Annotated in this window: 56 protein-coding genes (2 of these 56 only partly in view); 33 read left to right on the top strand and 23 right to left on the bottom strand. The window is 54.5% G+C overall.

Annotation, left to right across the window (positions count from 1 at the left end; all coding sequences use genetic code 11):
- Both PSR63_RS11215 and PSR63_RS11210 read left to right on the top strand, forming a co-directional pair.
- On the top strand, positions 1-174 hold the end of the coding sequence (locus PSR63_RS11215) for a carboxypeptidase regulatory-like domain-containing protein (RefSeq protein WP_274333323.1). The gene continues 261 nt to the left of window position 1, outside the view; the window shows 174 of its 435 coding nt (coding positions 262-435); the start codon falls outside the window, past its left edge; it ends in the stop codon at positions 172-174.
- Between the two features lie 130 nt (positions 175-304).
- Positions 305-1,639 (top strand): hemolysin family protein, encoded by a 1,335-nt coding sequence (locus tag PSR63_RS11210; protein WP_274333322.1) that lies wholly within the window; start codon positions 305-307, stop codon positions 1,637-1,639.
- Between the two features lie 75 nt (positions 1,640-1,714).
- On the opposite strand, the gene PSR63_RS11205 is transcribed toward PSR63_RS11210, so the two are convergent.
- The 3 genes from PSR63_RS11205 to PSR63_RS11195 all read right to left on the bottom strand — a co-directional run bounded on the left by PSR63_RS11205 (position 1,715) and on the right by PSR63_RS11195 (position 4,294).
- Entirely contained in the window at positions 1,715-2,350 is a 636-nt protein-coding gene (locus PSR63_RS11205) for a hypothetical protein (protein WP_274333321.1), read from the bottom strand.
- Between the two features lie 102 nt (positions 2,351-2,452).
- Positions 2,453-3,322 (bottom strand): hypothetical protein, encoded by an 870-nt coding sequence (locus PSR63_RS11200; protein ID WP_274333319.1) that lies wholly within the window; start codon positions 3,320-3,322, stop codon positions 2,453-2,455.
- A gap of 3 nt (positions 3,323-3,325) precedes the next feature.
- The gene (locus PSR63_RS11195) at positions 3,326-4,294 is read right to left on the bottom strand and encodes a PAAR domain-containing protein (protein WP_274333317.1); all 969 of its coding nucleotides are present in this window, start codon (positions 4,292-4,294) and stop codon (positions 3,326-3,328) included.
- Positions 4,295-4,416: 122 nt separating this feature from the next.
- Between PSR63_RS11195 and PSR63_RS11190 the strand changes: the two genes are divergently transcribed.
- From PSR63_RS11190 to PSR63_RS11135, 12 genes are all read left to right on the top strand, one after another.
- Positions 4,417-5,646: a leucine-rich repeat domain-containing protein gene (locus PSR63_RS11190; protein WP_274333315.1), complete on the top strand. Its 1,230-nt coding sequence runs from the start codon at positions 4,417-4,419 to the stop codon at positions 5,644-5,646.
- A gap of 17 nt (positions 5,647-5,663) precedes the next feature.
- Positions 5,664-6,686 (top strand): hypothetical protein, encoded by a 1,023-nt coding sequence (locus tag PSR63_RS11185; protein WP_274333313.1) that lies wholly within the window; start codon positions 5,664-5,666, stop codon positions 6,684-6,686.
- A 228-nt stretch (positions 6,687-6,914) separates the two neighbouring features.
- Positions 6,915-7,922: an SPFH domain-containing protein gene (locus tag PSR63_RS11180; RefSeq protein ID WP_274333311.1), complete on the top strand. Its 1,008-nt coding sequence runs from the start codon at positions 6,915-6,917 to the stop codon at positions 7,920-7,922.
- A 67-nt stretch (positions 7,923-7,989) separates the two neighbouring features.
- Positions 7,990-8,898: an SPFH domain-containing protein gene (locus PSR63_RS11175; RefSeq protein ID WP_274333309.1), complete on the top strand. Its 909-nt coding sequence runs from the start codon at positions 7,990-7,992 to the stop codon at positions 8,896-8,898.
- A 16-nt stretch (positions 8,899-8,914) separates the two neighbouring features.
- Positions 8,915-9,334 carry a hypothetical protein gene (locus tag PSR63_RS11170; RefSeq protein WP_274333307.1) on the top strand — a complete coding sequence of 140 codons (420 nt, stop codon included), beginning with the start codon at positions 8,915-8,917 and terminating at the stop codon, positions 9,332-9,334.
- Positions 9,335-9,441: 107 nt separating this feature from the next.
- Complete coding sequence (locus PSR63_RS11165; RefSeq protein WP_274333305.1) at positions 9,442-11,004, top strand: glycosyltransferase family 39 protein; 1,563 nt, start codon at positions 9,442-9,444, stop codon at positions 11,002-11,004.
- A 281-nt stretch (positions 11,005-11,285) separates the two neighbouring features.
- Positions 11,286-12,302, top strand: a complete 1,017-nt coding sequence (locus PSR63_RS11160; RefSeq protein WP_274333303.1) for a DUF1559 domain-containing protein — start codon at positions 11,286-11,288, stop codon at positions 12,300-12,302.
- Entirely contained in the window at positions 12,299-12,745 is a 447-nt protein-coding gene (locus PSR63_RS11155; protein WP_274333301.1) for a hypothetical protein, read from the top strand. Before PSR63_RS11160 ends, PSR63_RS11155 begins: the two co-directional genes overlap by 4 nt.
- A 433-nt stretch (positions 12,746-13,178) precedes the next feature.
- Entirely contained in the window at positions 13,179-14,195 is a 1,017-nt protein-coding gene (locus PSR63_RS11150; RefSeq protein ID WP_274333299.1) for a DUF1559 domain-containing protein, read from the top strand.
- A gap of 96 nt (positions 14,196-14,291) precedes the next feature.
- Entirely contained in the window at positions 14,292-14,723 is a 432-nt protein-coding gene (locus PSR63_RS11145) for a hypothetical protein (protein ID WP_274333297.1), read from the top strand.
- Positions 14,724-15,468: 745 nt separating this feature from the next.
- Positions 15,469-16,437 (top strand): DUF1559 family PulG-like putative transporter, encoded by a 969-nt coding sequence (locus PSR63_RS11140; protein ID WP_274333295.1) that lies wholly within the window; start codon positions 15,469-15,471, stop codon positions 16,435-16,437.
- Between the two features lie 88 nt (positions 16,438-16,525).
- Positions 16,526-16,918 (top strand): hypothetical protein, encoded by a 393-nt coding sequence (locus PSR63_RS11135; RefSeq protein ID WP_274333293.1) that lies wholly within the window; start codon positions 16,526-16,528, stop codon positions 16,916-16,918.
- 21 nt (positions 16,919-16,939) lie between these two features.
- Here the strand turns inward: PSR63_RS11135 and PSR63_RS11130 are convergent, their stop codons facing one another.
- The 6 genes from PSR63_RS11130 to PSR63_RS11105 form a co-directional block, all read right to left on the bottom strand.
- Positions 16,940-17,656: a hypothetical protein gene (locus tag PSR63_RS11130; protein ID WP_274333291.1), complete on the bottom strand. Its 717-nt coding sequence runs from the start codon at positions 17,654-17,656 to the stop codon at positions 16,940-16,942.
- Between the two features lie 211 nt (positions 17,657-17,867).
- Positions 17,868-18,806 (bottom strand): EF-hand domain-containing protein, encoded by a 939-nt coding sequence (locus PSR63_RS11125; RefSeq protein WP_274333289.1) that lies wholly within the window; start codon positions 18,804-18,806, stop codon positions 17,868-17,870.
- Between the two features lie 77 nt (positions 18,807-18,883).
- Positions 18,884-19,648, bottom strand: coding sequence for a protocatechuate 3,4-dioxygenase (locus PSR63_RS11120; protein WP_274333287.1), 765 nt, complete (start codon positions 19,646-19,648; stop codon positions 18,884-18,886).
- A gap of 147 nt (positions 19,649-19,795) precedes the next feature.
- Positions 19,796-21,295 carry a sulfatase-like hydrolase/transferase gene (locus tag PSR63_RS11115; RefSeq protein ID WP_274333285.1) on the bottom strand — a complete coding sequence of 500 codons (1,500 nt, stop codon included), beginning with the start codon at positions 21,293-21,295 and terminating at the stop codon, positions 19,796-19,798.
- Positions 21,296-21,377: 82 nt separating this feature from the next.
- Positions 21,378-21,809 (bottom strand): MauE/DoxX family redox-associated membrane protein, encoded by a 432-nt coding sequence (locus tag PSR63_RS11110; protein ID WP_274333284.1) that lies wholly within the window; start codon positions 21,807-21,809, stop codon positions 21,378-21,380.
- Positions 21,810-21,857: 48 nt separating this feature from the next.
- Positions 21,858-22,286, bottom strand: a complete 429-nt coding sequence (locus tag PSR63_RS11105; RefSeq protein ID WP_274333282.1) for a cupin domain-containing protein — start codon at positions 22,284-22,286, stop codon at positions 21,858-21,860.
- A 201-nt stretch (positions 22,287-22,487) separates the two neighbouring features.
- Between PSR63_RS11105 and PSR63_RS11100 the strand changes: the two genes are divergently transcribed.
- Both PSR63_RS11100 and PSR63_RS11095 read left to right on the top strand, forming a co-directional pair.
- Positions 22,488-23,564 carry a Gfo/Idh/MocA family protein gene (locus PSR63_RS11100; RefSeq protein ID WP_274333280.1) on the top strand — a complete coding sequence of 359 codons (1,077 nt, stop codon included), beginning with the start codon at positions 22,488-22,490 and terminating at the stop codon, positions 23,562-23,564.
- Between the two features lie 78 nt (positions 23,565-23,642).
- Complete coding sequence (locus PSR63_RS11095; RefSeq protein ID WP_274333278.1) at positions 23,643-24,482, top strand: hypothetical protein; 840 nt, start codon at positions 23,643-23,645, stop codon at positions 24,480-24,482.
- Positions 24,483-24,509: 27 nt separating this feature from the next.
- Here PSR63_RS11095 and PSR63_RS11090 read toward each other — a convergent pair whose 3' ends face one another.
- From PSR63_RS11090 to PSR63_RS11080, 3 genes are all read right to left on the bottom strand, one after another.
- The gene (locus tag PSR63_RS11090; RefSeq protein ID WP_274333276.1) at positions 24,510-26,039 is read right to left on the bottom strand and encodes a TolC family protein; all 1,530 of its coding nucleotides are present in this window, start codon (positions 26,037-26,039) and stop codon (positions 24,510-24,512) included.
- Between the two features lie 173 nt (positions 26,040-26,212).
- A complete protein-coding gene (locus PSR63_RS11085; RefSeq protein ID WP_274333274.1) occupies positions 26,213-26,731 on the bottom strand; it encodes a dihydrofolate reductase family protein in 519 nt (172 codons plus the stop codon).
- 117 nt (positions 26,732-26,848) lie between these two features.
- Entirely contained in the window at positions 26,849-28,627 is a 1,779-nt protein-coding gene (locus PSR63_RS11080) for a hypothetical protein (protein ID WP_274333272.1), read from the bottom strand.
- A 951-nt stretch (positions 28,628-29,578) separates the two neighbouring features.
- Here PSR63_RS11080 and PSR63_RS11075 point away from each other — a divergent pair.
- From PSR63_RS11075 to PSR63_RS11030, 10 genes are all read left to right on the top strand, one after another.
- On the top strand, positions 29,579-30,103 hold the full coding sequence (locus PSR63_RS11075; RefSeq protein ID WP_274333270.1) for a DUF3592 domain-containing protein: 525 nt from the start codon (positions 29,579-29,581) through the stop codon (positions 30,101-30,103).
- 10 nt (positions 30,104-30,113) lie between these two features.
- The gene (locus PSR63_RS11070; RefSeq protein WP_274333268.1) at positions 30,114-30,629 is read left to right on the top strand and encodes a DUF3592 domain-containing protein; all 516 of its coding nucleotides are present in this window, start codon (positions 30,114-30,116) and stop codon (positions 30,627-30,629) included.
- A gap of 181 nt (positions 30,630-30,810) precedes the next feature.
- Positions 30,811-31,674 carry a universal stress protein gene (locus tag PSR63_RS11065; protein WP_274333266.1) on the top strand — a complete coding sequence of 288 codons (864 nt, stop codon included), beginning with the start codon at positions 30,811-30,813 and terminating at the stop codon, positions 31,672-31,674.
- Positions 31,675-31,713: 39 nt separating this feature from the next.
- Positions 31,714-31,923 (top strand): hypothetical protein, encoded by a 210-nt coding sequence (locus PSR63_RS11060; RefSeq protein ID WP_274333264.1) that lies wholly within the window; start codon positions 31,714-31,716, stop codon positions 31,921-31,923.
- A gap of 177 nt (positions 31,924-32,100) precedes the next feature.
- On the top strand, positions 32,101-32,946 hold the full coding sequence (locus tag PSR63_RS11055) for a hypothetical protein (RefSeq protein WP_274333262.1): 846 nt from the start codon (positions 32,101-32,103) through the stop codon (positions 32,944-32,946).
- Complete coding sequence (locus PSR63_RS11050; RefSeq protein WP_274333261.1) at positions 32,943-34,091, top strand: cysteine desulfurase family protein; 1,149 nt, start codon at positions 32,943-32,945, stop codon at positions 34,089-34,091. Before PSR63_RS11055 ends, PSR63_RS11050 begins: the two co-directional genes overlap by 4 nt.
- Before the next feature lie 194 nt (positions 34,092-34,285).
- A complete protein-coding gene (locus tag PSR63_RS11045; protein WP_338000670.1) occupies positions 34,286-35,368 on the top strand; it encodes a DnaA/Hda family protein in 1,083 nt (360 codons plus the stop codon).
- A 427-nt stretch (positions 35,369-35,795) separates the two neighbouring features.
- The gene (gene dnaN, locus PSR63_RS11040) at positions 35,796-36,911 is read left to right on the top strand and encodes a DNA polymerase III subunit beta (protein WP_274333260.1); all 1,116 of its coding nucleotides are present in this window, start codon (positions 35,796-35,798) and stop codon (positions 36,909-36,911) included.
- Between the two features lie 78 nt (positions 36,912-36,989).
- On the top strand, positions 36,990-37,304 hold the full coding sequence (locus tag PSR63_RS11035) for a DUF721 domain-containing protein (protein ID WP_274333259.1): 315 nt from the start codon (positions 36,990-36,992) through the stop codon (positions 37,302-37,304).
- A gap of 89 nt (positions 37,305-37,393) precedes the next feature.
- Entirely contained in the window at positions 37,394-39,964 is a 2,571-nt protein-coding gene (locus tag PSR63_RS11030; protein ID WP_274333257.1) for a DNA gyrase subunit B, read from the top strand.
- A 76-nt stretch (positions 39,965-40,040) separates the two neighbouring features.
- On the opposite strand, the gene PSR63_RS11025 is transcribed toward PSR63_RS11030, so the two are convergent.
- Positions 40,041-40,355 carry a hypothetical protein gene (locus PSR63_RS11025; RefSeq protein ID WP_274333255.1) on the bottom strand — a complete coding sequence of 105 codons (315 nt, stop codon included), beginning with the start codon at positions 40,353-40,355 and terminating at the stop codon, positions 40,041-40,043.
- 370 nt (positions 40,356-40,725) lie between these two features.
- Between PSR63_RS11025 and PSR63_RS11020 the strand changes: the two genes are divergently transcribed.
- On the top strand, positions 40,726-41,676 hold the full coding sequence (locus tag PSR63_RS11020) for a nucleoside hydrolase (RefSeq protein WP_274333253.1): 951 nt from the start codon (positions 40,726-40,728) through the stop codon (positions 41,674-41,676).
- A 13-nt stretch (positions 41,677-41,689) separates the two neighbouring features.
- Here PSR63_RS11020 and PSR63_RS11015 read toward each other — a convergent pair whose 3' ends face one another.
- From PSR63_RS11015 to PSR63_RS11005, 3 genes are all read right to left on the bottom strand, one after another.
- Positions 41,690-44,068: a hybrid sensor histidine kinase/response regulator gene (locus tag PSR63_RS11015; protein WP_274333251.1), complete on the bottom strand. Its 2,379-nt coding sequence runs from the start codon at positions 44,066-44,068 to the stop codon at positions 41,690-41,692.
- A gap of 249 nt (positions 44,069-44,317) precedes the next feature.
- Positions 44,318-45,739, bottom strand: coding sequence for a hypothetical protein (locus tag PSR63_RS11010; RefSeq protein ID WP_274333249.1), 1,422 nt, complete (start codon positions 45,737-45,739; stop codon positions 44,318-44,320).
- Positions 45,740-46,254: 515 nt separating this feature from the next.
- Positions 46,255-47,184: an NAD(P)H-binding protein gene (locus tag PSR63_RS11005; protein WP_274333247.1), complete on the bottom strand. Its 930-nt coding sequence runs from the start codon at positions 47,182-47,184 to the stop codon at positions 46,255-46,257.
- A 106-nt stretch (positions 47,185-47,290) separates the two neighbouring features.
- Here PSR63_RS11005 and PSR63_RS11000 point away from each other — a divergent pair, with 106 nt between their 5' ends.
- Together PSR63_RS11000 and PSR63_RS10995 are read left to right on the top strand one after the other, a co-directional pair.
- Positions 47,291-47,881 carry a DUF1990 family protein gene (locus PSR63_RS11000; protein ID WP_274333245.1) on the top strand — a complete coding sequence of 197 codons (591 nt, stop codon included), beginning with the start codon at positions 47,291-47,293 and terminating at the stop codon, positions 47,879-47,881.
- A 199-nt stretch (positions 47,882-48,080) separates the two neighbouring features.
- Positions 48,081-48,662, top strand: coding sequence for a superoxide dismutase family protein (locus PSR63_RS10995; RefSeq protein WP_274333243.1), 582 nt, complete (start codon positions 48,081-48,083; stop codon positions 48,660-48,662).
- 93 nt (positions 48,663-48,755) lie between these two features.
- Here the strand turns inward: PSR63_RS10995 and aroE are convergent, their stop codons facing one another.
- A complete protein-coding gene (aroE, locus tag PSR63_RS10990) occupies positions 48,756-49,604 on the bottom strand; it encodes a shikimate dehydrogenase (RefSeq protein WP_274333241.1) in 849 nt (282 codons plus the stop codon).
- Between the two features lie 130 nt (positions 49,605-49,734).
- On the opposite strand from aroE, the gene PSR63_RS10985 reads away from it, so the two are divergent.
- The 4 genes from PSR63_RS10985 to PSR63_RS10970 all read left to right on the top strand — a co-directional run bounded on the left by PSR63_RS10985 (position 49,735) and on the right by PSR63_RS10970 (position 52,918).
- The gene (locus PSR63_RS10985; RefSeq protein WP_274333239.1) at positions 49,735-50,508 is read left to right on the top strand and encodes a hypothetical protein; all 774 of its coding nucleotides are present in this window, start codon (positions 49,735-49,737) and stop codon (positions 50,506-50,508) included.
- Positions 50,509-50,608: 100 nt separating this feature from the next.
- A complete protein-coding gene (locus tag PSR63_RS10980; protein ID WP_274333237.1) occupies positions 50,609-51,352 on the top strand; it encodes a hypothetical protein in 744 nt (247 codons plus the stop codon).
- 26 nt (positions 51,353-51,378) lie between these two features.
- Entirely contained in the window at positions 51,379-52,146 is a 768-nt protein-coding gene (locus PSR63_RS10975; protein WP_274333235.1) for a hypothetical protein, read from the top strand.
- A gap of 91 nt (positions 52,147-52,237) precedes the next feature.
- A complete protein-coding gene (locus PSR63_RS10970) occupies positions 52,238-52,918 on the top strand; it encodes a hypothetical protein (RefSeq protein WP_274333233.1) in 681 nt (226 codons plus the stop codon).
- Here the strand turns inward: PSR63_RS10970 and PSR63_RS10965 are convergent.
- From PSR63_RS10965 to PSR63_RS10940, 6 genes are all read right to left on the bottom strand, one after another.
- Complete coding sequence (locus PSR63_RS10965; RefSeq protein WP_338000669.1) at positions 52,851-53,672, bottom strand: class I SAM-dependent methyltransferase; 822 nt, start codon at positions 53,670-53,672, stop codon at positions 52,851-52,853. The genes PSR63_RS10970 and PSR63_RS10965 overlap by 68 nt on opposite strands.
- A gap of 500 nt (positions 53,673-54,172) precedes the next feature.
- Positions 54,173-54,604, bottom strand: a complete 432-nt coding sequence (locus tag PSR63_RS10960; RefSeq protein WP_274333231.1) for a hypothetical protein — start codon at positions 54,602-54,604, stop codon at positions 54,173-54,175.
- The gene (locus PSR63_RS10955) at positions 54,597-55,022 is read right to left on the bottom strand and encodes a hypothetical protein (protein ID WP_274333229.1); all 426 of its coding nucleotides are present in this window, start codon (positions 55,020-55,022) and stop codon (positions 54,597-54,599) included. Before PSR63_RS10955 ends, PSR63_RS10960 begins: the two co-directional genes overlap by 8 nt.
- Complete coding sequence (locus PSR63_RS10950) at positions 55,019-55,441, bottom strand: hypothetical protein (protein WP_274333227.1); 423 nt, start codon at positions 55,439-55,441, stop codon at positions 55,019-55,021. The genes PSR63_RS10955 and PSR63_RS10950 overlap by 4 nt, the downstream gene beginning before the upstream one ends.
- Before the next feature lie 5 nt (positions 55,442-55,446).
- Positions 55,447-55,968, bottom strand: a complete 522-nt coding sequence (locus PSR63_RS10945; RefSeq protein ID WP_274333226.1) for a hypothetical protein — start codon at positions 55,966-55,968, stop codon at positions 55,447-55,449.
- 177 nt (positions 55,969-56,145) lie between these two features.
- Positions 56,146-57,081: the 3' portion of a sigma-70 family RNA polymerase sigma factor gene (locus PSR63_RS10940; RefSeq protein WP_443111117.1), read on the bottom strand. Its footprint extends 615 nt past the window's final position; 936 of the gene's 1,551 nt are visible here — the last part of the coding sequence; its start codon lies beyond the right edge, outside the window — the gene reads right to left on this strand; its stop codon occupies positions 56,146-56,148.

The following is a 57,081-nucleotide window of genomic DNA, read 5'->3' as shown; positions in this document are numbered from 1 at the left end:
GCCGTGGTCGGAGCCAACAAGGTCCTTATCACCACGGCTCAACCCGGCGACGATGCGGTTCCTGGCAGCGCCAAACCAGAAACGTTGCCCAAGAAGTACAACGACAAGTCAGAGCTAACCGCGGACGTCAAAGAAGGCTCGAACGAGTTCAACTTTGATTTGCAGTCTAAATAGCTTGGCCAGCTGGTTTCTTTTTCGGTCTCTGCGGTTTTATCTTCTCAGGAAGAATGCGAAAGTGTGGTAGTAGAGTTCGTAGCAAACGCTTCGATGAAACGACCGGTACCTCACATCAAGACGCAGACCAATGGGAACGTTCGAACTACTCGTCATCGCGTTGATGATCGCTTTCAACAGTGTTTTCGCCGCCTATGAGATTGCCCTGGCATCGATTGGACTAGGTCGACTACATGCGTTAATCGACGAAAAGCGGGGCGGAGCCGCTTCCGCTTTGCGGATGAAAGACAACATGGAAGCCAGTCTGGCGGTGGTGCAGTTGGGTATCACGTTGGTGGCCGCCGTTGCCGCGGCCACCGGTGGGGCAGGGGCCGCCGAGAAGGTTGAGCCGATGCTGATCGAGTCAGGCTTCTCGGAAACAGCTGCCGCCTTGTTGGCGATTACCTTGGTCGTGGCACCGCTAACGATGATTACCATCCTGTTCGGCGAACTGGTTCCCAAGGTATTCGCGCTGAAGAACAAGGAATGGATCTGTCTGAAACTCTCGCCACCGATGGAGTGGTTTTCTTACGCCGTCTGGCCGGCCGTCTGGTTCTTTGAAAAGTCCGTTACGGGAATCGTCTCGCTGTTTGGCAGTCCTCAGGGGGAAGACGGAGAAATCTCGGAAGCGGCCATTCAAGAACTGCGTGGGGCGGCATCGCTGGCACGTATCAGTAATCTGATCGGGCGTCGCGAGGAAGGAATTATCGTAAGTGCATCCAGGCTCTCGGCTACGCCGGTGTCCGATATCATGCTGCCGGCCCAGTACATGGGCATGTTGTCAGCGGAAGAAACCATGGAGAACGCGTTGCAATTGGCCTATCAAACGATGCACACTCGGTATCCGGTTACGCAGCAAGCCGGCAGCCCACAGCGAATCACCGGATACGTCAACCTTAAGGATATCGTGGCTGAAGAAACGCACGGAGGCGAGAATCGGAAGGTAAGCACGTTGACCAGGCCAATCATTTCGTTCGCGGCGAAAGCTTCGGTTTCCGAATGTCTCGAACGGTTGATGCGTGAACGTCAGCACATCGCCTTGGTACGTGAGAACGATCGCGTCATCGGGATGGTGACTCTGGAAGATATCGTCGAAGAGATCATCGGCGAAATCCACGACGAGTTCGATCGGCTGCCGACCTACGTTCGTCGCTCCGGCGAAGGCTGGATCGCCGGAGGTTTCGCCTCGCTACATCATCTGCAACATGTGACTGGTCTGACGCTTGAGCCTGCCAGCGAAAAACCGGTTTTGAATGTCAACGACTGGATTCTGGAACGTCTCACCGATCCGCCCACCAGCGGTACGACCATCGAAGACGAAAACCGTCGCATTATTGTTCGCAAGACCAAAGGAGCATTGGTTCGCGAAGCCTATATCTACTGTGTGGCTGAGAAAGACTCGGAAACGGAAGCTGCTTCCGAGTAGGACGTCAAGAGAAGCCATTCAGCATCCTGACCGAGACGCACGCGACGTGTCGGTCAGGTTTTTCATTCGCTCAGGCTACTCGATCAAACTCTCGATCACTTCGATGAGTTCTTCCCGCTCAAGTCCTTCCGCTGGAAGCTCGAGGAGTTTCATTCGGATCAATCGCTTGATGGCAGGGTTCTGAGATGCATCCAAGAAGTCCTCGAGAACTTCTCGCCGCTCTCGCTCATTGGGAACCAGTTCTGGCAGGCGTTCCAGTGCGAACGCAGCACTGAGCACGGGATCGCCGGCAATCCTGGCTTGGGTTGCGACCCGTTCCATGTGCAGCTTGTGCATTTCAAAGTCGAGACGGTGTCCTTCCAACATCATCCGGTGATGCTCGCGTTCCATCTGTTCGCGTCGCTGCTGCTCGAACGCCTCCGCCATTTCGCCGCCACGTGGTCGAGGCCGGTCAAATTCTTCGGCACGTCGTTCTGCCTCGCGACGCATCTCATCACGTTCGCGTTCCGCGTTGCGGCGAATCTCATCTCGCTCGCGTTCTACGTCGCGACGAAACTCTTCTCGTTCGCGCTCAGCTCGTTCACGCTGCTCCAATTCTCGTGCTTCCAGTCGTGGAATCTCTTGAGCATCTGCCGTAGATGGCATGACTGCTGGGATCAAAAGCCCTGTCAACGACAACAAACCGACAGACATACGTATTGAAACCATCATGATCAGGCCCCTTGGTTGCAAAATGGAGGTGGTACTTTCCGTTTGTTCTACCAGTGCCGGAAGTGATTTGGCAATCTTAATAGAAGTTGTTGATTGTAAATCCTAGGCAAACTCCGGCTGCCAGAACCGCATCATCCGTTGGACGGTATTCACATCGCAGCCGAAATGATAAAGCGTTTGATGTTTCTTATCGATGATGACAATCTGCGATAGTGGGGGCATCAGTTCGGTGAAGACATCCTCTGGCAGGTCGGTGCAATAAGTAAGCACCGCTTCTTTCAAGCTCAGACTTCTTCGCTGGGAGTTCGCCTCGATCCAGGTCGTCAGCATGAACTGAAAGTGAATTAAGAAGTCGGTCGCCGGGTGATTGGGATGAAGCGCTAGGAAAACACTTTCCGAGAGCCCCATTTCCTGGTTGTAGTCGGGAATCGTATCGGCCAGGTTCCAGCGTGAATAAAGCTTGTATTGCAGCGACGACGTGTCTTGTTCGTAACACGGTTCCATCCGCTGACAGAAGACTCGCTCGGTGACCGAAACGTTCGCCAGGTCGGCGTTGATCAGCATATTGGTCCAGGTCAGAAAACGACCGGTAGCGCTCGCTTCGTAGGTGAATTTGTCCCAATCGATGTTACGAACCCGGGTAAGTGGCAAGTCCGACTCCGTGGGAATCGTATCCACGATCGGTCGGGCATGCGCCGGCAAAGGAGCCTTTTCGTAAAGCTCCAAGTACCGCTCGGCTGCAATCGCGATCGGCAAAGGAAAGGCTTCACGATCGAGCACATGCCGAATGACCAGATCGTCCCGCAGTGCCGGGTCAGGCATGATCATATGCTGATACGTGCGCTGTCCCAGGTCATCGACCTCTTTGAGGCAGATCGAACGAACTTCCTCTTCAAGCCCTTCGACGGGTTCTTCCAAGCAATCGTAGAGGATATCCAAGGCGTCCAGCATTTGGCTTTCAATATCGAGCATCGCTTAAATTCCCAAGATGCCTGAGTGGTGTTCGTCTGCGTTATCTTGTGCTTGACCGGCAGCAGCACTTGCTCGGTCGATCTTGTCGCCCGCCTTGGCGACTTTGCTGGCAGCATGTGTGACCTTGGCTGCCTTGCCTGCTTTTCCGGCCTTCGAAGCGTCGTCCAACGCATCGTCAACTTTGGAAATCGCATTGGCGTTGCGTGCCCCGGTCAGGGCCGCATCGTCGACGGCATCGTTGGCCTTGCCCATCACGGCAATCGATGCCAGGCTGCCAGCCAAGTGGGCGTAGTCGTTCGCATTGCCACTGGCCAAAGCAGAGCCCAGCTTGGCCAGGCCGGCTGCCGGATTACCGTCCCCCATCTGGTCGCACGTCTTGTACAAGCTGTACGCGCCGTAAAGGGCCATCGCGGCACCGACCAGTTCTGGATTCGCCCCCAGGGCGACCAGCGCCGTGCGTGCGGCGAACATCTCTAGGTTCTGCTTGTTCGCAAGGCCTTCGAACAAGCCTTTGCTAAACGCGCCGACCAGTGACGGCAGGTGCAGTTTCTTCAGCTTGGGAACGGTCAAATGCGGCAGTTCCAGCGAGATGCTTGGTACCGGGATATGAATCTCGGGCAAGCTGATAGAAAGGCCCGGCATCGATGGCAAGCTGGGTATCGACGGGATCGTCGGCGCCCCGCCCATCTCGCCGATCATCACTTGAGGAAAGCCCATCGTGATGGTGCCACCATGGGCACACATGTCTCCCATCCGAGCCGCCGGCATCCCTCCGATGAAGACAGTCGGCGAACCCATCGCGATCGTGTCAGGCGGGCCAACACACGTGACCATGTCTCCCACGCGCGCGGCTGGCATGCCACCGATCAGCACCGTTGGACAGCCCAGCATCACCGGTCCACCCACATGCGGAACCGGCCCGGTACTCATCGGGCAGGTATGCATATCAGCGATCCGAGCAGCAGGCGGCATGACATTCCCAGCAAAGCGTGAAGAAAAACGACTGAGAAAGGTTAGGTCACCCGAAAAGAGCAGGGGGTGGGCAAACCACAAAATCTTCGCAGACGATCGTTACATTCGGTACGATCAGATGTATGAGCCCCACAACTGACAAGCCGAAAAGCCCCAAACGCCGCTGGCTAAGCGTCAGCTTGCGTAGGATGGCGGTTTTGTTGACGGTCGTCTGTCTCTTCCTCGGGTGGATCGGGCCGAAGTGGGTCGAGGCAGAGCGGGAAAAGGTAGCCGTTGAGAAGATCGCGACCGCTGGGGCGATGATTCAATACGACTATCAAGAGGACTGGGAGAATGGCGACCCAGATCCCGTACCGCGTGGGGCGTTCGTCTTGCGTTATTTGTTGGGCGAGCATATTCTCTCCCGAGCTACCACGGTCTACTTTTATCCCGGAAGTAAACCGAACGAAGCGGCGGATCTCCTGCCCGAACTGACGCAGCTTCGCACTGTAACGTTCGGTACCGATGTCGAGCTAACCGATGCAAGCGTTGAAGCGATGGTGGGATGCGAGAATCTGACGAAGATCTGGATGGCCAGCGGCGTGTTCTCGGCAAATCAGCTGGCAAAGTTGTCGAGCGTGAAGTCCATTCAACACTTGAGTCTCTGCGATCGATCGGCCTCAGATGCTTGTCTGCAACAGTTACACCAGTTCCCGAATCTAAAGTCCTTGTCGATCGACAGTAGGCTGACGACCGATATTGGTATTCAAGCGATTGCCGAAGTCTCGTCCTTGGAATCCTTGGTTGCCAGATCGATACCCAACGTCACCAACGAAGGGATCTCGCCACTGCATCGGCTCAAAAAGCTAAAGAAGTTTCATATCCCCTACAGTGCTGGAACGAATCAACTAACCGAAGCTTGTCTTCCCGATATCTTGCAGATACGTTCTCTCGAGGATCTCGATTTAAGCTTTTACAAGACACGCGTCGAATTCGAGCCGGCCCAATATTCTGAGTTCGAGTCGCTGAGCCATCTCAAGAAGTTATCCCTGCGCCACTCGAATATCCAAGACGAAGCGTTACTACGCATCGGAACACTCGCGCAACTGGAAGAGTTAAACGTCGGCTGGACTGACATCACCGATGAAGGACTTGCTCATCTGAAGAATCTGGGTGAACTTCGCGTCCTGAATACGTTTGGGACGCGTATCACTCACGAAGGCGTGCGAAAGCTTGAGGCCTTACCATCGCTGGAAAACATTAGCTTCGATGCCCGCGAAGAACTCGAGATCGATACGCTTCAGTCAATCGGATTCAGCCCGGCAGATCCGATCAAAGACCGATGGACCTTCGTTCGACAGCTTAAGCCCTAGGTTTTGCAAAACGTGTCATGACAGAAGACAACCATCCAAGCCCGAAACCCAAACGCCGCTGGCTACGCTTCGGCTTGCGTGGGCTGATGGTGCTAGTGCTGCTGCTTTCACTGCCGATGGGCTGGATTGCTCGGGATGTCTATCGATCCCAGCGTGAAGATGAAGTCGTGGCGGCTGTCGAGAAAGCAGGAGGCTTCGCATCGTACGATTATCAACAGCTCAACCTATGGAATGAAGTTCCCCATCCGCCTGGTCCTTGGATTCTGCGGAAACTGTTTGGCGATCATATCCATGCATACGTTGACTACGTCACCCTCATGGAGCCGGACGAGGTCAACACGCTGATTCCCATGCTGGCCAATTGTCATCGGTTGGAGTACTTGGAACTTCACGAGGCCGTGCTGAGCGATCAATCGGTCGAAACCATTGCCCAGATGCCCAAACTAAGAGAGCTCGCGCTGATCGGCACTTCCATCACCGTCGATCAGATGCGGCAGCTGTCGCAGGCACCGGCAATGAAGTCGATCACCCTGGAAGGACCGACGGCCTCGGACGATTACGTGGAACTGCTACCGCTGTTTTCTTCGCTAGAAGACGTTGCACTGAGCCAAACGACCGTCACCGACCGAGGCATGCAGTCGCTCGGACAACTTTCTGATCTGAAGTCTGTAAGTATCGAACAAGCACCAGCGGTGACGAACGATGGCTTTGCGGCCCTGGCCAATTGTCCGCAGCTTTCTGACATCTGGGCAGATGGAACGAAGGTCGACGAGGGGTGCATTGATACCCTGAAGAAACTGCCGGAGTTAGATGACGTCTACATCAGTCCCGGTGATCTAGAGGTCGAATTCTACGCTTGGGGAACGATGCGGCTCGATACACTCAAACCTGTGAAGGTCACAGCGGTATTCACGCCCATTTGTGGAACGTGTGCCGTTTTTCAGTCAGAGAAAACCGGACCGCGTATCGTCGACGTCGATACGTATAGTATTTCGGTAAATCGCTACGACGAGGACGAAGTCGAGGACCTGCCACAGTAGCACCGCAAGCTTCTTCTCCCAATATTCTCCATCTACCAGCGAATAACTGGCCGCGCACACGTTAACGTTTCGCGCCATTAAGCTTTCGCGCCGCTTCAACAGGCCCTACAGAGGGGACAACCGTTGCAACCTGCACGCGGCGCGATACGATTCAAAGCGCACGGCTTTTGCGCAGTGCTACAGTTGAACACAACAGCATCTGGCCGCAGACATCTCGGGGGAAACATCATGACATCGTTTTTGGTAGGGCTCGTACTCGGGCTCTCAGCCTACGTCTTTTTTCGCGTCATTTTGACGGCGTTCTACATCATTCCGCCTGACCAGCGGGCCGTGATCACCACGTTTGGCCGGGCCGATCGCTTGAGCGAAGACTTTGTCGAGCCGCTGGACGATCCGAATCTGACTGAAGACGAGAAAAAACGGTACACCTACCCCAAGGTCCGCGTCGTCGGCCCTGGCGGTCCTTACTTCAAGATGCCGTGGCAGAAGGTGCACAAGGTGAGCGTCGCCACCCGTAGCGTCGACCTGGTATGGGACCCCACGAAGAAACAGGAAACGATTGAAGCGGTGACCAAGGATAACCTGACGACCGGCGTCAACGGGCAGATCCGCTACCGCGTGAGCGAGAACAACCTGTACGCGTACCTGTTTGGTGTGGCCAGTCCGCTGGAACACATCATGGGTTACTTCGTGAGTGTGCTTCGCGAACGCATTGCTACGTTCAGCGATCCTAAGGGAGCCAGCTTGCTCGCCAAGCCAACCGATGATGAAGATGACGATGAGGCGCAAACCAGCGTCTACCTTACGGAAGGGGTCTCAATCAACGACCTGCGTAAGAATCTTCCGCTGTTGAACTCGTACATGGAAGAACAATGCCGCTGCACGCCAGGTCGTTATGGTGTCGAGCTCGATGCGGCGTTGATCACCAGCATCGATCCGCCACCGGAAGTCGACCGCGCTTTGTCGGCCATTAACAGTACCCGCAACCAAGTTGCCGCCGACCTGAGTACTGCCCAAGCCGACGCCGAACAACAGATCACGATGAGCAAGCGAGCCGTTGACATCGCCTCGAATAACGCTCAGGCCGAAGTGGCCCCGCTGCGAGAATTGGGCCGAACGCTTACGCAAATCAAACAGGAAGGTGGCTCGACCGCCTTGCATGCCTACATCCGCGACTTGAAAGTACCGCTGCTATCCCGCGCGGTCAGTGTCGTTCAAACCCGAGAAGAAAAGTGATGTCGCTCTCTTCGCTGAGGTGACAAAAGACTGAACACAACACAAATCAAATACGCGAGATTCAATCATGTTTTTCTTTGGCTTATTCGTCGGTCTGGTAACCATTCCGATTCTTTTGAAACTGGCCACCAGCTTCGGCTTGTACGTTATCGTTCACGAGTGCGAGGCCCAGGTCTACACACTCTTTGGTAAAGTCCTCGGTACGATCGACGAACCAGGCTTGCACCTGCCGATCTCGAAGTTCGGCCTGGGTGCGTTGCTTGTCCCGTTTTTTGGTAAACGCCATGTCGTCAGCACGGCGCTGCGTCAGCATTACCTCCGTGGTCAGATGGTCAACTCGGAAGAAGGCACACCGATGGGTGTCGGTCTGTGGTACGAGATGGAAGTCAACGACCCGGTCGCTTACCTGTTTATCAACACGAACCCCGAAGGCTCGCTTCAAGCCAACGTCGCTTCCAGTGCGATCAGCACGCTGAGTAACCTGGAAATGGACAAGATGCTGGAAGACCGTCACAGTCTGAGCCGTACGGTTCGCGCTACCGTGTCCCCTCTATCCGAAAAATGGGGCTATCGACTCGGTTCGGTCTACATTCGGAAGGTCTTCTTCACTGACCTGCAGATGGTGCACAACATTACCGACAAGGTGGTCAAACGTCTGATTCAGGTCACCAGCGCCATGAAGCAGGACGGTGAAAACCGCGTCGGTTTGATCAAGAGTGAAACGGCCAAGGAAGTCTCGCAAAAGATGGCCGAAGCCGGTGCGATGCGTCCAGATATCGTTGGTAAGATGTTGAATGAAATCGGCAAGACCGATCCCGAGATTCTGGAGTCGGTGCTCGAGGTGATGGAAGTTGAGAAACTGCTCAACTCGAAGGCCGAGGTCAGCATCATCCCACGCGGCGCCAATGTGATGTTTAACCTGAACAGCGGCAACGGGAAGTCAAGTGGTACCCAATACGTTCAGGCCGAGAACTAAGTAGGCGTGCAGAACCATGCGAGACGATGAATTCCGGCATGATGCCCTGAAAAGTTCCGACGGCTTGAACGCTGTTACGATCTACAAGCTGCTGGCCGGGACGATCCTGATTGTGATGGCCGTTGGTTTGGGCATTTACGTGGCCAACGCAACGCTCGAAGTGATCTACGGAGAGGTGCCTCCACCGCTGATCGCTCGCATCCAGGACATCGCAGCGGAAAGAGCTGCCGCTGAGGCTGCCAATCAAAACGTCCCGGAGATCAAACTGGCTCCGGACCTGGTGCAGGCGCTGCTCTACGCATTGACTTTCTTCCTGCTGACTATCCCCATCATGGTCGCTTCGATGCTGATGGGAGCTGGCGTCAAACTGATGCAGGGAGAAGCCAACGAAGCGATCGCAATGCTAGCAGAGCGATTGAAGAAGTCGGAATCGTAACGCCGCACGTAGGCCACAATCCGATCGATCTTTCCCTGCCAGCATCCACTTGGTACCCTTCCTGCGAAACTGGATAGCACGCCACTCGCAAGGATGGGGAATTACGGATGGATTTGGAAGCTTCGTCGTCGGTTTGGACGCGTTGGTTCTGGCTCTTTGCGCTGACGCATGTCATCGTCTGGTCGCTGATGCCCATTCTGACCGCAGCGAATGCCCCGTTGGATACGATCGAAATGATCTATTGGGGCAACCAATGGCAGTGGGGCTATTACAAGCATCCTCCTCTACCGGCCTGGTTAGCAGCTGGAACGAGTGGCTGGTTCAGCGACCCTGCCTGGGCTTCGTACATTGTCGCTCAGGCCTGCATCTTGGCTTGCATTTGGGCGGTATGGGAAGTCGTTCGCGATCGGAATAAGCCCTGGATCGCACTTGCTGCGGCCGCACTGTTGGAAGCTTGTGCGTTCTACAACTACACCACGATCGAACTGAATAACAACATGGTCCGCCGGGCCATGACCGCGCTGACCGTGGTGTTTCTGTATTGGGCCATCACCAAGGGACGCTTGGCCTACTGGACTGCCGCTGGCGTGTTTGTTGCGCTGGGACTGCTTTCGAAGTACGATCACGGCATGCTCGTCTTGAGCCTGGTCGCGTTCGCCGCAATCCATCCTCAAGTTCGCGGTCTGTGGAAAACGCCGGGGCCGTACGTGCTAATCGGCGTTTCGCTTCTACTGTTTGCCCCGCATGCATGGTGGATGATCGAGAACGACTTCATCACGCTCAAGTACATCCAAGATCGCACCCAAACTGAACCGAATGCCTGGAATCATCTGATCATGCCGGCCAAGTTCCTCGGAGAACAACTTGGCGCGATTGCCGGGATGTTGATCGGATCGATGGCCCTACTCGGGTTCATCTGGAAGTGGCGAACTAACCTCAGTGATGAAGACCGCCTGGCACGCGACTACCTATTGGCGGTTGTGGTCGGACCGCTATCGATCGCTGTGTTCGCTTCTTTGGCAACCGGCGGTCTGATTCGCAGCATGCTCGGAGCACCAATCTGGATCTTCTTGCCGGCACTGTTGGTCATGTGTTTCGAGCGTCGTCGCCAAGACCCGCTTACCTGTGGCCGCGTTGCCGTAGGTTGCGCATGTCTAAGCATTGTGTTTGCCATTGTGGTCGGTACACGTAATACCTACGGAACCGCGATGCGCGAGAAGTACCTGCGCGTCGACTACCCCGGTGATCGACTGGCGGACGAGGTCCAACTGCGCTGGCAATCGGTCGCCGATGCGGGGCAGCCTCCCACGATCGCGGGATCGTGGTGGCCAGCCGGGAATGCCTCGGTGTATGCCGATCGGCCGATCGACGTCTATCCCGAATGCGATCCCCACTTCGCACCATGGATCGACGAATCCAAAATCCAAGATCAAGGTGGTGTCATCGTGTGGGAGGATCCGGACGACCAACCTGCTCATATTGCACAGTGGCTGTCTCGCTTCCCGACGGCAATCGTCCAGAAACCGATTGAAATCCAGCATGTGAAAGCTCCTGAGATGACCCCTCTTAAGATTGGTATCGCGGTCATTCCACCGAGCCATATCGGGACGGATAAGATTCCACCTGAAATCGCTACTTCGGCAACTTCAGTGGTGTCAGAAACGAAATAGCTCCCCAATCTGCCAAGCAGGAGTGATACCGCGTGATCGGATCGTTACTCCGTCTTATCAGGCGATAAAGGTTTGCAGTTTATCGCAACGAACAGAATTTCCATGACAAATGCCCTCGTTCTGGCGAATTCTGTTGACCCGATATGCGGAAACGCCGAAACTGCTAGAAGAACTTTTTCATCTTCCTAATCTTTTTATCTGTCAGTACGCGGCAGCCTTTCATCCCCTTTTCGGCATTCCTGCCTGGTTGACCGTACCACGCTGATAGGGAGTCCATGATCATGCACTTATCGATGCGCATAAAAATGATCCCGGATAGGCTACGGAAGCAATCGCGAGGCTTCACGCTCGTCGAACTACTCGTAGTAATTGCCATCATCGGGGTTCTCATTGCCTTGCTCTTGCCGGCAGTTCAACAAGCGCGCGAGGCTGCTCGCCGTATGAGTTGCTCAAACCAGATGAAGCAAATCGGTCTCGCCTTGCACAACTATCACGATACCCATCTTGCATTCCCGCCTGGTGCGGTGAGTGGCCATGTGACTTGTGTGAATGGAACGACTCCGCTGGGTGGCAACAGCAACGAATGCACTCAGACATTCGCCCCGTGGACCGTGCTCATTCTTCCCTTTGTGGAACAGAATAGCCTGCACGACAAATTCGACTTCACGCGAATCTTCTCGCCCTTTAGCTCCAGCTGCTCATCCCCGAACAAGCAGTACCAATTCGAACCGCTCGAAATGTACAAGTGCCCGTCCGATCCCAACTCAGGCGGCGATGCCCCAACACTCAACTACCTGGCATGCCAGGGTGGTGGGGACCCAGGCACGGTGAACGCCGACCTTCACGTCGCATGTGCCGGCACCAGCAGCCCAACGCGTTACTTCTTCACCAACGGCATGTTCTACAACAACTCGCCTACTCGGTTCAGCGATGTGACTGACGGTACGACCAACACGTTCATGGTTGGCGAATCGATGTATCACTTCCTGTTAGGTTCGCACCCTGGCATCAAAACTCGCGAAACCAGCTGGGCTTCCGGCCAACTGGTTAACTCAGTATTCGCTACGCCGATCACGCTCTGTGCCGCGGCGAATCCCATTAACAGTGCGGTACCGATCTCGACATCTCATCAATTGGCGGAAATGACGTCGACCTTCGGTAGCCGTCACCCAGGCGGATGCATGTTCACGTTAGGAGACGCTTCGGTACGTTTCTTCAGTGAAAACATGGACCTCGCTGTTTATCGCTCGTTAGGTCGACGCGGAGACGGCGGACCGGTTGGAGGCTACTCCCCGTGAGCTTCCACCTTTATCAATTCATTGCTAGGCAGGGGCAGCTGTGGCCAATCGTGGCGACATTCATGGCGTTGTTCGCCACGGTTGGCTGCAGTTCAGGGGATGACGGTCCGAAGCGCTATCGCGTTTCCGGCGACGTCCTCTACGATGGCGAGCCCTTGCCGGCCGGTAAGATTTTCTTTACGCCGGACACCGAAGCCGGCAACAGCGGGCCTGGCGGTTACACCGACATTGTGGATGGTCGATACGATACCGACTGGGACAATGCCAAAGGTGTCGTACCAGGTCCCCACACGATACGCGTGGAAGGATTCGACGGGCAGTCCTCCGCCAAGAATGACTTTCATCCCAAGGGCAACATGCTGTTTCCCGTCTACCGGGATGAAATCGACGTGCCAGAGGAATCTTCCGAACACGACTTTGATATTCCGCTGAATCCCAGGTAAGCGGGTCATGCAACCTAATCGGGGCGGCTGGCATGTTAGCACGCCCTGATTAGTATCTTGATACCAACGTCTCTATAACGTTGAAGCGATGTCTTTAAGCGGCTCTCTCTCGCATCGTGTCCCTATCCGCTGCTCGCAACAAATCTCACCGATATTGCGAATCGGGCACAGCCCAGATTGCTTTCTGCTAGATTCTGGCGTAAATCGACCATTTGGCCGATATTTTTGGCTATTTTTGTGTCCCAAAGTGTGATATCCAATTCATTCACATTTTGGTTTACCCGATTCGCAAATTTCGTATTATTGGGCACTTCCTTAATTAGGCGGGGGACTGATCCCCTCTCCAACAATCATTTCCGTGGAAGCATCTCTTAGTAGATATCCACAACCACTTGAGTCTCTTCCTATATCTATCTATTCCTGGAGATCTTTCATGTCTGTGTCATTTCGTTCGCGTGTATCTGGCCGTTCTGGATTCACGTTGGTCGAACTCCTTGTGGTGATTGCGATCATTGGGGTTCTGATTGCCCTCTTACTTCCCGCTGTCCAACAGGCCCGCGAAGCGGCTCGGCGGATGACGTGTTCCAACAATTTGAAGCAGCTTGCACTCGCTTGCCACAACTACCACGATACGTTCGGCAAGTTCCCGCTGAGCTACAGCAACGGCGGCTACGACCAAAATAACAAGGGCACCAGTTGGCTACGCGAGACGCTCCCATTCATTGAGCAGTCCAACTTATACGACGCGATCGATTTCAATTACGGTATCGGCAATGATCCCGAAAACACGGCAACCACCTGGTACAGCAATCCAACCCAAGGCTCAAACGCCTGGGTCGCTCAGCAAAGCATCGACGCCTTTCTTTGCCCGAGCGATGGTTTGCACGACGACGGCAAAAGAAACAACCGTGCCAACATCGACGGTAACGCCCTGATGGGTGTGAACAACTACAAAGGCGTCTGTGGTGCGAACTGGGAATGGGGTACCTGGATTGTTAATTCGGGAACGCATGCTACTACCCCTTGGGGAACCACCGGCAACGGATTGGACTCGGGCAATGGCATCTTCTTTCGCGGGGGATCGAGGCCCTGCAAGACCGACATGGCCGACATCAAGGACGGTACGTCGAATACTTACATGATTGGTGAAGCGATCCCCGCTTACTGCAATCACTCCTGGTGGTGGTGGTTCAATGGAACTACCGGCACATGTGCGGTTCCTCCTAACCCTCGTGCCCAGAGCGGCTCCTGCCAGACCGGCAATCGTCATGCGGATCTACTCTGTGCGCATACCGACTGGCCGAACAACTACTCCTTCATGAGCTCACACCCAGGCGGCTTGCAGTTTGCCTATGCGGATGGAAGTGTTGCCTTCGTGTCCGAGACGATCGACATCACTGTCTACCGTAACAATGCCACGATGGCGGGCGGCGAAGTGAGTTCCAATTAGTCGCTCACTTGCCTGGATGTGTTTGTTTTCTTTTCCTCGATCACGGCAGCCTGCTATCGATGGCAGGCTGTCATCAACACTTGCCTAGAGATTCCCATGATCACCAATCGTTTCTTAGCTGGTCTACTGGCAATTGGAATCAGCGTTACGACGTCGCTTGGATGTAGCTCGGATGGACCGAGTCCCGTAACGGTCTTGGTCACTTATAAAGGCGAACCTGTCCAAGACGTTCGCGTGAATCTGCTTAATAGCAACGGGAAGTCGGCGTTTGCTTTCACCGATGAATCCGGCAAAGCGGACAGTTTCACGAGCACCACGCCAGGCGGAGGTGTCTTGCCAGGCGACTACACCGTAACGCTGGCCCCCAAACAAGAAACTCCTCCGTCCGACGCGGGAGCAGCCGCGTATGCGGCGCCCAAGACCAAGCTTTCTTTCCCTCGGAAGTATGTTTCCGACAGTTCATCCGACGCGAAAGTAAGCGTCACTTCCGATGGAACCAACGATTTCCAAGTGGAATTGACCGACTGAAGCTTGGCTTCGTGAATGACCCGGCCGGTGTCGTTGTGGTATCGTCCCTTAGAAAACCAAAACCATTGCCCTGGTTGTGCGGGGCAATGTGGCCTCCACGGCCTGCTTCGATGGATATGTTTGACTGTAAGCGATTGCCATCGAACTGAAATGTATGCTTGCTTGTCCGTTTGCGAGAATCTTGGCGCCGCCTGGAATCTTCTCTGCGAACCAATTCCGGAACTGCTCAATTCGCTTGAGATGGGTTACTGGCAATTCCCGATCTGTGCAGGCGAAGCGGCGCGGTCGGATCCTCCCTAATGAAAGCCCTCACCTGGCCTGACATCAGCGTGATTAACTCGTAACATACTTATATTTCCGTTACATAGGACTATATTAATACGTCCTTCTGGGGCAATCGAGTTCACCGGCAGTATTGGCTGTGGAAAAGAGCTCGATTTTGAGATTTATCGCTTCCCTGCTCGTTGCGAATCGGGCATATCCCATTTTGCACTTTCTGTTTTGCGGGGATCTTTCCCTGTTGTTACGGCCAGATATCTTCCGATATCACCTATGTTAGCCAGTGCCAACATTTTTCTTGTATTTTTATTGACCCGATTCGCAAATAAGCGCACACTAAGTTTCACTCAACTCGTCTGAGACAACTCATCCCGAAAATTCCTTTTCCAAATCAGCTTTCGTGCGGCAGTCACTTGCCGTATATGTCTCCTGTATTCTTTTGCCATTATCTCTATAGGTACATGCTATGATTACGCTTCGATCTAGCTCAAATTGGATTTCTCTTTCGCGCCGGCGCGGGTTTACGTTGGTCGAATTATTGGTGGTCATTGCGATCATCGGTGTTTTGATCGCCCTCTTACTGCCAGCAGTCCAGCAGGCACGGGAAGCAGCTCGCCGAATGTCGTGCACCAATAACATGAAACAGCTTGCTCTGGCGTTTCATAACTATCACGACACGTTCCAGAGATTTCCGATGGCGACCAACTGCAACATCAATGGTGCAGACCCTGGGCACTCCAGCAATCGACGGGTTTCGTTCTTTCACCTGATCATGCCGTTCATCGAGCAGACAGCCTACTACGACCAGATCATGCCTCGCGTCGAAAACAACGAGTTTCCCGGCGGTTGGCCGACCAACTTGCGTAATGTTGTGTTCGACGCATTTGTCTGCCCCTCGGAACCCCTTGGCGACAAGGTCGATCAACAAGGGTTTCATGGTACGTATCTCGTTTGCAATGGTTCGAGCCATACCGGAAGCGGTGCAAATCAGAGCAACGGTATCTTCTATCCTCGCAACAATACCGGCTTTGAAGACATCACCGATGGAACGTCCAATACGGCGATGCTGGGTGAGATCCGTCTTCAAGCCGATCACCTGGCTGCGTCGGGAACCGGTAATGTTGTGTGTGGTGGAAGTCATGATCTCCGCGGCCGATATCACAATCCTTACCACGGCAACATCTACTTCACGACTCTTCGCGCTCCCAATACGGACGTGGGTGACCGGGTGCAGTACTGCAACGGGACCGATATCGTTCCTTGCCGTGAATGTGCCAGCTCGAACATGGAAACCCATCTCCGCAGCTACCATCCTGGGGGCGCACACATCGCACTCGGTGACGGCTCAATCCGCTTCATCCCCGAGACGGTAAACCAGACTGTCTTTCAGGCCATTGGTTCCCGCAACGGCGGGGAAGTCGTCGAGATGCCGTAAGCGGCGGCTGTTTCTTTGACCAGGCAAGGTCAACCGGCGCTGGTTGACCTTGCGGTGCTTTCACCTGTGTTGCAAAAGAGAACTCAACATGCGCGCTTCGATTTTTGCCCTTTTTGTCCTCGTTTCAGGGATGACCTTGCTGGGATGTGCCGCATCCGATGAGCATCCCAAATATCCCGTATCTGGCACGATCACCTACGATGGTGAACCGATTGAAAGCGGGTCGATTGTGTTCGATCCGGTTGACGGGATTGGTCCATCGGCCATGGGAGGGATTGAAAATGGCGTAATCAAGGCCGAGGTCTCGGCCGGCGAGAAAATCTTGCGGATCAGTGCCGTACGTACGCTGGATAAGAAAGACCAGTACGGTGAATCGATCACCGAGTCCTTTATCCCGGACAAGTACAACGGGGAGTCACAAATTCACGAGACCGTAACGGCCGACGGGAAAAACGAACTAACCATTGAACTAGAGAAATAGCTCGGATCGTGCCAGGCTTGGTTACGGCCGAGCCTGGGCGTTCATTTGATCGTGAAACTCGCTTCCCAGAGACAGATTCGAGAACCGCTCGTGCCATGCTTGCACATCAGTGTGAACTTGTCGCATGGCAGCTTCCGGGCTTTCTGCCGTTGCTTCAAATCGCTGCGAATAATCGGACTGGCCAATCTTGATGGCGACCGTGCAGTGGAAGCGATAAACGCGGGGTGAATTCCCCCACGATTCCAGTCGATAGTAATTCGCCCCCAACTGATCCAGTTGGGTCTGGATGTCTTGTGTCCCCTGAGTAATCAAACCCGATGGCTGTGTGCTGGGTGCCGTCAGACGATCGCTTGGCAGCGGAAGATCTTGTATCGGATCGCTCGGAGACGAAGCAAACGCGGAAGGACGTTCTTCCTGTGAGACAACCTCGGAAGGGACTTCGAAACTGGCAGGACGAAACTCCGGTTCTTTAGACATCGTCGGCTGTTGAAAGTCGGCGAACTGTGTCACCGGAGCCAAAGTTGGGGCAACCGCAGGTTCTGGCGTCGTGGGCGCGGCCAAAGGAAAGCTCGATGGCTTCAGAATCGGCAGAGAAGGGGTATCCGCGGCCGCTTCTTCTTCCGGCCAGAATCCCTTGAGTGCTCCTTGAACCCCCTCGGGCATGATAGCAACCACCGGAAGGCCCACCAGAAACGTGAGAACAATCAGGGAGCGAATGGTTGTAAATTCTGAATTCACAAGTACTTCTTTCACGTAGGTCCATCTACCGAAGTCCCCAATCGTAAACCACTCTGGCAATCTGGGAAATAGGGATTTAGCCGTTGTGCATCCTTGCCACAGCGCATAAAAAAACCGGCCACCTGAAATTCAGGCGACCGGCCTCCGGAACGGAGTTTTCTGCGAATCGTACTCTTTCGAGCGGCACCACGATTCACACAATCAGGGAAACTTACGCGTCGTCGCGGTCACGTTCGCGACGTTCGCCTTCACGTTCACGATCCCCATCACGAGGACCGCGAGGACCGCGTTCACCGTCGCGTGGACCACGAGCGCCTTCAGGACGATCGCCTTCACGTGGACCACGGGCACCTTCGGGACGATCACCGTCGCGTGGGCCGCGGAACTGAGGACGACCTTCGGGGCGATCCCCTTCAGGGCGACGTTCACGCATTTCTTTCAGCGTGTTGCGTTGTTCTTCGTTCAAGATCGACATGAACTTCTTCTGCATCTCTTCCTGCAGAGCGCGGATCTCACGGCGTTGTCCTTCGGACAGTTCCAGACGTTCCATGACGAATGGAGGCATCATCATCGGACCACCGAAACCAGGACCACCGGACAAACCTTCTGGACGAGGACCAGGACGATCACCATCACGTGGTGGAGGACCTGGGCGGTCGCCTTCGCGTCGTTCACCATCGCGAGGACCGCGTGGACCACGATCACCTTCACGTGGAGGACCGGGACGATCCCCTTCACCACGACGCATTTCAGGACGATCACCTTCGCCACGAGGTGGGCCAGGTCGGTCACCTTCACGTGGTGGACCAGGACGATCGCCAGGACCTCGGCTGAAGGCCTTCTTCAATTCTTCCTTGGTAGTGACGCCATCCTTGTCCAGGTCAGCTCGCTCGACCATGGCAGCGCCACGACCTTCACCGGCTTCTTCCTTGGTGATCTTGCCGTCTTTGTCTTTATCGAGAGCATTCATCAGGCGCTCGATCATCTGTTCTGGATTGAACTCACGTGGGCCGCGATCGCCTTCACGTCGTTCGCCTTCGCGTGGGCCACGTGGGCCGCGTTCGCCATCTTGGGCGTTAGCCGTACCGAAGGCCGCACCGACCATCAGCAGCGAAAGCACTACTAGGGATTGTTTCCAAACGATCTTCATGGTTCTGTTTACTCTTTGCAGAAATGGGGAGACAAGTAAGTGGGTAATTAAAATACCCGCGTTCGTGAGTTGGTACGTTACGAATCACGCGGTGGTGGCCCTGGAGGACGTCCGCCAGGACCTCGGCCCGGTCCACGACCACCAGGAGGTGGACCAAATCGTCGCATATCGCGTTCATCAGGGGTTGCCCCGAGAACGATATCAAACGAAGCCGCGAACTCGTTCATCTTGGAGTCGGGAATCGGTTTGAAGTCGGTCACCAGGAGCTCGCGTTTTTCCGGATCGCGGACTTGGGAGAAAACCCCGTCCCGCTTGTTCCCTTCAAAGCCGCGAATCATCAGCTGAGTGGTCAGCAACTCTTTGTCCCCTTGCTTCACCTTGATGTGAATGTGAGGTGCCGGACGACCGGGGTAGGGGACTGGTTTGATGGTACGGAAGCGATATTCGCCTTTGCTTCCGGTGGTAAACCGACCGAAGCCTTGAAAGTTTCGGTCCTGTTGATCTTCTTTTCCGCTGCTATCGCGGGTGTGCAGATAGACAGCATTTGCATCGCACTGCCAGATCTCGATCGTGGCATCTTTCATCGGGCTACCACTCTTGTCGAGGATGCGACCCGTCAGATGGGTAATCTGCCCAACCGCCGGCGTGGTGCTGTCTTTGATGATGATCAGATCGTTATCCTGATCCAAAGGCAACTTATCGGGGTAGAATGGCCCCTCCGTGAGAAACGGCGTTGGCTTGAGCAGTTCCTCAGCAAATAGACCCGGCGTCGTAAAAAACGCGGTGCCCATCAGCCCCATGAATGCTCGGCGACCGCTACCAAAATGCGAACTGCGATGCATCGAAATACTCTTTCTGTTCGGGAAACAAAGCGCTGAAAGCGAGTTTTGCTCGTTCTCTAAAGGCATTCAACCAACGAAATGGCAATAGGTTTCGGTAGCTACTAAAAAAGCCGTTGAAATGTGCGGGAAATCGAATTCGCCGTGCAATTAAGGAGCAACTACCCACTCCGTCTTAACACGCGTCGTTTCAAATGCCCGGGCGGGTTCGTAATGCGAGTTTAATCGTGGCGCTGGCACGTCCATCGCTCGCATCCAATCGCGAAGCTGTCGATGCAGTTTGTTGCGCACCTCTGGCTTCGTTTCGACAAGGTCGTTTTGCTCGCCTAGATCCTTCTTCAGGTCATACAGCTCGATTCGATGACCGAGCACATATTGATGCTCGGAATCGAAGCGATCGCCAAACATTTCAATTAGCTTGAAGTCTCCCACGCGAATCGACGCGCACGGCGTCAGGCCCCAGTTCAAATCGTAGATCGGACTGTACTGGTAGATCGGTCGATCCGTGAAACTCGGGTCGGTACCTTTCGTGATGAGTTCACTTAAGTCGAAGCCATCAAGCGCTTGGTCTTCCACAGGCTTGTGCCCTGCTAGTTGAAAGCAAGTCGGTGCCAGGTCGACGGCATGCACCGGCGTGTGAATCACTTTGCCGGCCGGCCACTTTTTTGGCCAGCTCATGATTAGGGGAACGCGCACGCCTCCTTCATAGATCGAACCTTTGCCGGCGCGGAGCGGGGCATTGTCATACTCGTAGATATCAACGGCCAGCTTCGGTGTGTCCGGGTGAGGCTTCTGCAAGTTGCGATGATCCAACCGCCAGTCAATACCGCCGTTATCACTTAGGAAGATGATGACCGTGTCTTCGTATTCACCTAGTTTTTTCAGTCCTGCGATCAACTTACCGATCGAATGATCAATCGCTTCAAGACCCGCCAGGTAAACGGCCCGATTAGGTCCCTCGTCGGTGTAGCCTTGTTGGAGATACTTTTCTTCCAGCTCTTTAGGGGCTACTACCTTGCCGTGAATCATGTGATGCGACAGGTAGAAGAACCACGGGCCCTGTCGATTCTGTTCGACAAACTGAAGCGTCTGATCGGTCAGCCAATCGACTCCACGATCACCGCCTGGATCAAACTGCTTTTTTGGAACGGCCGTAGCAACGAAATCAAATCCAAAGTGCGAGGCGTTCTCCGGATTCAACGCGTTGTAGTTTCCATCGACGCCATTGTTCAAGTGCCACTTACCTGCGATGCCCGTTACGTAGCCGGCTTGCCGCAGCTGTGCTGCGATCGTCGGTTGATCGCGGGCCAGTTGTTCGACAAACGGAACTTCCTCGACACGTGCCCACGGGCAACCATACCAAGGAATCACATGCCACATGCGATTGCGGGCCGTGTACTGCCCCGAAAGAAGCGTCGCTCGAGTTGGCGTGCACTGCGAAGTTACGTAGGCATCGGTGAAACGAACGCCTGAGTTGGCGAGCTGATCGAGATTTGGTGTCGGTACGATTTTGCCGCCGTAACACCCTAGCGTCGTCCAGCCTTGGTCATCGGTTAGAACGAGCAGGATATTGGGCCTGGAAGTCTCCTCCGCCCAACTGGCCGAAGCAAGTATTAAGACCAGGAGAATCGATCGAAGGGGACCAGTCATCGAAAAAGCACTGGGTGGAAGGGAAGATGAGACGAGCGAATAAGATCGCTCAATTCTCATCCCTTCCAACAGTCAATGCAAACTAATCCGCTGGAGAACTCGTTGGAATCGCAGCCAATAAGAACGAAGCCGCCGCGGCGGTGAAGACCGAGTAATCCAGCGGCGACTTGATTCCGGTCGCAATGGTCATGGTCACTGCAAACACCATAAGCAGTGCCCCTGATGCCAGGGCGAACCAGCGAAGCTTCCATCCGATGAGAAGTCCGATTGCGATGATCACTTCGGCGATCGTCGCGACCCAGCCTAGCGGCGCGTGAAGCGCCACTGGAGCGAACCAGTTCAGTAGTGCCACATATTCGACAAACGGGTTCCACGTCCCCCAGGCAACACCTGGCTCACCCGGTGCGCCCCACATGCCGAATCGGTCGGCCACGGCTGAGAGAAACGAGGCGGCCAATGCTATTCGGAGAAAGACTTCCGCAAAGAATACGTTACGATCGCGCGTCGGTTGCATGAAAGGTTTGCCTGATTGGGTGAAACGGCTATCGGTAGGAATCGGATTCTAGGGCTTGTTCATCGGTTCGGGAATCGCCAGTTGCTTTGCATCACGCGGATGAACTACCACGGCAATTACACGTGTTTTGCCGGCCGTCTGGGGGTTCTTACCTACACGATGTAGGCACCCTGTTGGCTCGTAGAATGTTTCTCCCTGCTCAAAGACTTTCGTGGGTTGATCATCGATCCCCAATTCGTACTTTCCTTCCAGTACGTAGCCAAAGACAGGGCCCGGGTGTCGATGCGGCATCCCTTCACCCAGGGGATCAAGTTGGACTTCGACCACCGAAACCTTCGCATCGTGCCCTTCCAGTTTCTCGACAATATCTTGCGCCGAAATGGGAATGATCGTCTGCTTGGCTTGGTGCTGGGCAACTAAGACGCCGGCAGTACCCAAAAAGATGCCGACGGCCAGAGTAAGAATGCTGCGAAACATGGTGAGGTTTCCTCGTTAGTAGGGGGTAATAACCGCTGGTTCTAACGACCGGACGATATAAGGACACGGAATGTGACAAGGTTCAGCGCGTTTTCCAGTAATATTTTGGCAATTTGGAATCGGCTCGGCATTTCTCGAATTCGCCACTAAAACCGACTAAACTAGTCGCAGACCCATCCCACCTGATAAAGGCCTGCCACCATGACGAATCTCACCCGACGCCAATTCACCACGGCGACTGCCGCCGCCGTCACAACTCTCGCTGCTGGCGTGCATGCCGCCGAGCCGACAAGGGGCAACAAGATCAAGGTCGGGCAGATCGGTACCTCTCATGCCCATGCCTCGGGCAAAATGGACGCGATGCGGTCGATGTCCGATACGTATGAAGTGGTCGGGCTGGCAGACGTCGATCTCGATTTGGCCAAAAGTGCCACGCAGCGGAAGTCGTACGAAGGCCTGAAGGTGATGTCGATCGAGCAACTCTTGAACACACCAGGCCTACAAGCCGTTGCGGTCGAGACGGAAGTCAGGCAGTTGGTCCCCACCGCTAGAAAGTGTATCGAAGCCGGCATGCACATTCATTTGGATAAGCCGGCCGGGGAGTCGCTCTCGGCGTTTCGTGAACTATGCGAAGCCGCCGATGCGAAGAAGCGAACGATTCAAATGGGTTACATGCTGCGGTATAACCCAGCCTTCGAGCTTCTCTTTCAAGCAGCTCGCGAAGGATGGTTAGGCGAGATCTACGAGATTGACGCGATGATGGGCAAGCTGGCATCGCCTGGCCTGCGAAAGGATCTGGCCCAGTACGAAGGGGGTGGCATGTTTGAACTTGCTTGTCACTTGATCGACGCGGTCGTGACGATCCTGGGCAAGCCGGACGAAGTGATCGCCTTCACGAAACGAACCCAAGCACCCCAAGACACTTTCGCCGACAACCAGTTGGCAGTGCTCGATTATCCGAAAGCCACCGCCACGGTACGCTGCAATCACCTCGACCCATTCGGCTTTCCCCGCCGTCGATTCCAAGTTGCCGGCTCAGGTGGCGCGCTGGAGATCAAACAACTCGAATCGGGTGAAGTCGATCTTTCCCTGACCGAAGCCTACGGCCAGTTCAAGAAAGGAACGCAGCACCTCAGCCTGAAACGACAAGGCGGCCGCTACGACGGAGAGTTTACTGACCTGGCCAAAGTCATCCGCGGCGAGAAACAACTTGCTTGGGATCGCCAACATGACCTGGCCGTGCATGAGGTCGTGCTGAAAGCCTCAGGCATGGCTTAGTCGGGCATCCACTTCACCACTGGTCCGGCCGCCAGAGATTTCCCTGCCAACAATCACCTTCCTAGACTTCGGATACCTATGGCTCACTCAACTTCCCAGCCATCGGGGATGCCCCGACGTAATTTCATTCAACAAACGCTCGCCTTCTCGGCCATTTTGGGAGTGAGCGAATCTCTGTTTGCTCAATCCAAAATGAAGACGCAACTTCCTTTCGAGAAGATCGAATGCGAAGGAGCCTATGCGGGACATCTGCAAGGAGTATGTGCCGACGACGATGCGAAGATCTATTGGTCTTTCACCACGAAACTGGTGAAGACGAACTCAGACGGCAAGATCTTGCGCCAAGTGGAAGTGCCCACGCATCATGGCGACTTGTGCTACCACGATGGAAAAGTCTATGTGGCCACCAATCTTGGCAAGTTCAATCAACCGGCGGGGCAAGCTGATTCGTGGGTCTACGTGTACGACGCCGCATCGCTTGACCTACTCGTGAAGCATCCCGTCCAGGAGGCTGTGCACGGAGCCGGTGGCATGGAGTACCACGACGGGCGATTCTTTGTGGTAGGTGGATTGCCGGCGGATATCGAAGTGAATTATGTCTACGAATACGATCCGGAGTTCAAGTTTCTCAAGAGACATGTCATCCCGAGCGGACAAACCTATCTAGGCATTCAAACGGCCGCGTTTCATGACGGTCAGTGGTGGTTTGGCTGTTATGGCACGCCGCAAGAATTACTGAGAACGACTGCCGACTTCCAAGAGCCCAAGCGATTTCCCTACTTCGCCAGCTACGGCATCGTTCCTCTCTCGCCTGGAAAGTTTCTGATCGGACGAGGCAAGAACGAATCGGCAGGACAAATCGGATGGCTCGTCCCTGCGACCTCCGACCCTGAAGCCGGGATGAAGGATGCCTCCTAACAACAGAAGGCACCCACAGAGTCACAACTACTGCTGGCTAAACGTCTGACCACGCAGCCCGTCGCCACCTTGGAAGTCGGTGGGCTCGTCCAAACCGCCGGTGAGAAGCAGTCCGTCGATCTTGGCATGCGCTTTGGCAAGTTCACCCAAGGCATCGATGTACTGAAGATTTGTGTTGAAGTACGTTCGCCGGACAATCAGAACCTGAATGAAAGAAAACTCGCCGGCCGCATAGGCTTGTTCTGACAGGTCGAGCGTCTTTTTTGCCTTCGGCAAGATTTGTTGTTCGTAGCGTTCGACTGCGACCAAGGCCGAGTCGTATTCCTTGGCGACGCCAGCCAACCGGGCTTTCAGCGACATCTCGATACGCTTCACGGCATGGGTAGCTCGGCAGTATTCGCGATACGCGGCCGAAACGTTACCACTGTTATCGTTAAAGACAGGAATCGGGGCACCGACGAAAACATTGATCATCCCGCTGCCGGTGCTGTTGTCGTGTCCCGCTTCGATGGCAGCAATGATATTGGGAATATGTTGGACCTCTTGTCGGGTCATATTCGAGCGGGCCTGGTTTACCCGGCTGTAGCTGGCTTGCAGTTCCGGACTGTTGCCCAGCAAGTCGCTGTAGATCGCATTCCACTCGAGGTTACCGATCTGAGGGTTCAACTCGCCGGATAGCTGACTACGCTGCATGTCCGGTACGCCAGCGGTGGCGGCCATCTCTTGCCAGGCGGCATCCCAGGCAAACTGAGCTTGCTGTCGAAGGACTTCGACTTCGTTCAACTGAATCTCGGCTTGCAGCGGATCGGATTGTGAAGCTTCTTTGGCTTCAAACCGCTTTTGAGCAAGCTCGGCGCCTTTAGCGACCACACCATGAAAGTCGTCGATCACATCCATCCGGCGCTGGGCGACCAAGGCATCCAGGAACGCCAGACGCACGTCGGTAAGCACACGATATCGTTGCGACTCGACATCCCACTTCTGCGCTTCAACGGCGTGGCCGAGCACATTGCGGTTCAGGTCTAACTTGCCGGCAGTGACAAACTCGCGTTCCACGGTCACCAGGTGTTGATCCGTATTTTGATCGGCTAACTGGCTTCCTGAATATCCGACAATCGGATTGGCGGACAGACCAACCTGATAGCGATAGTCGGAAGCAGCCTGGGCCGATGCCGAAATCTGACGGATGGTGGGGTTGTTTGCCAGAGCCAAGTCTTGCAGCTGCGCCAGCGTCATGCCTTTTCCTTCGACCGTCGGAAGCGCGGGCACCTTGGTTGCTTGAGCCACTTCAAATGCAGGGATATCCGCTGGTGCGATCTCGGGAGGAAGGATGTTAGTTGGTTCCAGTACCGCCGGCTTAATCACCGAGAACGGCTCTTGATGGTCAACGACTTGTACCTCGGACTTGGTTTCGGCCTGGGAAATCGGTGCCGGATCAAGCGGGACAATCTCTTCCGAGTAGGTGGCTGGTTTGGAATGGGGAAGCACGCAGCCGGCAATGGAAGGAATTGCCAAGACTAGTGACCATTGCCAAACATTTAGCTTCCCGATCGCCATGCGATAACCCTAATACTAGCGGTGCAAGCACCGATTCAATCGTAAGAACCGGCTTAATACATGTATTAGGAAGTTCGGCAAGCGTTGGATGTTCAAATCACGGAATGTTTCTGGCAGGCAGGGATCAATAGGCGGGTGGCGTTAAACTGTAACGATCTCTGGTAGTAGCAGTACTATCGCAAGACGTCGTAGTCGATCTGCACGAGCCCCTGGCCAAACGTGTGCGAGTGTTTCACTTTCAGGCGTGTATCACGACCGATATGGGCGACCAGTGGTAGGCCTTCACCCAAAATAATGGGTTGGACAAAGACCTTGAGTTCGTCGATCGCTCCAACATGCAGAAACGACGCTGCTAACTGTCCGCCACCTACCACCCAGACATCTTTGCCGGGCTGCGAATGAATCCAGCGGACGAAGTCAGACACCGGCTGACGAACGACTTCCGCGTGCTGGCATTGCAACATCTTGCGTGAGAAGACGAAGTTCTTCTTCTCGGCGTAGGGGTAGGGACCGAAGGTTAAAACGTGTTCGTAGGTATTTCGACCCTGAACGACCGTATCGATCGACTCGAGGAAGGTCGAGAATCCGAAGTCCTCGTTCCCTTCCGCTTGAATAAGCCAATCGATGGCTCCATTTGGCCGCGCGATGAATCCATCCAGGCTGGCCGTAACAAAGTAGATAATCTTTCTCACAGAATCTCTTCTCCTAAGGCGCTGTGTCTTACAGACGCATCGGAAACGGGTGCAGCGAATCCTTGAAGGCTCACTACGTCTGCTGTGAGAAACGGTTCGACATAGCTCGATGTTTGTCTATCGCATCGGTGTCGATGGATTCGACGTGCTAGCCTTGGGCGTCGGAATGATCAGCCGTAGCGGATTGTTTTTTACCTGGGCAAGTTCCCAAGTACCGTTGAGTTGGCCCGATCGGATGGCGAGAGAAGGAGAAGTTGCATCGACGATGGGAAAGATCGCCGGCCCCAGGTAAAGTCCTATGAAATCATCAAGCCGCCGATGACTCGGAGCCGCGACGATTGCTCCTTCGGCTTTGCCAGTGTTCGGGCTATGAAGCGTAACGTAGTCAATGGAAGTTCCCGCCGTGAATTCTGGCGATGTGATCCCGATCAGGAACTCTTGCTGCGTCAGGAATCGATTCTTCTCTATTCGCTCGTGTTCCAACATTTGCACGGTTTTGACGACTTCCAGACGCACATTATGCATGTAACGAAACTGAATCGCGTGATACATGTGCGAGCTGTAGTTGGAAGTCAAAAGCCACGCTTCATCCATGTCGCCAAGCATCGGAAATGCAAGAACAGGAATGGCAACAAAAGGATCTGTCGATGGCTCAAGGACCTGATTGATCTCTTTTTCTAGTCGATCAGTACAACCAGGAATGTGTTCCTGATAAATGATTCGTTCCGTGGCCCGCTGGAACGTTTCCTTGAAATCGAGTTGCTCGGCAGTTTGTTCACGCAACAAGTAGTCAATTGACTTCACGACTTCCTGGCTCATACTTCGCTTCAATCTACGGCGCAAACTGGGTTCGACTTCGCCGGTGTCGTTCAGCATTACGTTGTAGGCTTCGGGCGGTACGGGATTGGTTGTTCCAAGAATGGCTTGAAATACGAGATAGCGATATGCTTCGATCGGCACCATGGAAAACGAGTCTTCGACTCGCCGGTCGAGTGACTGATTTGCGATGGCGTGCAACAGCTTCAAATCGTCGATCGTTGAATCGAGGTCATCCTGATGAAGTCGCGCCAAAGCGTGCAAAGCCGTGAATCGTGCGACTTCTTCATCCCAGTGCCGATACTCAAGTCCTTCCCGAAGTACTTGCCGGCGGAGTTCGAGAAAAGCATCTTCGTGGCGCTGGGCATAGTCCAGAACACTTTGCGTGTGTGGAAAGCCAGGCAGGAATATTTTCAACAGGTCATAATCATTTCGGCGAAAGATGATATTCGCTGATAGAGGTTGTTTCTTTCCCTGACGATAGTTTTCCAAAATCCAATCAGGCGATTCATCTTCCAAGATCGCCAAAAGAAGTGCGTCGTGCACGGCCGCTGCATCATTTTGTTGGCGAGGAGCAACTTCTTCCTGCACATCTAAGATGGCCTGATGTTTGTCGCGGATATCGGCGAGACGGCCCTTGGCTCGGAGGTCAGCCAGAAAGAAGAGCGTCCAGGTGATCGTCAGTGCCAAGGGACCAGCAATGACTAGTTTCCAGGTCGTCCAACTTCGCGCGCTCCGCTGTCGATTGCCATCGTCATCGATTCGCGGCCACAGACCACTCACTGTACCGACAAGGACGCCTGCGATTGCCCCGATAGTAGAGACTAGTAAGAGGATCGTGAACGAAAACTCTAACATGCCAAAGATGGTCAAAGCGTCGGAAAGCCGCACACCAGAGCGATCGTCGTGCTGGTTGAGTGCGGCACTCCCAATGATCATCGGCAGAATAAAACCCCCGACAATCAACAGCACGCCGCCAACCAAGTTCCAGCGCAGCTTCAAACAAAGAGTGGACACACAGAAACCGGCAATCGCCCAGCTAATGGCAAACAAAGCTAACAGGATGAGGTAAGCGCTCATGAGGCGAGCTGGCGTAGGGTTTGGGGGGTGGAGAAGAGCAGGGGTATGGGGATGAATTTAGAGCAAATCTGCAATTCGGGCGAGTAAATTTTCCAGTACTTTCCATCTTTTACTCGCGATATCCGCATCTAAGCAGGAGGGGGCTTTGCGGAACTACCCAGCATGGATTAAACCGGAAGTATCAAGGCATCATTCGTGGTATTACCTAACAGTAGATACGTAATGGACGGTCTTCATTCATTAGGATGTAGCAGTGCAATCGCTGCCGCGAACGAAACATTCGACTCGGAAATAAGTCGTCTAAGACAGTCGCTTGCTCACGCCACTTCGGCGGAAGAAGAAGCAGCGATTGAACAGCAGATGCGCGAATGCGAATCTCGCCATCGCGACCTGCTTTCTTCGCTTCAGCGTTCTCTTTCTTAGTTACAACAGAACGACGTTTTATCGTCGAAGGTAGATTTTCAAGGGCGACTCGTGAGTCGCCCTTCTTTGTTTCTTGCCAGGTCTTCTCAGGCGCTATGCTATTTGCCCCAGACTCGCCAAGCCCAGTACCCAGTTATCACTACGGATGTCAGCGCGTAAACACAACAAACACTGGCAGCAAGCATCGACAGAAACATGGGAAATCCTCATCGCATGATTTGGGGAAGCGCGTACGAATTCAACTTTGGGGAAGTTGCTGATGCTTCTACGAGACAACTTCACCACGGTTAGGTGACACGAATTCCTGCAATGAATGGCCTGTACCCGTCGTTTATTGAAAAACTGGATCCACGTCTGCCACCGGTGAGGGGATGGCCACTATCTTCGTCATAACCGGCAACTTCCGCTGGCGAAGTGGCAACGGATGCCGGGGAACTTCGAAATGTCAGCAACGATTTCGTGTTACGAGCGAACTTTACCAAGAGAGGCGAGCGGCTCCCTTTCCGGTAACTTTCTTCGAGTGGTTTCATGTCTAAACTCTTCACATCCCTGTTCGTGTTGTTCTTCGTCGGTTTCGGCGTCGGCTTTCTAGGCTATGGGATCTACCAACTGGATCAGGCCAGCCGAACCACGCAGTGGCCGGCCGTGCGAGGTGAAGTTCTCGAGTGCAAACTCCGCTCGCACACCAACGACCATAAAGAAACGTGGGCCTGTTATGTGAAATATGCCTATGACATCGACGGGCAGTTTTACGAAGGAGACCGTATCGCCTACGGATACAACGGCACCAACAACAAGAGCATGCACTCGAACTTGCAGAGAAAGCTCAGCCGATCGCGGTACGTTCGCGTCTATTTCGACCCACAAAACCCGGGCGAAAGTACTTTGGCAACCGGTATCCACCGCAGTGCTTACCTGCCGGTCATCTTTGGCGGTGCCTGGCTGGCATTTTGTGGCGGCATCTTTGCGCTAGTCTTCATGGGTAGTTCTTTGAAGAACTTACCGCAACGTCTGGCCCAACTGAATCATCGATCCCTGACTCCCGCTGGCTGAGAGGAAAACCATGTCGAAAGATACAATTGCGATGCTGGTGATGGGTGGTTTCAATTTGATTGGGCTGGTGATTGTCGGCTACGGCTTACGAGACATTTACCGTGCCTGGCGCAGCAACTCGTGGGAGAAAACTGGGGCCCGGTTGATTGAAGCAAGCATCGAAGAGACGGTACGTAAAAACACCAAATCAAACCGACACGTGTTCGAAGTCAAAGCGACTTACGAATACGACGTTTGTGGACGCCCTTTCCAAGGGACGAACATCGCATCGAGCTATATCCCAACCAATGAGCGGGAAGACCACGAGAAGCTGCTCGATGCCCTGAACTCGATCCCGAGCCTGAACGTCTATTATGATCCGCTTCGCCCCGAGAAATGCACCTTGGTACCAGGCTTCGACGGCGGGACTTTCTCGCTGTTGGCCCTGGGGATCATGTGGCTTGCGGTTACCGTCGGAATTACTGGGATGATCCTCCTAATTCAAGGAGGAGATCCCGAGTTGATTCAGAGTATCTCGATGGGATAAGTCGGTAAGATTTGCACCCTTATTTCCCGCTTGAAAATCGATTTGAGAGCCATCCCGAACCACCGTTTGCAATGCTACAATAGATAGGTGGCGGCGGAGGTCTTCAGGTCGATGGGAAGCGACCGTCCGCTTAGCGATCTTACACCGGTCCAAGCCGACCATTGGGGAAGGAAACAGTATCATGATTCGCAGCGCACTTATCGCCCTGGACAATTCTCCCTCCAGCAAGACCGCTCTCGATATGGCGATCGCATTTTGCCATCGTTACGCGGCCCACGAGGATGGTCGGTCCGGCTGCATTCATTTGTCAGGCGTCGCCGTGGTCGACATCCCCGGGATCAAGACTCCAACCAGCTTGCCCATCGGCGCCGGCGCCTACAAAAAGCATCGCGACGAAACGTTGATTTCTGAAGCGAAACAAAGAGCGGAAGAGATCCTCCAGAACTTTGAGACCCGCTGCAAAGAAGCTGAAGTCCCATTCACCGCGATCCCCAGCGAAGGTCTTCCCTACGAACAGATCGAACGCCATGCCCTACGCCACGATGTGGTCTTGATCGGCCGAGACACCAATTTCCACTACGAAACCAGCGAAGATGTTGGTGCTACGGTTCGTAAGCTTCTGGTCGACAATGCTCGTCCCGTGATCGTTTACCCCCAGAAACTGCCGGATAATCATCGGGTTGTGATCGCTTACGACGGCAGTGCCACGGCGGCCCATGCTCTCCAAATGTGGACCCTCTTGGAGATTCGTGGACCAAAGACACAAGTCCACGTGGTGAGTATTTCCGATCAGGAAGCCAAAGCCATGCCACGATTGGAAGAGGCAGCTCAATTCCTGAATTTCCACGGGATCGACCCGCAGCTGCACTATGTCCCCAAAGAACGTCGTGTGGTGGAAATGCTGGCCGAAAAGGTCAAAGAACTGAGTCCGCGGATGGTTGTGCTGGGGGCTTATGGCCGCGGCGGATTCAAGGAGACCTTGTTCGGGTCTTCGACCAACAAGATGCTGGAAACGGCCAATTGTCCGCTTTTCCTCTATAAATAATTGCTCGACAGAAGTTTTCACGGTTTGGTTTATCGCTGCATGAAACGTCAACTTGGATTAGGAAGACGCCGCGGACAAATCCCTACCGGGACCATTCTGATGATGGCCGGGGTCATGGATATTCTGATGGCCCTAGGACTCTGGTTCTTCATGGGCCAGGGAGACATGATGATGACTCTTGTCTTTGGGTTCATTGGTCTTTCCGGCCTGGGCCTGATCGGCTTTGGGTTTATGCAGAACCTTAAATAAGCCGTTGCCGGCGTACGAAAACAGCGGGAATCTCGTAAACGCTGTCGGCAGGCACTAAACTAAAGGGGATCGGGGAATCATTCCGAATTCCCCTTTTTTGGCCCCCATTCATTCACGGCGATTGCTTTGAGTCCGGCATCTCGTAGTTCTGCACCTGCTCCTGCTCAGAATCAGACGATGTTGCGCGTCTTCGTCATCGTTCTGATTCTGTTGGTGATTGGCGTGATTGGCTTAACCATTGTGCTCGGCACTTCGAGTCACTCTGGCGTGCAGTTTTCGCCGGATGGTTTTCAGCGGCGGAGGTTTAGCTACTACGAAGCTTTCGGGGTACGACTAACGGCCACCGATTACTTCAACAACACAGGCAATCTGGAACTCGACCTCGCCAAAAACAAGTGGATCACCTACTCAGGCAGGAAGCCGAAGGACGAAGACTGGGTCATCGTTTCACATTTCACCCACGGAACGATGTACGAGAGTGATGCCGCGATCCTGATCGATTATCTCGACATGTCCAATGCGACCGGAGCGATCGATCTCGATCGTTGGGGCCAAGCCAACCCTGGCTACGCAGCCGTAATGTGGCCCGAAATCCAAAAGGCGGCCGAGGGAAACATGTACATCTTGATCCCTGACATTCTCCATCACATGCTGGACCTGAGTCGGCAAAAGAATAACCCGCTGCCCCAGGACTGGCTGAAAGAAGATGACAAACCCGATGTTCCGGCCGACGCCCTAACCAATCAACAAAAATCCGCAGGGGAAACTCAGCAGAAGACGATCGGCCAGCAAAGCCTCGACCCGTTCCTCGTCGAGTTGTACATGACTGCTGGCAAAGCAGCTCAAGATGCGAATCAAACCAAGCGCGCCCGCTTCTGCTACGAGCAAGTCCTCCGCTTAGCTCCCGAAACACGAGAGGCCCAGCAGCAACTCGACAAACTTCCAGCGGCAGCCGAAGAAGAGACTGCCCAAGACGAGGCTTCCGATGACGAAGAAACATCGGAAGATGAACCTGAAAATTGATTTACGTCGACAACAATGCGACGACACCCATGGCCGTAGAAGTCGCCGAGGCCATGAGTCAGGCCTACGAGTCGGCTTTCTTTAATCCCTCGAGCCAACATCAAGCAGGCCAGAAGGCTCGCCGTCGCCTCGATGACGCCAGAGAAACAATTCTCAATCTGCTGGGAGCTGAGACGACTCGTTTCGCCAGCGATCGCTTGGTGTTTACCAGTGGGGGAACGGAGGCCAACAATTTGGCTTTGTTTGGCTTAGGCAAAGAAACAAATGGCCAGGTCATCATCTCTGCGATCGAACATCCGAGTATCTCCGAAGCAGCCGATCAGTTGGCTTTGCGCGGTGTGAAAGTTCGTGTGCTGCCAGTCGACAACAATGGTGTCGTCCAATTAGCCGAACTTGATCAATGGCTCGCAGAGCCAACGCGACTGGTAAGTGTCATGCTGGGGAACAATGAGACCGGCGTCCTTCAACCCATAGGCGAGATCGCAACCATTTGTCGTCATCGGGAAGTCCCTTTGCATGTCGACGCCGTGCAGGGGATTGGCAAAATACCCGTGAATTTCCGGAAATTAGGTGCCTCGGCGATGACGCTGACCCCTCATAAGTTTCACGGTCCGCGGGGTATTGGAGCGCTCGTGCTGGATGATCATGTGACATTGAATCCGACGATGTTCGGTGGTTCTCAGCAATTGGCCCTGCGACCTGGTACTGAGAGCGTAGAACTGGCGATCGGCTTTGAAAAAGCCTTGCAGTTAGCCATCGAAGCCATGCCGGAAGCCGGCCCGAGTATGCAGGTCCTGAGGGATCGGCTGGAAGCGCTTCTCACCGATCTGGTCGGAGAGGACGAAATGCAAGTCATCGGCCGCGATGCTCCACGTCTTCCCCACACGTCGAACACTGCATTTCCAGGCATCGACCGGCAGGCCTTGGTGATGGCTTTGGACATGGCTGGAGTCGCTTGCAGCACCGGTTCCGCATGTGCCAGCGGGTCATCCGAGCCGTCCCCTACGTTGATCGCGATGGGGCTGCCAGAAGATGTAGTTTCTGGTTCGATTCGCTTAAGTTTAAGCCGCTTCACGACCGAGCCAGAGGTCGATGAAGTCGCAAGTCGTATCTCCAATTGCATCAAGCATTTACGTCAACGTTAAAACGGCCGATAAATGGCTTCCCTGGCTAGTTTTCCCTGTGGAAAACCTCTATAATCTGGGCTTGGTAGATTGAACCCTGAGGATCACGTCCTTAGTGGCTATCTGCCGCCCCTTTGGGGCTTGGGAGTTTGCATTAGGCGAACTCTGCCGATTGAGCTTTTCCACGTTGTCTGACAGACACAGACGGAGTTTCGGTGGTTACGGAGATCATCACCATTGCCTTGCCTTGGGTCCGCCAGGAGGATCCCGCCTACATTGGGTCGGTAAAACGGTCCATTGAGGGTCTGCGCCCCTTCGTGGCAGGGCCAGAAAACCGCATGATTCAATCGGCGGTCGAAGCATTGAAGCACGATGCCTCGCAGTTCTCGCCTGTAGTCATCTACGGCCCCAGTGGTTCTGGCAAATCACACTTGCTGCAAGGACTCACGGGCGTTCTGGTCGAAAAAGAGCCTGACCTGAAGGTTCTGTCCGTGACCGGCAGTGATTTTGCTCGCGAGTATGGCAATGCCTTGCGTCAAGAAACGGCCAGTAGCACGCGAACCGAGTTCTTCGGCACCGATGTGCTGGTGATTGAGGATCTGCACGAGTTGTTGCACTTCCCATCGATGCAGCAGGTTCTGTTGCATTTGCTCGACGAACTCGAACGGCGTGGTGCCACGGTTCTGGTTTCGTGCCGCGAAAATCCGATCGGCATGGAAGGGTTCTCGACCGAACTTCGCAGTCGCTTGTCGGCCGGCCTGTTGGTTCCCGTCGTGCTGCCAGAGCAGGGAACACGGGAAGTCCTGATCCAAGGGATCGCAACACGGCACAATCGCCAGATCACCAAGATGGCGGCCCAGAAACTGGCCGTGGCCTTTCCGCATGGCCTGCTTCAACTCAGCGGAATCGTGAACCGACTAATCGCCCAGACCAGGGCCAACCAAATCATCGATACGGCGGTCGTCGACTCGCTACTTCAAAGCGAACACAACACGGCCAGGGTCAGTCTCCGTAATATCGCCAGCATGACGGCCAAGTACTTCCGCGTGAAGGTTGCCGACATGAAGGGGAGTTCGCGGCGGCAAAGTATCGTTCAGGCTCGCAGCGTCGCCATGCTGCTCGCCCGGCAACTCACGGAAGAAAGCCTTAAAGTGGTCGGAAAACATTTCGGCGGCCGCGATCACACCACCGTCATGCATGCGGTGAGCAGCATGGAAGCCAAACTCAAAAAGGATGTCGCTTTGAGAGAAGCCGTACTAGAGCTGCGAGAGAGCATCTTGCAGCGTAGTGCCGCGTGAACCCTTGAAGCATGAATTTCGAAGCGGACCTCGCTGGTCTCCTTGAACCTTAAGGATGAAACAGTGAGGAGCTTTGAAGAAAGTAAACGGATTAACAAGGGTACCACTGGCACCCTGACTTTTCAGTCGAACACAGAAGAGGTAGTGGATAAGGTGTTGGTTTTGTGTGCAAGGATGTCGACAGCGTGTCGCTTATCAACCTCGCTTCAAACGACCAACACCGCTAGCGAACTTGTCGACGCTCAAGTGACAGGAAAACAACGGCCTAGCGCCAAGTTTTTCACACCCCACCTAGCTTCATTTGATTCGAAGCTAGCCGAGCAAAACGCACGTTAAACGTTACTTATCGACAGCTCGGAGCGCCGCCTTACTACTACTACTCTTTCGAAAAACTAATAAGAAGACATTTGTTGGATTAACGAGCTCCATGAAAATCACTTTCGATCGCGAGAAGTTTCAGACGGCATTCCAGACGGCGGCCATGGTGGCACCCAGCCGTAGTCCCAAGCCGATCCTGCAAAACGTCAAACTCGACGCCACCGAAAAGGCCACGATTCTGATGGCTACCGACATGGAGATCGGGGTTCGCATCGAGGTCGAAGGCATCGAAGTCGAGCAAGCCGGTAGCATCGTTCTACCCGTGGCTCGGTTTGGTTCTATCTTGAAGGAGGTTCGCGATGAGCGACTCAGCGTGCAGCGGGAAGAATCACGAACCGTCGTGCAAGCCCAGCACAGCAAGTTCACCCTGTCGAGCGAAGACCCCGACGAGTTTCCCACCGTGCAAACGTTCGCGGAGGGTAAGTACCATGAAGTATCGGCTCGGGTTCTCAAAGAACTGATTCGTCGTACCCTTTTCGCCACCGATACTGAAAGCGGTCGTTACGCTTTGGGTGGTGTTCTATTGGAACTGGGTGAAAACAGCATTACCGCGGTCGCTACCGACGGACGTCGACTGGCCAAGATGGAAGGTCCTGCGACGCAGATCGAAGATCACGGTAATTCCGACGCGATGACGATCATTCCATCGCGAGCGATGCAGCTGATCGAACGTAGCCTGACCGACCTGGACGCGACGGTGCAGATCGCATCCCGTACCAACGACGTACTCGTCAAAGTCGGCCCAGCCACGATTTATGCTCGCCTAGTGGAAGGTCGTTTCCCGAAATGGCGGGACGTGCTTCCTGAGAAGCGTGAAGCGGCCCACATTGAGATGTCGGTTGGCCCAGCGTTCGCCGCGCTTCGTCAGGCAGCCATTGTGACGTCCGACGAGAGCCGTGGGATCGACTTCACGTTCGGTCATGGCTCGATGATCCTTTCCAGCAATACGGCCGAGGTGGGCGATTCTCGCGTCGAGATTCCGATCCCTTACGACGGCGAGAATGTCGAGATCACGATGGACCATCGTTTCGTGGCTGACTTCTACAAGGTGCTGGGTAGCGAAAGCAATTTCACGCTCAACATCCAGAATGCCGAAAGTGCCGCCCTATTCAGTACAGACGACAACTACGACTACGTCGTCATGCCGTTGGCACGCGATCGGTAAGCCCGGTTGGGCGTCGGCTGGGTCGCGACCCAGTGCAATGCCATGGCGGAATGAAACACATAATCGGAACCACGAACAATGAGCCAGCGTCAGCCCGGCAAAGTGCAGTCGATCAAAGGAACCTTGGCCCAGTTGATGGTCCAGAAGGGCTACGCCCAGGTTCAGACGGCCGATGCCACGCAACAGGCTTGGGATGTCGCCGCCGGCGAGCGTCTGGCCGAGCATAGTGTGGCTGGCAACGTACAGCGTGGCACCTTGCTGGTCATGGTCGCCAACTCGACGATCAGCCAGATGATCAGTTTCCAGAAGCCCAAGATCCTCAAGTCACTGCAAGAACAGCTGCCGGATCACGGGATTACCGATTTGAAAATCAAAGTAGGGCGAATTGATTAGCGAACGCTGAAAACTTCCCCGACAAAGTGATTCAATAACCTCGTTCGATTCAGACGAGGCAAAGAGTTTAGAAGAAACGAAAAGCGAATATGACCGAACCGAACGAACCTCAAGATCAGCCGACTGGGGACATCGAAAACAAGGAAGCCGCCCAGCAGGCCGAACAGGCTAAGGCCAAATCGGAATATGGCGCGAGCGATCTCGAGCACCTTTCTGACTTGGAGCATGTCCGCGAACGGCCGAGTATGTACATCGGTGACCGTTCGATGCGTGGTTTCCATCACCTGGTGTACGAAGTGGTCGATAACTCGATCGACGAAGCGATGGCGGAGTTCGCTTCCAGCGTGATCGTGACGGTCCACAACGATAACTCCGTTACCGTTGAGGACGACGGCCGCGGTATTCCGGTCGACCGTCACCCACAGCTTTCCGAACAAGTCGGCCGCGACGTCTCGACCCTGGAAGGGGTAATGACCGTGCTGAAGTTCGGCGGCAAGTTCAGCAAAGGGGCGTACCAAACGTCTGGCGGTCTGCACGGCGTGGGTGTGACCGTGGTGAACTTCCTATCCGAGTGGTGCGAAGTGGAAGTCTACCGCGATGGCTTTGTCTGGCAGCAGGAATATGAACGAGGTGTTCCCCAAGGTCCAGTTCAAAAGGGTCAGCCGACCAAGAAGCGTGGTACCAAAACTACCTTCAAGCCTGACAGCCAGATCTTCAACGTTAGCAAGTTCAATCACGATACTCTCGCCAAGCGTCTGCAAGAACTCGCCTTCTTGAACAAAGGTGTGAAAATCATCTTCATTGATGATCGCACGCAAGAGAAAGACGAGTTTGTCTACGAGCAGGGGATCATCGAATACGTCGAGCACCTGAATCGTTCAACTAACGCGCTGCACCCTGACGTGATCTTCCTGAGCGGTGTCACCGAAGGCGTGGGCTATGAAATTGCCCTGCAGTACAGCGAAGAATACACCGAGAACCTTCATTCGTACGTGAATAACATCAACACGCACGAAGGAGGTACGCACGTCTCCGGCTTTAAGACGGCCCTGACGCGTACGCTGAATAACTACGCCAAGAAGGAAAGCATGATCAAGGACGTCGCGCTATCCGGCGATGACTTCCGCGAAGGTTTGACGGCGATCATCAGTACTCGCGTGCCTGAGCCGCAGTTTGAAGGCCAGACGAAGACCAAGCTGGGTAACAGCGAAGTCGAAAGCTACATCAACTCGGGCTTTGGCGAGTTCATGACCAAATACCTGGAAGAGAACCCCAAGGTTGCCAAGATCATCATTCGCAAAGCTCTGTTGGCCGGTCAGGCGCGCGAAGCGGCTCGCAAGGCTCGCGATCTGCTGCGAAACCGAAAGGATGCCCTCAGTGGTGGCGGACTGCCAGGTAAGCTGCGTGACTGCATCAGCAAAGAGATGGAGAAGTGCGAACTGTACCTGGTGGAAGGTGACTCGGCCGGTGGTTCGGCCGAAGGGGGACGACTGCGAGATTTCCAGGCCATCTTGCCGCTACGAGGTAAGATCATCAACACCTATAAGGCTCGCGAAGATAAGGTGCTGGCCAACGAAGAAGTCCGCAGTATGATCCAGGCGATCGGCGTGGGCATCGGCCAGGACCAGGATATCAACAAGCGTCGGTACAACAAAGTCGTGATCATGACCGATGCCGACGTCGACGGTTCGCACATTCGCACGCTGCTGTTGTCGTTCTTCTATCGCCAGATGAACGAACTGGTTGCTGGCGGTCATGTTTATGTCGCCCAGCCGCCACTGTTTCGCGTGGTGCACAAGAAGAACGTCTGGTACGTCCAGACCGAAGAAGAAATGAAAAACCAGTTGCTGGACAACGGTCTGGCTGACTGTGCTTTCGTCGATGATAACGGCGACGTGATCGACGGCGAAAAGATGGAAAAGTTGTGCCGTGCACTCGCTCCGCTGGAAGAAGCGATTGTCGCTTTGGAACGCCGCGGCATCGGCCTGAAGATTCACGCGGTGCGACAAGATCCGGTCAGCCAGAAGTTGCCGGTCTTCCACTTGGTGATGGGTCGCGAAGAGCATTGGTTCTCGACCAAGAAGGAACTCGATGCGTTCCTCAACGAACGAGGTCTCGACGCCGAGCCGGACACACAGATTCCTGACGAAGGAGAAGTGGTCGACGGCCAGGTCCTGGATTCCGAAGCCGAAACCAACGGTCAACCAAAGGAAGAAGAAGCCGAGGTCGAAGCACCTCACATCGCTGAACTGCACGAAGTGCGGACGATCAACATTAAGCTGGCTGAACTGGCGGAACTTGGCTTCGACATTCAAGCGTTGATTCCGCAGGAACGCACAGGCAGCACCGACTCGCGTTACAAGTTGCGACGCGGCGAAAGCGAAACCGGCTTGGAAGACCTCCGTGGTCTGCTGGCCGCGGTTCGATCGGCTGGTGAACGTGGCCTGCAGGTAACTCGCTTTAAAGGTCTGGGCGAAATGAACGCGGAAGAACTTCGCGAAACGACCCTCGACCCGCAAAACCGAACGTTGATGCAGGTCACTATGAGCGACGCTTCGGCGGCCGACGACATGTTCCGCATCTTGATGGGTGACAAGGTCGAACCTCGCCGCGAGTTCATCGAGAAGCATGCCCTGGAAGTGCGGAACTTGGACGTATAGTCTGAATGATTTGACACCGCCCAAAGGCAAAGAAATGATAAGAGAGCCGATCGATTCGGCTCTCTTTTTTTGTACCTCACTCCATTTGCGATTGTCGCTGAGGATTCCGATGGATGAAACGCGAAGAGTCTGGCTTCGACAATGGCACGATATTCTTGATGAAGCGTTCGGTCCTGATCCGAATTTTGATTTCGACGAGGCAGTGGAGTCGCCTGACGACGACTTCCGGATGCATTTCATGACTTGGGATCTGTCGGACGAGCAACTCATGCGTTGCTTCCAGATCTTGCCCGGCGGAGAAGCACTCGGTCGTCGAGCGATTGAGATGCGGTCGCTGCTTCGCGGCGAGCAGCGAAGCATATCGGAAGCGGAAGCCAAGGAAATGTTTCAAGAAGGGCTCAGTCGATATGCCACGTTCAGCGATGATGCCGACTTGAAGAAGCCATTCCAGGTCAAGCACGTCGCATCTGACGATTTGATCAACGCCACGATGCATGCCGATCGAGTTGGCATTGTCTTTGAAGATGTCGATCTAGATGGGGGCGATGAAGCGTTCCTAGTAACAGACTTCCTCACAGAAACGCTCTACCGGTTCGCATATTCCTACGAAGTGCTGGACTACATCACATGGCCCCTTGTTAGTTGTTGTAGACGACTAAAGTCCCTTCCGCTTTCAGCACACTTTCGCTATCGCAAGTTCAGGAAGACCCGCCATGTATCGGCTTCTTTTTGTGATACTATGTTTTGCGAGTATTCCAGGTATGAGCTTCTCGGCAGAACCACGCGCGCCTCTAAAAATCCTGTTCGATACCGACATGGAAAGCGACTGCGACGATGCGGCTGCCCTGGCGATGCTCCACGCGCTGGCCGATCGCGGAGAGATCGAACTTCTGGGTACGATGGTTTCGGCCAAGTACCCTTGGTCTGCTCCGTGTACCGATGCCATCAATACCTATTACGGTCGACCGGATCTGCCGATTGGTGTGCCCAAAGGAAAGGCCGGCATTCAGCAGAAATCGAAATACGCTGAGCAGATCGCCAAGAAGTTCCCGCATGATTGCCCCACGTATGAAGATGCCCCGGACGCGACCAAGCTGTATCGCAAGATTCTGTCCGCTCAAGCTGATGGTAGTGTGACGATTCTGACGGTGGGAGACCTGACCAACCTGCGCTATTTGATTGAGTCTACAGGTGATGACATCAGTACATTAACCGGGCAGCAGCTTGTGAAACAGAAGGTGGCTCATTGTGTGTGCATGGGAAGCCGTTATCCAGCCGATTTGGATCCCGGTAAGTGGGGCAACTTCAAACCGGATGCTGATTCAACGGTGATTGCTATAGAGAAGTGGCCAACCAAGATCACCTTCACCGGCGGCGGTCAATTTGCCAGTCTGATTTCTACTGGAAAGCGTCTGACGGAATTGCCCGAAGACAATCCGGTTCGCCGAGTTTATGAACTCTATTTCGGCGGGAAGGTGAACGATCGACATAGTGCCGATCAAATTGCCGTGATGGTCGCCGCACGCGGGACAGGCCATCCTTGGAAGCTAGTCACCCAGGGACACAACCACATTTTCCCCAACGGCACCCACGAGTGGCGCGAGCAAATTGATAATCCTCGTCACGAGTACGTCTCCGCTTTGGCGGATGGTGTGGACCCGGCGGATGTGATTGACTCGTTCAACGAGCTGATGCTGCATCAAGCAAAGTAGACCTCAGCCTCGGTCAGTTATCCCTACCTTGGTTGATGATCCGTTGGATTTCCGCAGGTTCGGCCGGTTTGACCAGGTGATGATCGAAGCCAGCCTCTTTGGTACGGTCACGGTCTTCCTGTTGCCCCCAGCCGGTGAGTGCAATCAGCAGGATGTCCTTTCCCCATTCTTGTTGGCGAATGTACCGAGCGGCTTCATAGCCGTTCATTTTGGGCATGCCAAGATCCATGAGAATGATTTCGGGTTGGAACTGCTGAGCGACTTCAATCGCTTGCTGTCCATCTTCGGCCATCTCGACCGTGTTGCCGAGCATCTTGACTACTTTGCTGAGCATTTCGGCAGCGGCCTTATTGTCGTCGACAACAAGAACGCGGTGCTTACCTTGCTTCAGCGAGAAACCCTCGGTCGGCAGATCCTTGTTCTGAGACGGTTGATCTTCCTCTCGCACCGGCAAGGTAACTGTGAACTCACTTCCTTTGCCTTGCCCCTGGCTGGTTACCGAGACCGTTCCTCCGTGCATCTCGACCAGCGATTTAACGAGGGTCAGGCCGATGCCTAGGCCTGCGAAACGACGTTCCATGGAACGATCGACTTGGGTAAACATCGTAAAGATGCTATCGATCATGTCGGCTGGTATCCCAATTCCGGTGTCTTGCACATGGATGGCAACGTGATTGGGGTCTGGCTGATCAACCGAAAGCTTAATCTTTCCACCGTCAGGCGTATATTTGGCGGCATTGTTCAAAAGGTTCGAGACGACCTGGGCCAACCGATTCGGGTCGGCATGGATTGTGATGTCGTTGTTGTTGACCACCTCGAGCGAGTGTTCCGAGTCTTCAATCAGTGGCTGAGAAGTTTCGACCGCACTTTTGATGACATCAGATATCTTGACGTCTGCTTTGCGAAGAGTCAGCTTGCCACGCGTCACTCGAGAAACGTCCAACAGATCATCAACTAGCGAGATCAACTGCTTGGTTTGGCGTTCCATCGTCTCGCGAGTTTCGTCCAGCAGTTCGGGGTCATCGCCCGCCATTTTCATCAGCTCTAAGCCCATTCGGATCGGAGCGAGTGGATTACGAAGTTCGTGTGCCAAGGTTGCTAGAAACTCATCCTTTTTACGATCGGCGTCAGAAAGCTGAGCGGCGACGGTTCGTAACTCTTCCTGGATCTGCTGCTGCTCGCTGATATCGGTGTTTGTTCCAAACCAACGCACGATTTCCCCTTCGTCATTCTTCAACGGCAGGGCACGCGTCAGGAAGGGACGCACGATTCCATCGGCACCTCGGATAGGGGCCACAATATCGAGTCGCTCCCCAGTCTCGATGCTCTTTTCCCAAGCCGCTTGTACCTGAGGCAAATCATCCGGATCGATACATTGCTTCCAATTCAAGCCAAGGCAATCTTCCTGGGTCAGACCTGTGTACTCGTACCAGCGATGATTGAACCAATCGACGTAGCCATCGGCGCGGGTCATCCAGGCCATCTGGGGAATGGCGTCGGCAAGTTGGAAGAACTCAGCCTGACTCTGCTTGAGGGCTTGTTCGGTTTCCTTGAGTCGCGATTGGTCGAGCACAAAGCAGATGTACTGCCCGGGGCGATCTTCGACTGGGGTGTAGCCCAGCGTAATCGGTACGCGTGTTCCGTCCTTGGTGATGTACTCCTTTTCGTAGGCTGGGCATGCGCCTTCTTTGTCGGCGGTCTCGATTCCTTCGACATCCCGCGGCAAGTATTCAGGCGGTGTCATGTCGTACCAGCGGAGGCCTTCGCTTTGCCACTCTTCTTCCGAACAGCGAAGCATGCGTAGCAGTTCGCCGTTGACTTCCAACCAGTTTCCGTCCGCATCGGCCAGGCCAACACCGATGATGTTCGAGCTGGCGAACTTACGCCAACGGGCGTCGCGTTCTTTGATTTCTGCATTGGCTTTTTCAAGCTGCTCAACCCGCTCTTGAACGCGCTGCTCGAGGACTTCGTTCGACTCGCGAAGGGCTTGTTCGGCCTGCTTGCGAGCTTCGATCTCACGCTCCAGTGCTTCTGGGCTTCGCAGCCGCAAGACCTCCGGAATGTTGTAGACAATCGCCACGACAGTCGCCCAGGAAACGATTGCCGTGGAGAGTTTTAACAGGCCAGACAGCCGATAGGCGGGCCACCAGAAGATGGTGGCGTCCATCAGGTGGGTCAAGCCGCACAGCATGATGAACGCGACAAACAGCAGGAACACGCGTCGAAAGGGGAGGTCTTTCCGCTGCGAGAGAAAGTAAGCGAGCAGTCCAGGTATCGCAAAGTAAGCTGCCCAGATGCCAATATCCGAGAGAATGTGCAGCCAGCCATGCCCTGCGGACCATTCCCCGCAATGCCAACGCTGGGGAAAGTCGGACGTATCCAATAAGTTCAAGAAGAAGTTCATGCCTGACCGTAAAGTAGAACAACAAATTAGTTGCCTAGGGAAAGAAGTTGCCCCCTGCTCATATTTCCCCGAGATAGATGAGGCAGGATAAGAAATCTTATTCTACGTACGCTAGGTAATTTGAAACAGACACACCTCGCGTTATTAGATCTCAAAAGATCGAATTTGCGGTTGGCCCATGAAAAAAGGCCCAGTCTTGCGACGGGCCTTTTTTGATAACCAACTTGAACGTAGCGTTTACAGCTTCGGTTGACCGGTAGGGTCATCGTCGCTGGGGGACGTGGTCGATTCGTCCTTGGTAGCCTTATCTTCCGAATCAGCCGATTCCTCTTCTTTGCTTGGAGCCGGTGGTGGTTCGGAAGGTGTCACGATGCTTCTCTGGATGATCGTTGGCGGCTTCTCGACCACGCTACTTGGGGCAGCGAGCGTCGGACCAGTCGTAGTCGGTGGCAGGATAACACGACGCGAAGTCGCTGGTGGAGCCGAGTACACTGGGTTGCCGTAAGAATCTAGAGGAACACGCATGGTCACCGTACGTGGGATACGACGGGTATAGGTGTACTGAACCCGTTTGGGAACCAATTTGGTTTCAGTCACCGTGCTCGTCTCTGCGACCCACTTCTGGACCTTCACTTCGTAAGGTTCAACGCGTTGTTCGTAGACCATCTTGGTCGTGCTGATCGGCACCTTACGAACGACTTCTTCCTGAACCCAATCGCAGTACTTCACGGTAACCATGTTCTCGACCCGCTCGGTGACAGGCTTCTGAACGGTAACCGGAATCTGCTGGACTTGCTGGACTTGTTCGTAGCGAGTCACGTTGTAAGGGATGCGGCGAACCTGGACTTCGTCTTCGTAACGAACACGTTGAACAGGAACTTGCTGCGTGACCTGCGTAGGCACGTACTGGGTAACCGGAACTTGCTGAGCCACCACGTTAGGAACGTAGTTGGTGACGTTGCTCACGCTGCCAGGGCGTTGTTCAGGAATCCAGTGCAGACCACCACGGTCGTATTGGTACTGACCAGTGGCTGGATCGAAATACGTTTGACCGGTGGTCCAACGCAAACGGTTCCGAGTCGGACCAGGCGTATAGACCTGCGTGGTCTGATAACCGCCCTGATCGACGTACTGGGTACGGCAAACGGTTTGCGGCTGATACATGGTGACCGTTTGGTTCTGCATCACGGTTTCGGTAACCGGACGACGCACGACCGTTTGTTGATCGTAGTACTGCGTTTCGGTCACGGGGCGAAGAACGGTGTTTACCTGTTCTCGCATTTCGGTCTCGGTAACGTAGCGCGTCTGATTGTAGCTACGATCTTCGACGCGTTCCTTCCAGACCGGCTTCATGACGGTGTAGCGTTCTTCACGCTCGGAAGTTTCCGTAACCGGCTTAGCAACGGTCACGGTTCGCTCGCGACTCTGGGTTTCCCAGACGGGGCGATAGGTGGTGACCTCTTTGGGAACTTCAACCCGTTCATATTCCGTCCGGTAGGCGGTTACGGGTTGTTCCTCATAGACGGTCTGAGTGACGACTTTGTACGATGGCCCACATCCGCCACATTGGGCGAACGATGGCGTTGGCGCGATACTCATTCCCACTACGCTTAACAGCGCCGGGGCGATGAATACCTTTTTGAGATGAGCGAGTTTCATGGTTCAAGTTTCCTGACCAAGTTGGTTATCGAATACGACCACCGAGGCCTATTCCGCCGACGAAATCCATCTCGCTCCAGATCGGTTCTACTCCCTTAAACGGGGCGCCTCTTCCACGCGTGTGAGTCTTATTAGACTCGCAAAAATCGTGCTGCCTGGCAAACATAAAAGTTTACCACCATGATCGTTTTCCGCTGGAAAAGCATACCTCATCTAGTCTTACATCAAACGAAATTCTTTCAAGATTTCGTTGCTAATTGCCGACGAACTAATCCTCTTTTCTGGCAAAGTGAACGCATTAGGAAAGGTTGCTACCAGCTAGCTTAACCAGAAGGAAAAGTTGCCCCAATGCATCGTCCGATCGAACTGGACGTTGCCCGACCAACACGCATGTTGCGAAATCGAAACATCGAGGCGAGTTTGTGGTGCGAACTGTTCCGTTTTCAGACAGCAGTGGGTTTTCAATGCTCACAAGTCGATGCTTGCGTTGCTGGCCGAAATAGGAAATTTGCCAGCTATGCTTCTTGTTGTACTGCCTGATGAATGGCCTCTTGGGTGGTCATTGGCTGATGCGAAAAGATTTTTCGAGCACGATCGTCACGCACGACAGTTGGGTTTCTGAGCCCTTCGATTAAGTGCCGTCCGACGTCGGCGCTGGTCGGTGTGACGAGTCCCAGCCAAAGGCTTGAAAGGTACGGCGTCAGCAGCGGAACGCTGACCAGGATCCGTGTCAGGTTTCGTTCCTTCGCGTACATCTTGATCAACCCGCCATAGGTGACCACGTCTTGGCTGCCGATCTCGAAGACTTCACTTTTCTCCAGGGGCAGCTCGATCGATTCCTCCAGGTACGCCAGAACGTCCTCAGTCGCGATCGGCTGCGTTGGCGTCGCCAGCCATCTCGGACAGATCATCATGGGAAGTCGCTGCGTCAGGGAACGGATGAGTTCGTAGGAGAGGCTACCCGGTCCGAGTACCACCGAGGCGCGCAGTTCGATGGTTAGCACGTCGCTGGACAGAAAAATCTGACCCACCTCGTGACGGCTCTTCAGGTGGGGCGAAAGATCTGGGTCCGCATCGTCCCCCAAGCCGCCCAGGTAAATGATGCGCGAGACGCCGGCTTCTTTGGCCGCAGCAACGAAGTTCTCGGCCGCGATACGATCCTTCTTCTGAAAGTCGTCCCCGTAACCCATGCCATGGATGAGATAGAACGCGACGTCGACCCCCTGCAAGCACTCTTGAAGCGAGTGGGAATGCATGACATCCCCTTGAGCGACCTCAACTTGATCCCGAATTGCCTTGTCCAGTCGGCTTGGGTCGCGAACCAGGCAGCGAACCTTATAGTGAGGTAAAATTCGGGGGACAAGGCGGCTCCCCACATAGCCGGTAGCACCGGTTACGAGCACCGTTTTCTGTCGGTTGTTGAAGGGGTAATCGTCAGAGGTCATATCGTGCTAGGGTAAAAATCGGGCCAATCGACGTTGCTTGGTTTTCGATTTTACGGTTCTCACCATTTGATCGGAAGTATTTTCTCAGAGACTAGTTAGAACCGCAATGTTTCGCTTTCATTCACCTGATGCTACCTCCGTCGAGCGGTTTCTCAGTACGCAGCGCGAGCGGAAGTATTCTTATTGTCATCAGGGGAAAACTAACAGCACGCCTCCCCAAGGTTTCCAAGTTGACCATACCCGCGTGAAGCTTGGTCACGGGATCGGTACCTTTGAAAGGGCGAAAGAGGCCCTCGGGAAGTGGCAGCAATTCGAACTGGGCTGGGTCTCGGCCAGGCCGATTACCACCACGATCCGGGAAGGAGAATCGGTGTGCGTGATCGGTAAGGCAGGCGGTCTCTATTGGCTCAATGCGGCACGCATTGTGTACGTGATCGATGACCGGCTGAACACGCCCAGGTTTGGGTTTGCGTATGGGACACTTCCGGCCCATATGGAAACCGGCGAGGAACGCTTTCTCGTCGAAATGGACGAATATGGCGATGTCTGGTACGACATTCTGGCTTTCTCGCGACCTAAACGGTGGATCGTCTGGCTACTCCATCCGTACATGCGAAAACTTCAAAAACAGTTTGCGCGCGATTCTGCCGCCCGCATGAAACAACTGGTGGCCGAAAAAGTCCAGCAAGCTGCGTGATGTTTCATCCGCCCAAGTGTCGTGCATGATCAATTGAGATTGCCTGTGACGCAGCGACAAAGTTTTCACCCTTGGTGGATTGGCGCATCTCAATACGTAACAATGGGCGCAACGACTCACTCAAGAGTAATGACGTCGGTAGAACGGTTCTCGCCGACCGAAGCTATAAACCAATCGCCCCGCAGGAGAAGACAACAATATGAAATCGACCATCCTGACTCTAAGCATTCTGCTATTGGCAATTCCTGGCCTGGTCATGGCCCAAGACGAAGGTGCCAAAGAAGACGCACACGAAAAAGAACACGCGCATGAGCATTCCCACGAAATGGTGGATCTGCCCACGGCTGCCGTCGCTGTTTTAGCTTCCACCAGCGGTAGCGACGTGAAGGGCGTCATTATGCTGAAGCAGGAAGACGGTTACGTTCACCTGACCGGTAAAGTGATCAATTTGGAACCAGGCGAACATGGGTTCCATATTCACGAATTCGGCGATCTGACCAAGGCCGACGGTACCGCCGCGGGTGGTCACTTCAATCCCGATGGCCACGAACATGGTGCCCCGGGTTCCGAAAGCCATGCTGGCGACTTGGGTAACATCACGGCTGACGAAAGTGGCGTTGCCAAGATCGATACCAAGGCCGAAGGTCTGAAGTTGCACATCGTGCTGGGCCGTTCGATCGTCGTGCATGCCAAGGCCGACGACTTGAAGAGCCAACCATCGGGTGACGCAGGTCCTCGCGTCGGTGTTGGCGTGATTGGCATTGCCAAGCCTAGCGAGTAAGTAAAGATGAAAATATGACCGAACGACAGTGATTGTTCGGAATGATTCGAGCGAGGCCCCGGGCAAGACTGGGGCCTCGTTTTTTTTATGGGGTTAGATTCCCAGATACTCTTCCAACGCTTCTCGCATGACAGCTTGGTCAGGCTCGATGCCGGTCCAAATCTTGAAACCGATCGCACCTTGATTGACCAGCATTCCCAGTCCGTCAATCGTTTGGCATCCGGCATCCTGCGCAGCTTGCAGAAACGCCGTGTGGGGTGGATTGAAGATCACGTCCGCCACCAGCATCGACTCGCGGAACGTATCTGGGTTCACGGGCACCATGGCCGAAGCATCGTTCAAACCAATGCTCGTTCCATTGATCACCAGATCGGCATCTTCAGGCAAATCGTGTGTTCCATTCCAAGGAATCCACTTCGACTCGATCCCGACCCGCTGCGATAGAAGATTCGCCAAATCACGACCGCGACCTGCATCACGATTGACGATGTCGATACTGGCCACTTTGTTCAAACCCAGTTCAACCCCAATGGCTCGGGCAGCTCCGCCGGCACCGAACAGGACCACCTTTTTGCCCTCAGGCTCGGTGACTTCTTTCAGCGCGGAAACGAAACCCTTGCCGTCGGTGTTCTCACCAACGAAGCCATCTTCTTCCGCGAAAATACAATTGACCGCTCCCATCAGTTCGGCCGCTTCGGTCAAGCGTTTCAAGTGAGGGATCACAGCGACCTTGTGCGGAATGGTGAAGTTTCCGCCGCGGAACCCCATCGCTTTCATACCGGCAACGGCAGCCGGAAGGTGTTCGGGTGAGACTTCTAAGGTAAGGTATCGCCAATCCAAACCAGCGGCAGCAAAAGCCCGTTCCATCATGAACTGAGATGGGTTTCCAGCCACTGGCTGCCCCATGCAGCAGACGATTTCCTGAAGTGATTCGTGAGTCATTACGTGCGCGCGTCGGTGTGTCCTGAGGAGGGAATTGTCAGGCTCAATTTTGCCGGGCAGCAAGAAGTTTTGCAACGTGATCCTGCGGCAAGTAGGTGCATCGGACTGAATAAAATGAGATGCTTGGAACATGAACATAGCCAGGGATCACCGGTCAATCCTCATCTTGATGCTCTTTACGCTTTGCTTAGACATCGTACTGGCAGCGGTGGAAATCGGGTTTGGGCTAGGTCCCAGAACCATTTTCCTGACAACGTGCATTCTGGGGCTTTCGCTCGGGCAGATGGCGCTCGGCCTCATTTTGCTAATGCGAGACGTTTCCCTGTGGCCGTCCGTCCTGTTGGCACTGGTCATCTCGTTTTTCTTTGGGCTTACCATTTCGTTGCATGAAAGAGGTGCGGACTTTGATCGGATCTTTGTCATCCTGTTAGTGACCTTGTTTTTCGGAATCGCTCCGGTGGCGATATACCGTGTGGTTTTCGTTGGCATGCAGGTGCAGTTTTCTCTGTCGGTCCTTTTCGGCTTAATGACGCTGATGACCGTCGTGTGTGCTGTCGTTGTTCAGATGGATGTCGATTGGGGATGGTTTCTGACGTATCTCTTTTTCTTCATCTGCTCGGCCGTTCCGATCCCATTGGCCGGGTTCATGCTAGTTGGCCCGCGGACGGCGTCGATCCGCTGGTTCGTCATCATCATGTTGTCGCTGTTCCTCGTCTGTGCGGTTTTCATGGGCATTTATCAAGATTCCATGAGGGACATTGGCTTGGTGATCCAGATTTGCGGATTCATGTCTCTGTATCTTGGTTTGGGCGGACATGTGCTTTTGCGAGACGCGAAGCAGCGCACCGTGCCTCAGCAAGCGGAATCACCACAGCCCAAGGAAGACCCGCTCGCAGCCGACTAATAGTTTCAATCGGTACAAACGTCATCGTGGGGTTTGAATTCGTGATCAGGCAACCTCAGTTCAGTGTGCAATCGCCGCGGTGGCCAATCACCATGGAGGGATGATTACTCCCGGACGATTTCTGCTTTCCCTTCTCGCCGCAGCCAGCATCTGCCTCGACATTGCGCTGGCGGCAAACTTCCAGGGCGGTCAGCCATCGGAAGCGTTATTTGGTTGCATGCTGGGTCTGATGCTTGGGCAGATCGGCCTGATGGCAACCGGCTGGATTCGCCGACCGGACGCATGGCCGGTTTGGTCGATGGCGATGCTGGGAAGTATCGCCCTGGGGAGCGTGCTACTGGGAACCATCGAAAAGATTCCTCTGCTGCACTGGGCAATCGTACTGGGCGTGTTTGCCGTGCTATGTGTGGCCTTGCCCATGATCTACCGGATCGGTCGACGCGAAGCAAAGTCGCAGTTCTCGTTAGCCGCCATCTTTGCTCTCACGACCGCAGCGACCTTGGTTTGCTTTGCCGTGCTGCAAAGTGATTTCCCCTGGCAGGAACTCCCTGTCGCGCTACCAGGTTTGATGGTATGGAGCTGCCCGACGATGGTGGTTGCTCTGAGTATTTCCGAAACCAAAGAAGACCGCCAACGCCAGCTGGTGATCGGCGTGGGTGCCATCCTGGCCATCTCGTTAACCGCAGCGTGGATGCTGCCGGCGCTCTGGAATCGATTGCCGCTGGTAATTGCCTGGGAGAGTTTCTACCTGTTGATCGCTGGCATCGTGGCACTGCAAGCCATTGCGAATGACGAAGCGGTTGCCATTAAGCAAACTGAGCCGGAAACGATTTCCCAGCTCTAGAGGCCTGGATCGGCTATGCTAACGACATGGACCGATCCTCAATTATCGTGCCGCTGCTGATCTTCATCGGAATCAACGTGGGCCTGGACGCCGTCGTGGGGATCGCTGTCTATACCAGCAAACCGAATGCGCCTGTGATGCTGTGGCACTTCGTCTTTGTGGGACTCTTGTGGGGGCAGTTCGGTTTGTGCTGCAGCTTGCGGCTTCGTTTTCGCGCGATGCGATACTATGCCTACATCGGTATGTTGCTTATTCCGATCACGGCGACCTGGGTCTTGATGCCAACCATCCAAGACGCGACGAATCAAATGTTCGTGGGTATCGTGATTCTGTTGGCGGGTTTCACGACCCTCTATTGTTTGGGACCGCGATCATTGGCCAACTGGCTATCTTCGCCCGGGCTGGAGAACCGTTATACGCTTCATCAGATGTTGATCGCGATCACATTGGTGGCATTTGCTTGTGCGATTGTGATGTACGTCCCGATCCTGGTCGCCGTCATGATTGCGCTGGGCGTATTTGTGTTGGCACTACCCTCGGTCATTGCCAGCAATCTGTTAGCGAAAGCGATCGACGTGACTAGCTACAGCTGGGTGATGTTTGCGAGCTTAACGATTTGCATTTTACTGGCCTTGATCGAACCGATGAGTGCCCCATCCTTCGGCATGTACATCGCTCAGATTGTGGTGCTGTGGTTGGGCGGGATTTTGTTGATATCCCTGGGGCTGGGGAGTGACCGACCAGAAGTGGTAGGACTGCCAGACGAATCATCTTGCGAGCTGAACGATGGATGAGGATTCGGCAAAACGGTCCGTTGGGAGATTGGCCGTCGCATTCTTGATAGGCGATCTCTTTCTTGCCCTGTTGGTCTTGTTTCAGGACCCTATGGATAGAACCATCACGGCAATTCTGATCGGAACGTTGATCGGACAGTTCAGCTTGGGCTGCGCGGCAATTTTGAGAAACGAAAGCCTGCGCGAGGGGGCCATCGGTTGGCTTGCTTTACTTGTCAGTGCTTCAGGTCTCCTGCCGGTCGTTTTTAATCAGGCCGATGTTGCCGGATACATTCTCTTATTCGCATTGATCATCGCAGGCGTTTGTCTTGCGACGAACTTGTTGCCGACGTTCGTTTTCCGATCATTCACGTCGAAGCGAGGATTTCAGTTCTCGATTCTGCACATCATGTTGCTGATGACGCTGGTCGGTATCAGTATTGTTGTTGCGTCCCTGACAAATGGCTTCATCTTAGTGGCCATTGGAGTTGGGCTCTTGCTGGTTGCTCCTTCAGCGATCGGTTGCCTGTTGGTTGGTGTACTAACGCAAAAACGCGCCTATCTTGCGTGCATGACATTCATTGTCCTTTTGATCGGCGCGGGGTGGATGCTCGCTACCAAAGCCACGGAGATTTGGCTCTCCGTTATGGCGCAAACGTTGACGATGGCAATAGGAGGATATGTGTTGATGCTGGTGAAACTTGGAACTGCCAACCAGTGCGATCCTAACCTGGCAGCCACAGAGAGCCTGCCTCGGTCTGAGCCTGCTCCTGACCCACTCGACGAGCCTTGATCCGCACGTACGGGGCGATGTACTTGCTGCGGTCTTCGAAGGTGTTGGGCTCGGCGTCTTCTTTGGCGTGCAGCGGCTCGATCAGGTCTTCGATCACCAGCCCGGCACGGCACATGCCGCCCAGCAGTTGTTCCCAGCGGTGCAGGTATTCCAGCGTGCCTTCTTCACGGTGGCGACTGCCACGGACCTCAGGCAAGGGGCCCGTGCGATAGTAAGGCTCGGTCAGTTCGTAGCCATGCTCGCTGCGGTGGACTTCAGCTTGCAGGCTTGTGGGTGTCTTGTGTTGGCTGATATAGATTCCCCCGCTGCACAGCACCTTCGCGACTTCGCGGAAGACAGGAGCGACATCCGGCACATAGCACGTCGCGACAGGGTGAATGACGATATCGAAGTCGGCCGGGGCGAACATCGAGAGATCGTCCATCGACGCTTCCACCGTACGTAGCTGAAGCCCGCGGTCCTTTGCCACGCGTCGATCGATCTCGAGCTGGGCACCACTGATATCAACGACGGTAACCACCGCACCGGCCGCGGCATACAGTGGACCTTGGCGACCACCCCCAGCGGCCAGGCACAACACGCGCTGCCCATAGATGCTCTTGCCCAACCATCCCCAGCGATCTAGTGTCTTGAGCGGATTCTTGAACTCCTCATCCTTCGCTGGTTGAGCAAACCGATGCCCACCCCGAGCCATTCGATCCCAGGCACCCTGGTTATGCTTCTTGGCAGGCGAGTTTTCGTGAGGGTTCGTCAACGGCTTGATCCTGAATTCATCGGAGAAACGGGGCATTGGCTGACGTTAGTTTATCAGCTGAGCGTTAGATCGTCTTTGGCTTGCGAAAGTAGTAACGTCTCGCTGACTGCAGGGAAAACATCCAAAGGATCCCTGCGGAAGAAAGGATTCCGATTGGGCCAAAACCTTGAAATGGAGCTGGAATACAACCATCGCAAAGGAACGTTCCCACGGTGAAAGAGACGAGCAGACCCGAATAGCACAGGATGCCAGTCCACCAGATTGCCGGAGACCGCACGAGAAAGAACATGCTGAAAAGAAAGCTCAAACCCATCGGCTGCCACATGAGGCTGCCTAGCCAGAAGGTGCCCAAGGGAACCAAAGGGGATTGAAACATGGCGACGACCATGGCCATCACCACCGGCGTCGGGGCCAGGTCTTTCTTCTTTCGCTGCAGTGGTTCGGCCAGGGTTGCCTGGACAGGCTCTTCGTCGACAACCTTGGGCGACTCAAACGGGTTTTCACTCGGGGCTGCGATAGTAAAACCTCCGCGATTGCGGATGCATCAAGAGAAGCAATATAAGCGTGGTGAGCAGCAGGACCAAGCCTCCTCGCAGCGCCCGCCACCATTCTTGCTCGAGCATCGCCAACGCGGTGCCGGCAATCATGATCAGAAAGAGGACCGCGAAGTAATTGGCTGACACCCGGTAGGCCCAGAACTGCTTGTAGAACAAGAGAAATCCGGCGGCGATCGCTAACAGTCCGGTGATCGGTCCGAAGGGACCTTCCACCAAGGCGACCAAGCCAACAGCCAGCATCAGGCTAAATAGCCATGCCAAAGCGACCTGTCCTGGCACACGCATGGCGCGAGGGTCGGCAGGTTCTTCGACCACTTCCGGCTCAACCGGTGGTTCTTCGATCGTATCAGGGGATTCAAATGGATTCTCATCCATGCGTCTTCGACCTTTCCTGGTATTCAATATACCCCAGGATGACAGCGATGATCGCATACGCCAAAACAAAGCCGAGTAGGCAGAGCGTTTGATAACCCTTCTCGTAAATCGCTGCCTGCGTCGCGCAACTGATGCTCACGGCGAACGCGTAAACAGTGGCCAGGGCCACGGTGCCGCGGGTAGGAATGATCAGAATGATCCCGACCACGCCGGTGATGCAAAACAGGATGCCGTTGATCACGTCCTGCAAAACCCAGCACACGCCGAAGTGGAACATCGCAATCAGCATGAACAGGCACCAAGCCACAAAGACCAGGACCGACATCTGGTGCGCCGGTTCGTCAGAAACTACCTCCGCGGTGGGAACCTGTTCAAGGATGCTTGGCGACTCAAACGGATTGTCAGGTAGCTGAGTCACTTTTTGGGTCTTCCTCGCCAGTAGTACCTACTGGAGGTTTGAATCAGCAGCACCATGATGGTGATGTATAGCAGAAGCGGAACCAGGCCGATGGCCATCAGTGGACGATCTCCGACGATACCCGTGGTCATTACGCCGACGGAAAGAACCGCCATCAGTGTCGCGTAGGCCAGTGCGATCAGCCACGTCATGATCGACGGCAACAAGACACTAAACCCCACGGCCAGACTCAAAAAGCCGACCAACAATTGAACGCGATTGCCAGCGATCAGCCCAGCAATAACGTGGAGACCACCGGCTGCGAGAAACAATCCCCACGTGAGCGAGACGAGACTGCGGACATCGCGATAGGGCGTCGACTTTCGGTCCGTCGGCGCAGTCGGGGATTGATACGGGTTGTCGCGTGATGAGTTGGGCATTTTCGTTACCAGCGAAAGCCGCACCGAGTGCAGCGCCGCTGGAAGCATAGCAGGTCATCCCCACTGGAGTTTACATGGTCGCAGTGGGGGCATTGAAGGCGATGAAACTTGCGGACGGTCTCTCTTCCCAGGGACGAGAAGATCGCCAGACAAAGTCCAGCTTGCACCAGTCCCGAGACGATTGCCAGCGGGGGCTTCAAAAAGACGAACGCCATCACGCAAAAGCCGACGGCCATCATCCCATGGAACAGAAAGTAAAACCGAGCGACCGCCCACGTCGGACTGCTGCGGGCAATGAGTCCCAGCGAGATCAAACACGAAAACGCGGCCCCGATCAACAGGCTGAATTGTTGCGATGTATCGGTGTAGCCAATGACGAAGAACTCGCCAATTTGCCAGGCCGTAAGCAGCAGCCCTAAGAGTACCGCCACGGCCAATGGACCAGGAATCGACGACAACTCCGGCGATGACGGCTGATCGTCGCCATGTGGAGAAGTAAACGGGTTCGATTCTGAAGGTTCAGTCATGCAAGCAGTTAGAGAGGTTATCGACAGGTATCAACATCTTATCAAATGGCTGTCGACGGGTTACCGACAGCATACTGACAGGTTAGTGAATAGTTTTCCACAGGTGAAAGAGACAATAAAAAAGCCGGACCCATGTGAGTCCGGCTCTTGAATTTCGAAAGTGATCGTCGCTTTGACTTAGTCGAGGAAGCCGACCAGGTCTTGGCTGCGGCTAGGCTGTTGCAGCTTACGGACGGCCTTGGCTTCGATCTGGCGGATACGTTCGCGAGTCACTTTGAAGATGTGACCGACTTCCTCCAGGGTGTAGCTGTAGCCATCGCCCAAACCGTAACGCAGCTTGATGATCTCGCGTTCGCGGTAGCTGAGGGTCTTGAGCACGCGACCGATACGACCACGCAGCATTTCCTGAGCAGCACCGTTGGCTGGGCTTTCGGCTTCGCCATCGGGAAGTAGATCGCCGAACTGGCTGTCTTCGCTGTTACCGACAGGGCGGTCGAGCGAGATCGGATAGCGGCTCATAGCCAGCACGCGGCGGGCTTCTTCCACCGTGGTACCAGCACGACGTGCCGTTTCTTCGATGGTCGGTTCGCGGCCTTTTTCCTGCAGCAGCTGACGCGCCACATTGCGAACGCGGGACATGGTTTCGACCATGTGAACCGGGATACGAATGGTTCGGCTTTGGTCAGCAACCGCTCGGGTAATGGCCTGACGAATCCACCAGGTGGCGTACGTACAGAACTTGAAACCACGACGGTATTCAAACTTGTCGACCGCACGCATCAGACCGGCGTTACCTTCCTGGATGAGGTCCAGGAAGCTCAAACCACGGTTGCGATACTTCTTGGCGATCGAGACCACCAGACGCAAGTTCCCTTCGGACAACTCACGCTTGGCTTGCTGGTATTCCGAATAGATCGCTTTGACGGCCTGACAGCGACGGTTCAGACTCTTGGGAGTCTCTTGCGTGGCCATCAGCAGGTTGCGGTATTCGGCCAGCAGCGGCTGACGATCTTCCATCGGCGTGTTGGCCGCTTTGTGATCGTCCAGGCGAGCTTTGAGCTCGTTAATGCGACGGCAGAATTCTTCCAGCACGCCGATCTTCGACTCAATTCG

The organism is Bremerella sp. P1 (assembly GCF_028748185.1).
Classification (GTDB): Bacteria; Planctomycetota; Planctomycetia; order Pirellulales; family Pirellulaceae; genus Bremerella.
Note: the sequence above shows the minus strand (reverse complement) of the source record. Positions and strands in the feature narration are given on the sequence as shown.

What these genes read in the sequence shown, in the direction of transcription:
- PSR63_RS11200 (WP_274333319.1), bottom strand. Translation starts at nt 3,322, where the DNA reads ATGCTCGATATTGAAAGCCAAATGCTGGACGCCTTGGATATCCTCTAC.
- PSR63_RS11190 (WP_274333315.1), top strand. Translation starts at nt 4,417, where the DNA reads ATGAGCCCCACAACTGACAAGCCGAAAAGCCCCAAACGCCGCTGGCTA.
- PSR63_RS10950 (WP_274333227.1), bottom strand. Translation starts at nt 55,441, where the DNA reads ATGCCCAACTCATCACGCGACAACCCGTATCAATCCCCGACTGCGCCG.
- PSR63_RS11075 (WP_274333270.1), top strand. Translation starts at nt 29,579, where the DNA reads ATGTCTAAACTCTTCACATCCCTGTTCGTGTTGTTCTTCGTCGGTTTC.
- PSR63_RS11205 (WP_274333321.1), bottom strand. Translation starts at nt 2,350, where the DNA reads ATGATGGTTTCAATACGTATGTCTGTCGGTTTGTTGTCGTTGACAGGG.
- dnaN (WP_274333260.1), top strand. Translation starts at nt 35,796, where the DNA reads ATGAAAATCACTTTCGATCGCGAGAAGTTTCAGACGGCATTCCAGACG.
- PSR63_RS11135 (WP_274333293.1), top strand. Translation starts at nt 16,526, where the DNA reads ATGCGCGCTTCGATTTTTGCCCTTTTTGTCCTCGTTTCAGGGATGACC.
- PSR63_RS11120 (WP_274333287.1), bottom strand. Translation starts at nt 19,648, where the DNA reads ATGCATCGCAGTTCGCATTTTGGTAGCGGTCGCCGAGCATTCATGGGG.
- PSR63_RS11070 (WP_274333268.1), top strand. Translation starts at nt 30,114, where the DNA reads ATGTCGAAAGATACAATTGCGATGCTGGTGATGGGTGGTTTCAATTTG.
- PSR63_RS11095 (WP_274333278.1), top strand. Translation starts at nt 23,643, where the DNA reads ATGGCTCACTCAACTTCCCAGCCATCGGGGATGCCCCGACGTAATTTC.
- PSR63_RS11160 (WP_274333303.1), top strand. Translation starts at nt 11,286, where the DNA reads ATGCACTTATCGATGCGCATAAAAATGATCCCGGATAGGCTACGGAAG.
- PSR63_RS10980 (WP_274333237.1), top strand. Translation starts at nt 50,609, where the DNA reads ATGATTACTCCCGGACGATTTCTGCTTTCCCTTCTCGCCGCAGCCAGC.
- PSR63_RS11020 (WP_274333253.1), top strand. Translation starts at nt 40,726, where the DNA reads ATGAGCTTCTCGGCAGAACCACGCGCGCCTCTAAAAATCCTGTTCGAT.
- PSR63_RS11180 (WP_274333311.1), top strand. Translation starts at nt 6,915, where the DNA reads ATGACATCGTTTTTGGTAGGGCTCGTACTCGGGCTCTCAGCCTACGTC.
- PSR63_RS11065 (WP_274333266.1), top strand. Translation starts at nt 30,811, where the DNA reads ATGATTCGCAGCGCACTTATCGCCCTGGACAATTCTCCCTCCAGCAAG.
- PSR63_RS11185 (WP_274333313.1), top strand. Translation starts at nt 5,664, where the DNA reads ATGACAGAAGACAACCATCCAAGCCCGAAACCCAAACGCCGCTGGCTA.
- PSR63_RS11170 (WP_274333307.1), top strand. Translation starts at nt 8,915, where the DNA reads ATGCGAGACGATGAATTCCGGCATGATGCCCTGAAAAGTTCCGACGGC.
- PSR63_RS11100 (WP_274333280.1), top strand. Translation starts at nt 22,488, where the DNA reads ATGACGAATCTCACCCGACGCCAATTCACCACGGCGACTGCCGCCGCC.
- PSR63_RS11125 (WP_274333289.1), bottom strand. Translation starts at nt 18,806, where the DNA reads ATGAAGATCGTTTGGAAACAATCCCTAGTAGTGCTTTCGCTGCTGATG.
- aroE (WP_274333241.1), bottom strand. Translation starts at nt 49,604, where the DNA reads ATGACTCACGAATCACTTCAGGAAATCGTCTGCTGCATGGGGCAGCCA.
- PSR63_RS11010 (WP_274333249.1), bottom strand. Translation starts at nt 45,739, where the DNA reads ATGAAACTCGCTCATCTCAAAAAGGTATTCATCGCCCCGGCGCTGTTA.
- PSR63_RS11000 (WP_274333245.1), top strand. Translation starts at nt 47,291, where the DNA reads ATGTTTCGCTTTCATTCACCTGATGCTACCTCCGTCGAGCGGTTTCTC.
- PSR63_RS11090 (WP_274333276.1), bottom strand. Translation starts at nt 26,039, where the DNA reads ATGGCGATCGGGAAGCTAAATGTTTGGCAATGGTCACTAGTCTTGGCA.
- PSR63_RS11210 (WP_274333322.1), top strand. Translation starts at nt 305, where the DNA reads ATGGGAACGTTCGAACTACTCGTCATCGCGTTGATGATCGCTTTCAAC.
- PSR63_RS11145 (WP_274333297.1), top strand. Translation starts at nt 14,292, where the DNA reads ATGATCACCAATCGTTTCTTAGCTGGTCTACTGGCAATTGGAATCAGC.
- PSR63_RS10995 (WP_274333243.1), top strand. Translation starts at nt 48,081, where the DNA reads ATGAAATCGACCATCCTGACTCTAAGCATTCTGCTATTGGCAATTCCT.
- PSR63_RS11195 (WP_274333317.1), bottom strand. Translation starts at nt 4,294, where the DNA reads ATGCCGCCTGCTGCTCGGATCGCTGATATGCATACCTGCCCGATGAGT.
- PSR63_RS11150 (WP_274333299.1), top strand. Translation starts at nt 13,179, where the DNA reads ATGTCTGTGTCATTTCGTTCGCGTGTATCTGGCCGTTCTGGATTCACG.
- PSR63_RS11105 (WP_274333282.1), bottom strand. Translation starts at nt 22,286, where the DNA reads ATGTTTCGCAGCATTCTTACTCTGGCCGTCGGCATCTTTTTGGGTACT.
- PSR63_RS10960 (WP_274333231.1), bottom strand. Translation starts at nt 54,604, where the DNA reads ATGGATGAGAATCCATTTGAATCCCCTGATACGATCGAAGAACCACCG.
- PSR63_RS11140 (WP_274333295.1), top strand. Translation starts at nt 15,469, where the DNA reads ATGATTACGCTTCGATCTAGCTCAAATTGGATTTCTCTTTCGCGCCGG.
- PSR63_RS11035 (WP_274333259.1), top strand. Translation starts at nt 36,990, where the DNA reads ATGAGCCAGCGTCAGCCCGGCAAAGTGCAGTCGATCAAAGGAACCTTG.
- PSR63_RS11110 (WP_274333284.1), bottom strand. Translation starts at nt 21,809, where the DNA reads ATGCAACCGACGCGCGATCGTAACGTATTCTTTGCGGAAGTCTTTCTC.
- PSR63_RS10945 (WP_274333226.1), bottom strand. Translation starts at nt 55,968, where the DNA reads ATGACTGAACCTTCAGAATCGAACCCGTTTACTTCTCCACATGGCGAC.
- PSR63_RS11080 (WP_274333272.1), bottom strand. Translation starts at nt 28,627, where the DNA reads ATGAGCGCTTACCTCATCCTGTTAGCTTTGTTTGCCATTAGCTGGGCG.
- PSR63_RS11175 (WP_274333309.1), top strand. Translation starts at nt 7,990, where the DNA reads ATGTTTTTCTTTGGCTTATTCGTCGGTCTGGTAACCATTCCGATTCTT.
- PSR63_RS11030 (WP_274333257.1), top strand. Translation starts at nt 37,394, where the DNA reads ATGACCGAACCGAACGAACCTCAAGATCAGCCGACTGGGGACATCGAA.
- PSR63_RS11005 (WP_274333247.1), bottom strand. Translation starts at nt 47,184, where the DNA reads ATGACCTCTGACGATTACCCCTTCAACAACCGACAGAAAACGGTGCTC.
- PSR63_RS10970 (WP_274333233.1), top strand. Translation starts at nt 52,238, where the DNA reads ATGGATAGAACCATCACGGCAATTCTGATCGGAACGTTGATCGGACAG.
- PSR63_RS11165 (WP_274333305.1), top strand. Translation starts at nt 9,442, where the DNA reads ATGGATTTGGAAGCTTCGTCGTCGGTTTGGACGCGTTGGTTCTGGCTC.
- PSR63_RS10985 (WP_274333239.1), top strand. Translation starts at nt 49,735, where the DNA reads ATGAACATAGCCAGGGATCACCGGTCAATCCTCATCTTGATGCTCTTT.
- PSR63_RS11055 (WP_274333262.1), top strand. Translation starts at nt 32,101, where the DNA reads ATGTTGCGCGTCTTCGTCATCGTTCTGATTCTGTTGGTGATTGGCGTG.
- PSR63_RS11115 (WP_274333285.1), bottom strand. Translation starts at nt 21,295, where the DNA reads ATGACTGGTCCCCTTCGATCGATTCTCCTGGTCTTAATACTTGCTTCG.
- PSR63_RS11060 (WP_274333264.1), top strand. Translation starts at nt 31,714, where the DNA reads ATGAAACGTCAACTTGGATTAGGAAGACGCCGCGGACAAATCCCTACC.
- PSR63_RS10975 (WP_274333235.1), top strand. Translation starts at nt 51,379, where the DNA reads ATGGACCGATCCTCAATTATCGTGCCGCTGCTGATCTTCATCGGAATC.